Raw genomic sequence first — 55,828 nt, forward strand, 5'->3', positions numbered from 1 at the left:
CCCATATGTGTCGTACGAGCAAAGATGAGTTCCACCGACGAACTCAGGAGCCGTGATGACGTCGACCGTTCACCGGACCTGTCCCCTGTGCGAGGCCGTGTGCGGCCTGACACTCACCCTCGACGAGGGCGGGCACGTGACGAGCGTGCGGGGCGACAAGGAGGACCCGTTCAGCAAGGGCTTCATCTGCCCCAAGGGCGCCAGCCTGGGCCGCCTGGACGAGGACCCCGACCGGCTGCGCAAGCCGCTGATCAGGGAGGGCGAGCTCTGGCGTGAGGTCGGCTGGGACGAGGCGTTCGCCGCCGTCAAGCAGGGCCTCGACCAGGTCACGGAGCGGCACGGCCGCCAGTCGGTCGGCGTCTATCTCGGCAACCCCAACGTGCACAACATGGCGGGCCAGCTCTACGGCACGCCGCTGCTCAAGTCCCTCGGCACCCGCAACATCTTCTCGGCCAGCACCGCCGACCAGATGCCCAAGCACGTCGCCAGCGGGCTGATGTTCGGCCATCCGCTCGCCGTCCCGGTGCCGGACCTCGACCGGACCGACTACCTGCTCATGCTGGGCGCCAACCCGCTGGAGTCGAACGGCTCGCTGTGCACCGCGCCCGACTTCCCCGGCCGGCTCAAGGCGCTGCGCGCACGCGGCGGCCGGCTCGTCGTGGTCGACCCCCGCCGCACCAGGACCGCCGGGCTGGCCGACGAGCACGTGTTCGTACGGCCGGGCACCGACGCCCACCTGCTCTTCGGGATCACGCACACGCTCTTCGCCGAGGACCTGACCACGGTGTCCCACGAGGTCAACGGCCTGAACGAGTTACGCGAGGCGGCCAAGCACTTCCCGCCCGAGGTGGTGTCCCGCCGCACCGGCGTGCCGACCGAGGTGATCGTCCGGCTGGCCAGGGAGCTGGCGGCGGCCAGGACGGCGGCCGTCTACGCCAGGATCGGCACGTGTACGGCCGAGTTCGGCACGCTGGCCCAGTGGCTGGTGGACGTGCTCAATGTCCTCACCGGCAACCTCGACCGGCCCGGCGGCGCCATGTTCGCCAAACCCGCCACCGAGTTCGGTCTGGCCCGCCGCCCCTACACCCTGGGCCGGTGGAAGAGCCGGGTCAGGGGCCTGCCCGAGGCCAACGGCGAGTTGCCGGTCGCCACGCTCGCCGACGAGATCGAGACGCCCGGCGACGGACAGATCCGGTTCCTCCTCACCGTGGCCGGCAATCCGGTGCTCTCCGCGCCGCACGGCCCCCGGCTCGACGCGGCCTTCGGGCGGCTCGACTTCATGGTCAGCGTCGACCCCTACCTGAACGAGACCACCAAGCACGCGAACGTCATCCTGCCGCCACCGCGGGCCCTCCAGTCGGGGCACTACGACTTCGCCCTGCTCAACTTCGCGGTGCGCAACTACGCCCGCTACTCGCCGCCGTCGCTGCCGCTGGACGGGCAGCCGTCGGAGGCGCAGATCCTGGCCCGGCTGACCATGATCGCCTCCGGGCTGGAGGGCGATCTGGACGAGTTCGTCCTCGACCAGATGCTGCGCAAGGCGGTCGATCTGCCGGGCTCGGGCGTGGAGGGACGCGACGTGGCCGAGCTGCGGGCCGCGCTCGAAGGCGATTGCGGGGCCGAGCGACGGCTCGACCTGATGCTCAAGCTGGGCCCGTACGGAGAGTGGGCGGGCAAGGGCGACCTGTCGCTGCGCAAGCTGCTCGACAACCCGCACGGGCTGGATCTCGGGCCGCTGGAGCCCCGGCTGGGCGAGGTGCTGAGGACCGCCTCCGGGGTGATCGAGCTCGCGCCGCCGCAGCTCATCGAGGACGTCGAGCGGCTGCGCGGCGGGCTGGAGCAGGAGCCGCCGGACATCGTCCTGATCGGGCGGCGCCACCTGCGCTCCAACAACAGCTGGCTGCACAACGTGGGCCAGCTGGTCGGCGGCAGCAACACCTGCACGCTCCAGATCAACCCGGCCGACGTGGCCAGGCTCGGACTCGACGGGGAGGCCCTGGTCCTCTCGGCCACGGGAGAGCTCAGAGTGCCGCTCGAACCCACCGACACGATCATGCCGGGCGTGGTCAGCCTGCCCCACGGCTGGGGACACGCGGGCAGCACCCAGCTGGTCGCCGCCGAACACGCGGGAGTTAGCGCGAACATCCTGACCGATGAGTCGGCAATCGACGTTCCGTCGGGAAATGCCGTGTTCAATGGGGTTCCGGTGACGATTTTGCCAACCGGGGTGATCACCGCACATTAAGGTGTCGCGCGTGACTATCGCACCAGAAGAGGACCGCCTGACCGCCCAGATCGCCTTCGCCGTCGAGATCGACAAGTTGAAGCGGATCATCCGCCGCAACCATCTCATGGACGGCTCACGGCGAGAGAACGACGCAGAGCACTCCTGGTACGTAGGCATGCTGGCCATGGTCCTAGGCGAGCACGCGCCACCCGACACCGACATTCAGCGGGTGGTGTCCATGCTGCTCGTGCACGACCTGGTCGAGATCGACGCCGGTGACACCTTCATCTATGACGCTGCCGCGGTGGCCGCCCAGCCCGAAGCGGAGCGGGCCGCCGCGGACCGCATCTTCGCGCTGCTCCCGGGCGAGCAGGGCGCGGCGATGCGGGCGCTCTGGGACGAGTTCGAGGCCAGGCAGACGCCGGAGGCGAAGTTCGCCCGAGCGCTCGACCGCTTCGCGCCGATCCTGGCCAATCATCACACCGAGGGCGGCACCTGGCCGCTGTTCAAGGTGACGGCCGCGCAGGTCAAGGAGAAGGTACGGCTCATCGAGGACGGCTCGCCGTCGCTCGGGGCGTACGCGCTCGAACTGGTCGAGCTCTCCATCGCCAGGGGTCACCTGTCCGAGTGATGCCCTTATGGCCGGGGTAGGGGACTTGTCGTGAAAGAGAAAGTACGAGCGAGAAGGCGGCAGTCGCGGCGTTTTGTGGGGCCGGTCGACCTGGCCGACCGGCTCGAAAGGTCCAAAGTCATGGACGAGCCGATCCGAGTGCTGGCCAAGGCCATACGCAAGGGGATCCGGCCGGGACGGTTGCGCGACTGGCTGCATGGCGTGCCCACGGGCAAACCGCTGCACCCGCCGCTCGCCTCCTTCAGCTTGGGCTGCTGGATGTCCACCGCGGTGCTCGACTGGACCAGCACCGATCCCCGGGCCGCGCGACTGCTGCTGGCCACGGGCATCGGCAGCGCGCTGCCCACCGCGGCCGCCGGCCTGACCGACTGGTCGTCTCTCCATCGCGAGCAGCAGCGTGTCGGGTTCGTCCACATGCTGTCGAACGTGACCGCGCTGGGGTTCTTCTCCGCCTCGCTCCTGGCCCGGCTGCGCGGGAACGAGCGCGCCGGCAAGATGCTGACCGTCGCCGGTCTGAGCGTCGGCGGTCTCGGCGCCTACCTGGGCGGGAATCTGGCCTATCGGCAGGCGGCGGGTGCCAACCACGCGCCCCAGGTCACCCATCTCGTACCGCTGGGCTGGCACGACCTTTGCCTGGTCAACGACCTGCCTCAGGGTCGCCCCGTGTCTCGGCGGCTCGGCTACATCCAGCTCTTCGTGCTGCGGCACAGCTCCGGCGTCACCGTGCTCGCCGACCGGTGCTCCCACCTCGCGGGCCCGCTCCACCAGGGCCGGCTCATCGTGGAGAACGGCGAGGCGTGCGTGGTCTGCCCCTGGCACGGCAGCACGTTCCGGCTGGTGGACGGGTCTGTCAAGCACGGTCCGGCGACCGCGCCCGCGCCGACGTTCGAGACCCGGATTCGCAGCGACGGCACGCTCCAGGTACGACCGAGCATGACCTGAGCTGTTCCAGGTACGGAGCTTGACCTAAACATTGGTTGAAGTTCTACGGTCCTGTCCATGAGCAGAATTCTGGTGACCGGCGCGACCGGCAACGTAGGCAAGCACGTGGTCTCCCAACTGGCCGGGGCGAGCCTCCAGGTCCGGGCCCTGGTCCGCGACCCGGACCGGGCGAAACTCCCGGAAGGGGTCGAGGCGGTCAAGGGCGACCTGTCCGTCCCCGAGACCCTGGAACCGGCGCTGAAGGACGTCGAGTCCGTCTTCCTGATCTGGCCCGGCTTCGCCGCCGAGACCGCCCGGGACGTGGTGGAGGCCATCGCCGCCCACGCGCGCCGGGTCGTCTACCTGTCGGCCGACGTCGAGGATCTGGCCGATGGTGAATCGCCGACACTGTTCCACCAGGAGGTGGAACGGCTGATCAGGCACACCGGCCTGAGCTGGACGTTCCTGCGGCCCGTCGGTTTCGCGGCCAACACGCTCGGCTGGGCCGACCAGGTCAGGCAGGGCGTGGTGCGCTGGCCGTACGGGGAGGCGCGCAGGTCGTTGATCCACGAGAAGGACATCGCGGCGGTGGCCGTACACGTGCTGACCTCTGCCGGGCACGGCGGGGGCAAGTACGTCCTCAGCGGGCCCGAGCAGCTGTCACAGGCCGAGCAGGCGCGGATCATCGGCGAGGCGGTAGGCCGGGAGGTGCGGTGGGCGGAGCTGCCGCTGGACGTCGCCCGCGAGCAACTGCTGGCCGCCTGGGGCGACGCCCGGTTCGTGGACGGCGCGCTCGCGGGCTGGGGCGCGTTCGTGGACACGCCGGAGCGGATCACGGACACGGTCCCGAAGCTCCTCGGCCGCCCCGCGCTGACGTTCCGTCAGTGGGCTACCGACCACGCGGCCGACTTCCGCTGACGTCGCGCCTGAGCCCGCCGACTCCCGCCCTTCCACTCCCCCGACGGGGGTTCCTTGTCACGACGGGCCGTCTTCATCCTCTCCCCGCAGGGGCATCCCTCCGTGGGCACCCCAACCACCACGGACCGGCTCTTCCCATCCCGAAGTGGGTCATCCCCAGGGACCCCCATGGACCGTCTTCGTCCTCCCCCCGAAGGGGGATTCTCCCAAAGGGACGTCAGCCACCACGGACCGTCACAGGAGCCGAGACGGTCGCGTGACGACCCCCGAGGCGGGTCAGCTCTCGTCGGCCGGATGTTCCACCAGGGCCAGGATGCGGCTGGACATGAACCGCGCCGTACGCACCGCGGTGCCGCTCCTGGTCACCTCACTGACCTCGACCAGCCCCCGCCGCGTGGCCACCTCGACACGGCGGCCCGCGCGGGTGGCGGCGATCTCGTAGGTGCGCGGGGATGAGTCGCCCGCGTCGATGACGATCTCCACCCGATCACCCTTCATGTACGGATTTATACCCAGAATGCCCGGTATTTATCCGTACACTAGTTTGATAATCGCCACAATCCCCACACACACGATGATGCCCCGCAGCACCGGAGCCGGGATGCGGCGCCCGACCTTGGCCCCCACAAACCCACCCACCGTGGCCCCCAGCGCCACCGCCAGCACCGCCCACCAGTCCACGTGGGCGATGAAGACGAACAGCACGGCCGCGGTGCCGTTGACGATCAGGGAGAGCACGTTCTTGGCCGCGTTCACCCGCTGCAGGGGTTCGGTCAGGAAGCTGCCGAGCAGCCCGATCAGCAGCACGCCCTGGGCCGCGCCGAAGTAGCCGCCGTAGATCCCCGCTCCCAGCACGCCCAGCCAGAGCAGCACCCCGCCGTGGGGATCGTCGTTCCGGCGCCGGGCCGACAGCCAGCCGTTGAGCTTGGGCTGCACGACGACCAGCACGCAGGCCAGCCCGATCAGCACCGGGACCACGACCTGGAAGACCCGCGGGTCGAGGAACAGCAGCAGGATCCCGCCGATCAACGAGCCGATCGCCGAGGCGGGCCCGAGGCGCAGCAGCCGTTCGCGCTGCCCGGCGAGCTCGGCGCGGTAGCCGTACGCGCCGGTGAAGGAGCCGGGCACCAGGCCGATGTTGTTGGAGACGTTCGCCACGACCGGGTCGATGCCGACGGCCACGAGCGTGGGAAAGGTGATCAGCGAGCCCGACCCGACCACCGCGTTGATGGCTCCGGCCGCGACCCCCGCCGCGAACACCGCGACCGCCTCCCACACTGTCATCCGACAGAGCTTAGAGGCGGATCCTTTCCCGGCTACAGGTCGGGGTCATCCTTGGGCGGCGAGAAGAGACCGCCCAGATTCTCCAGCGCCCGGCCCATCTCCGACGGGACGATCCAGATCTTGTTGGCGTCACCCTTGGCGATCTCCGGGAGCATCTGCAGGTATTGGTAGGCGAGCAGCCGCTGGTCCGGTTTGCCCTCGTGGATGGCCTTGAACACCATCCCGATCGCGTCGGCCTGCCCCTTGGCCCGCATGGCCTGCGCCTCCGCCTCCGCCTGGGCACGCAGCACGGCCGCCTCCGCCTCGCCACGGGCGCGCAGGACCGCCGCCTGCTGCTCGCCCTCGGCCGTCAGAATGGCCGCCTGCCGCTGCCCCTCCGCGGCCAGCACCGCGGCCCGCTTGTCGCGGTCGGCGCGCATCTGCTTCTCCATCGAGTCCTGGATGGAGGAGGGCGGGTCGATGGCCTTGAGCTCGACCCGGTTGACCCGAATGCCCCACTTGCCGGTCGCCTCGTCGAGCACGCCGCGCAGCTCGGTGTTGATCTCCTCGCGGGAGGTCAGCGTGCTCTCCAGGTCCATGCCGCCGACCACGTTACGCAGCGTGGTGACGGTCAGCTGCTCGACGCCGACCAGGAAGTTCGCGATCTCGTAGGTGGCCGCCTTCGGATTGGTCACCTGGAAGTAGATGACGGTGTCGATCGAGACCACCAGGTTGTCGGAGGTGATCACCGGCTGCGGCGGGAACGAGACGACCTGCTCGCGGAGGTCGATCAGATCCTTGATCCGGTCGACGAACGGCACCACCAGGTTGAGCCCCGGTTTCAGCGTGCGGTGATAGCGGCCGAGCCGCTCGATGATCGCCGCGGTCGCCTGGGGAATGATGCGAACCGTCCGCGTCACCCCGAACCCCACCGCTGCGACCACGACGATGGCGACGATGAGCTGCTCCGTGGACATGCCAACGCTCCGAGGCCGAGGGGATCGCCTTCGTAGATGCTAATGGGCGTTCAGCGGATTGACGCGATCTAGTGCGCGCGGGCCTACCAACGGCTAGTGCGCGCGGGCGTACCAGCGTCCTTCGGCGCTGCGGTCGAGCGTCAGCGGCACCCCGAACGTCTGCGACAGGTTGTCGGCCGTCATCACATGCTCCAGCGGCCCCTGGGCCACGACCGAGCCGTGCTTGAGCAGCAGCCCGTGGGTGAACCCGTTGGGCACCTCCTCCACGTGATGCGTGACCAGCACCAGCGTGGGTGAGCGGAGGTCGTTGGCGAGCACCGACAGCCGGCGTACGAGGTCCTCCCGGCCGCCCAGGTCGAGCCCGGCCGCCGGCTCGTCCAGCAGCAGCATCTCGGGGTCGGGCATGAGCGCGCGGGCGATCTGCACCCGTTTACGCTCACCCTCGGACAGAGTGCCGAACCTGCGCCTGATCAGATGCGCGGCGCCCATCATGTCGATCAGCTCGACGGCCCTGGTGACATCGTTGGAGTCGTATTCCTCGGTCCAGCGGCCCATGATCGCGTAGGACGCCGTCAGGACCAGGTCGATGACCTTCTCCTCCGGCGGAATGCGTTCGGCCAGCGCGGCGCTCGCCAGACCGATGCGGGGCCGCAGGTCGAAGACGTCGGCCTGACCCAGCCGCTCGCCGAGCACCTCCACGATCCCCTCGCTTGGATAGAGCAGCGTCGCCGCGACCTGCAACAAGGTCGTTTTGCCTGCTCCGTTCGGCCCGATGACGACCCAGCGCTCGTCCTCGTTGACCGTCCAGTCGATGCCGCGCAACAGGGCTGCTCCGTCGCGCCGGACGGCGACGTCCTGGAGCCGCAGCACCTGACCACCCATCCCCGTATCCCTCCTTTAGGAGTAACGCTCGGGACAAACCTATTGCAGGGCGAGCGCATATCGTGGATCGGTGCTCCCTGAATCACCTGTCTCTCCTCCGCTGGTCGCCTGGGGCAACGCCTGGCTCGCCGGTCACGTCGGTCTCGACGAGGCCGTGGACCGGGTCGAAGCCGCCACCGGTCCCGCCGTCGTGGGCCCCGCCCTCGTGGGTCCCGCCGAGATGCCCGGCTCCCCGGCCGAGAGCCCTGCCGTGGGTCCCGTCGCGGGCGATGTGCCGTTGCGTGCCTACCTCGCCGAGCTCCGATCCGACGGGCTGACCGAGCTCCGCCTCGCGCTGCCCGCACCCGGCGACCCGCTCGGCCTCTCCGGGCCGCCCGCCTTCAACGCGGCCGCGGTGGAGGCCGGTCAGGCGGTCATCGCGGTGCTCTCGGACCACTGCCTCGGGCTGGTGCCATCGCCCGACCTGCGCGGGTCGTCCTATGTGGGGGTACGCCTGGGCGTACACCCGTCGGGGCCCGTACGCGTGGACCTGCCTTCGGTGGCCGAGGCGGAACGGGAGCTGTCGATCGCGATGCGCTCGGCGACAGACGCGCTGGCCTCGGTCGACGGACCCGCACCGGAGCGGCCCGACCGGCTGGGACGGCTCGGCGGCGAACTGGCCCCCGGCTATCCGGGACGGGCGCACCGCGTCTCCACCCTGGCCACACGGCTTGACGCGGTGCTGCGGGTGGCCGACGAGAGGGGACTCACTTCGGGCCAGATCGCGGCGAGCGGCGAGGCCCTGCGGGAACTCGACCGGGCGGTACGCCGCGCCCTCGTAGCCGCACATCACTCCATCTTCGAGCCGGTCAGGCCGTAGCCGCACGCGGGTTTCGTGACGGTCAGACGGCGGCCGTGAGTTCCCTTGCGCGGGACCTCTTCAGGCAGACCGCGAGGGCGCCCGCGCACAGGACGGCCAGCAGGAGTGTGGTCGGCAGGCCGGTGAAGGGTCCCGCCAAAGCTCCCTCATCCGTCAGCGGGCTCGCCTTCGGCTGGCCCAACAGGAGCACGGTCATGCTCGGCGACCGCTGACCCTGCGTGGTCACCGCGACGACACTGATGGCCGGCCAGAGCGGGATGTGGCCGCGGGCTGGCTGACCCGGCACGAGCCGGGGCTGTTCGCGAGGGCGGAACGCTCCGTATGCGACCCGGCTGCATCGTTACGGTACCGCGCCCTCCCTAGCGCCCACCTCGGGGGCGATGGCGGGGGTGCGGTCAGGCCGGATCGGGGTCAGCAGCACCGCGGCCAGGGCGCCTGCCAGGGCGAACACGTAGAAGCCCCAGGGGTAGGCGATTCCGGCTGACAGCAGGGCGCCGCCGAGGAGGGGGCCGGTGATGGCGCCGAGCCGACCCACTCCGGCGGTCCATCCCAGGCCAGTAGCCTTGGCGTGGGTGGGGTAGACGCGCTGGGTGTAGGCGTAGATCAGTGCTTGGGCGCTGAAGACGAAGAACCCGGCCAGGAACACCACCACGTAGAGCCCAGCCGCGGGAAGCCGGACGCTCAGCATGGCCAGGAAAAACGCGGCGCCGGCGAACCAGCCGATGGCCGCGCCACGTACTCCCTTGCGGTCGGCCAGGGCACCGGCCACCAGCATGCCCGCCACCGCGCCGACGTTGAGCGTCAGCAGCAGCGCCAGCGCGGCACCCAGGGGGTAGCCGGCCTGTCGCATGATCTGCGGCAGCCAGGTGTTGAGCCCGAACACCAGCAGCAGGCCCAGGAACGTGGCCGCCCACAGCAGCAGTGTCGTCGGCAACAGGCCTCGCTGGAACAGTCCCACCACCGCGCGGCGTCCTGCCCTGGCCGATCCGCCGGGCTCGGCGGCCTGCAGGTGGAAGCTCGGCGACTCGGGAAGGTACTTCAGCAGCAGCGGCACCAGCATCAGTGCCGGCAGCGCCCCGGCCACGAACATCACCCGCCACCCGTAGGCGGGGATCAAGACGATGCCCAGCAGCGAGGTGAGGACGGCACCGGTGTGGTAGCCAGTCATGACGATCGTGGTCGCGCTGGCGCTTTTGCCCCGGCCGGCCTGGTGCTCAGCCACCCGCGTGATGGCGGTTGGCAGGCAACCACCGAGCCCGATCCCGGCCAGGAAGCGCAGTGCGCCGAACACCACCAGTGAGGGGGCAGCCGCGCATGCCAGGGTGAACAGCGAGAAAACGGCCACGGACACCACCAGTGCCATGCGCCTGCCGATCATGTCGGTGACGGTTCCGATGGCCAGCGCGCCGATCGTCATCCCGACCAGACCACTGGTCGACACCATCGAAGCGGTCGCCGGGGTCATTCCCCAGACGTGCCCGTTCAGGAACACCGGCAGCACCACGCCGAGGACCACCATGTCAAATCCGTCCAGCATGACCGCCGTCCAGCACAACGGCTGGATCCATCGGCCGTGTTTCGTCGTGGAGTCCATTGGACCTCCCTGATCCGCCGAGCCGGGCACTCCACTGTGGCCGCCCGCGCTCGATCCGGGCAGTCTAGGAACGCTGCGGCACACCGGCTACACTGCGCTTCCGTCCGGCGGAAAGCAGGTCAGGAGGTGCCGGATGGGCGGTAACACGCGTGATACCGGACGTAGCACGGCCAGCCGCTTGCTGGCGCTGCTCGGCGCATTTTCCTCCGTCGCGCCGGTGCTGACGTTGAGCGAACTGGCCGAGCGCAGCGGTCTGCCGATCGCCACGGCCCATCGTCTGGCAGGGGAGTTACTCGACTGGGGTGCGCTGGAGCGCACCGCCGACGGCCAGTTGCAGATCGGGCTGCGACTGTGGCACACCGGCGCCCTGGCGCCGCGGCACCGCAATCTGCGCTCGGTCGCCTTGCCCTTCATGGAAGACCTGTATGAGGCGACGCACGAGAACGTTCAGCTGGCTGTACGTGACGGTATCGAGGCCGTCTTCCTCGACAAGATCTCCGGACGGCGATCGGTGGGCACGCTCACCACGGTCGCCGGACGGCTTCCGTTGCACGCCACCGGTGTCGGGAAGATCATTTTGGCCTTCTCCGAGCCTGAGTTGCTGTCCACGGTGGTTGCCCAGGGCCTGCGGCGCTGCACTCCGCACACCATCGTGCTGCCGCGCCTGCTCTGCACGGCGCTCCGCCGCGTGCGGGAGCATCACGTGGCGTTCTCCCTGGAAGAGATGACGATCGGCGCCTCCTCGGTGGCCGCCCCGATCTTCGGCCCGGACGGAGGGCTGGTCGCGTCGCTGGCCTTGGTCGTACGGTCGACGACGGGCGTGCGGACGCTCAGCGCCGCCGTTCGCACCGCGGCGCTCGGCGTGACCAGGAATCTCGACGCGTTTTCCGCCGGGCGAAACTAGCGACTCGACGGCTGCTGCCGCGGAGGAGCAGCCTCTCAGCCAAACGGCGAGAGGGGTCGGCATGCAAGACAGCGATCGTGATAGGGCCGAGATCCGCCAGATCGTGGAGGACTGGGTCCTGTTCCGTGACGCCGGCGACTGGGAGGCGTTCGCGACGGTCTGGCACGAGGACGGCTGGATGAGCGCCACCTGGTTCCAAGGCACTGCCTCGTCGTTCATCGAGGCCAGCCGCGCCGGCTTCGAGGCTGGGATGAACATCCTGCACTTCCTCGGAGGACACACCGCCGAAGTTGGCGGACGGCGTGCCGTCGCGCAGACGAAGATGACGATCCAGCAGCGCGGAAGCGTCGACGAGGTGCTGGTCGACGTCACCTGTACAGGGCGCTTCTACGACTTCCTGGAGAAACGTAAGGGGCGCTGGGGAATCGTCCGCCGACAGCCGATCTACGAGAAGGACCGGATGGACCCGGTGGACCCGTCCGCGGCGCCGCTTCTCGACGCCGGCTTGCTGGAACGGTTCCCGATGGGATACCGCCACCTGGCCTACCTGCAGGAGAAGTCGGGGCGCCGGGTGAGGAACGGGCTGCCCGGGTTGGTCGGCCCCGAGGTTCGGCTGCTCTACCGGGAGGGCCGGAAGTGGCTCGCCGGATCCTCCGAGCCCGGCCGCGGCCACCGGGAGCCGGCGGGCGCCACGGGAGGAGTCATCTGATGCGGACCTTCACCCCTCCATCCGGTCCGGACCGGGTCGTCTTCGGGCGGGGCACGCTCACCCGGACGCGCGCCGAAGTGGAGCGGCTCGGCCGCCGCAGGATCCTGGTCCTGGCGAGCCGCTCCACCGCCGAGGCGGCCATGGCTCTGGAGGAGAGCCTCGGGCCGTTGGCAGTGGCCCGCTTCGACGGCGCGGTGATGCACACACCCACCGAGGTCACCGAGAAGGCGCTGGACCTCGCCCTGGAGCATGCCGCCGACTGTGTCGTGGCGGTCGGCGGCGGCTCGACGACGGGGCTGGCCAAGGCCCTGGCCGCGCGCGTCGGCGTCGACCAGGTGATCCTGCCGACGACCTACGCCGGGTCGGAGATGACGGCCGTCCTGGGAGAGACCACCGCCGGGGTAAAGCGCACCAGGTCGGGCCCCGAGGTGCTGCCCGAGGTCGTCATCTACGACGTGGACCTCACCTTGGGGCTTCCGCTGCCGCTGACGGTCACCAGCGCGGCCAACGCGCTGGCCCATGCGGTCGAGGCGCTGTACTCACCACAGGCCACTCCGGCAACCGACGCGATGGCTCTCCAGGCCGTCGGCGATCTGGCCGCCGCGATCGCCGCGATCGTCGCCGACCCGCACGACCCCGGTGTACGCGAGAAGCTGCTGGAGGCGGCATGGCTGGCCGGCACCTGTCTGGGCGCGGTCGGCATGGGACTGCACCACCAGCTCTGCCACATCCTGGGCGGTGCCTTCGCGCTGAACCACGCCGCGACGCACGCGGTGATCCTCCCGCACGCCATGGCGTACAACGCCTCGGCCGTACCGGAGGTCATGGCCCGCATCGCGCGGGCGATCGGGGTGACGGACGCCCCGTCGGGAGTCCACGACCTCCTGCGTGCGGCGGGCGCCCCGGCGTCGTTGCGCGAACTCGGCCTGGCCCAGTCCGACCTGGCGGGTGTGGCTGGCACCGCTGCCAGGGCGTCCTACCCCAACCCCCGCCGGCTCGACGTGCCAGGCGTCGCCGCGCTGCTCGACAACGCCTGGCACGGCCGCCGCCCGGCCGGCACCGCCGCGGAGCTGTCCCTCCTGACCACGCAGGTGCTGGCAAGCTTCGACGCCACACCGAACCCAAGGGCCAGGCGCCTCCTGCGCGACCTGGTCTGGCATCTTCACCGGTTCGCGATCGGGAACGACCTCACTGAAGCCGAGTGGCGGTACGGCATCGACTTCCTCACCCGTGCCGGGCAAATCACCGACGACAACCGGCAGGAGTTCATCCTGCTGTCGGACACCCTCGGCCTGTCCAGCGTCGTCGACGTGCTCGGCGGCGCGCGCACGCCTGAAAGCACACCGTCCGCCGTCCTTGGGCCGTTCTACTGCGACGACCCTCCCGACGCCTCCCACGGCACCGACCTGGCGAAAGGTATGGCGGGGACCCCGGTATGGGCTGACCTCCGGGTCGTCGGCCCAGGAGACCGCCCGATCCCCGGGGCGCGTGTTGATGTGTGGCAGTCCGACGACCAGGGCCTGTACGACGTCCAAAACCCGGACCTGCCGGAGCCGCAGCTGCGGGCACGCTTCTTCACCGGCTCGGACGGCCGGCTCGTTTTCTGGACCATCCTGCCCAGCGAATACCCCATTCCGGATGACGGCCCGGTCGGCCAGATGCTTGCCGCCGTAGGCCGGCATCCGTTCCGGGCCCCGCACATCCATTTCCTGATTGACGCTCCCGGGCATCGCCGACTCGTCACCCAGCTGTTCGTCGCCGGCGGGGAGCATCTGGACTCCGACACGGTCTTCGGCGTGAAGGAGCCCCTTGTCGCCCCGTTCGAGCGGGGCGACGGGCCCGCTCCCGGCGGCCGCCGGGTCACCAGCGAATGGCGGCGCCTCACCTACACCTTCCGCCTGGCGAGAGGACCCCACTCGGAGGCTCCCGGGAACCCCGCTTCCCTCGCCTAGCCGACCGTCCCATCGACCTTACGCAAAGGCTTCAGCATGACAACACAAGAGGACATCACGGCAAAGCATCGCATCCTTCGATCACTGCATCTCACCGCACTGTTCAACATCGGTTCCGGCAGCGCCGGCCCGCCGGTCGAGGCCGCAGGCCATGTCGATCCCTCCCCAGGGATCGACATCGGCCTGCTCGTTCTGCGGGCCACCCTCGCCTGCATTGTCGGAGCGCACGGTCTGCAGAAGCTCTTCGGCCTGTTCGGCGGCAGCGGCATCGGCGGGTTCGCCAAGGTCCTCGGCGGCTACGGGTTCACCAGCAACACCACCCTGCTCGCCTGGGTGACCGCTCTCAGCGAGACAGGTGGTAGCGCACTGCTGCTCCTCGGCCTCGGCACTCCGCTGGGGGCTGCGGCGCTCCTTGGTGTCGCGGTGAACATCGTCTACATCAAGGCACCAACCGGGTTCTTCATGGGCACCCAGAAGGACGGCTTCGAATTCCAGCTGCTCCTCGGTGCGGTCGCGCTCGCCTATCTGTTCACCGGCGCGGGCCGATACTCATTCGACGCGCGCACCCTCTGGGGGCGTCGGCCGGTCCCCTATGGTCTCGCCGGCCTCGCCCTCGCCCTGGCGACCTCCATGGGCGTCATCCTCCTGTTCCGTTGAGCAGCGTGCGAGGGCACGGTGAAGAACCACATCGCCAGCGTCCTGCGCAAACTGCGGCCACGCGACCGCACTCAGCCGACCATCCACATCGCGAAGTCCGGCTAGGCGAAGCCGTGGCGGACGGCGTACAGGGCGGCCTGAGTGCGGTCCTGGACGCCGAGCTTCATCAGCACGTTGGACACGTGCGTCTTAACCGTCTTCTCGGCGACCGACAGGCTCCTGGCGATCTCCCGGTTGGAGTGGCCGGCCGCGATCAGCGCCAGCACCTCGCGCTCCCGTTCGGTCAGCGGCACCGGCCCCAGCGCCGGCGGTGAGCCGTTGACGCCGGCCAGCATCGCCTCCGCCGCCTCGGGGGCGAGCAGCACCTGCCCCCCATGTACGGCCCGCACCGCCTGCACGAGCGCGTTCGGATCCACGTCCTTATAGAGGAACCCGGAGGCGCCCGCCCGCATCGCCGGCCCCACGTCGGACCGGTCGCTCACCGAGGTCAGCACGATCACCCTGGGGAGCGCCCCCGAGAGCCGGCCCAGCGCGCCGAGCCCGTCGAGCACCGGCATCTTCAGATCGAGCAGCAGCACGTCGGGAGCGAGCTCGCCGGCCAGCTCGACGGCCTGGGCCCCGTCGGCCGCCTCGCCGACGACCGTGATGTCCTCCTGGAGGTCGAGGAAGGTCCGCAGGCCCTGCCGTACCACTGGGTGATCGTCGGCGATCAGCACCCGGATCACACGCCCACCTCCACGCGGACCGTCGTCCCCTCGTCGCGGGCCGAGGCGACAGTCATGACGCCGCCCACGGACTCCGCCCTGTCCCTCATCGACACCAGGCCCAGGCCGCGCGACTCGGCCTGCTCGAAGCCCTTGCCGTCGTCGCGTACGGTCAGCACCAGCTTGCCGCCCTCGTCGGCCAGCCGCACCTCGACGTGGCCGGCGTCCGAGTGCCTGAGCGCGTTGTGCAGCGCCTCCTGCGCGACCCGCAGCACGGCCACCTCCACCGCCGAGTCGAGCGGCGGCAGCTCGCCGCCCTCGAACGTGACGTGCGCGGGATGGAGCCGGTCGAGCAGGCGTACGTGCTTGGCCAGCGTCTCCGCCAGCCCGTGCCGGTCGAGCTCGGCCGGGCGCAACTCGACGATCACCGCCCGGAGCTCGGCCAGCGCCTCGCCCGCCAGGCGCTGCACGCGTTCGAGCTCGGCGGCGGCCTGGTCGGGGGCATTGGGCAGCAGGACGGCGGCGGACTGCGCGGTCAGCCTGAGCGAGAACAGCTTCTGGGTGACGGCGTCGTGCAACTCGCGGGCCATCCGGTTGCGCTCTTCGAGCATGGCCAGCTCGCGGCCCCGCTCGTACAGCCTGGCGTTGGTCAGCGCGATGGCGGCGTGCGCGGCGAACAATGTGAGCAGGTCCTGGTCCGCCTCCGTGAATCCGTCGGGCGAGCGCTTGTTGGCCAGGAAGATGATGCCGAGCACCTCCTCGCCGTCGCGGATCGGGGCGCCGAGGAAGTCCTTCATCACCGGGTGCGCCTTGGGCCACCACTCGAACCTGGGGTCCTCGCGCAGGTCGGGCAGGCGTACCGGAGCCCCGTCGCGCAGCATCGCGCCGAGCATGCCGTGCTGCCTGGGCAGCGGGCCGATCGCCTCCCACTGCTTGTCGGTGAGGCCCTCGGCGACGAACTCGGCGAACGAGCCGTCCTCGTCCGGCACGCCGAGCGCGGCGTAGCGGGCGTCGAGCAGCCGCTGGGCCGAGCGCACGATGACCTGCAGCACCTCGCGCACCGAGAGGTGCCGGGTCACCGCGAGCACGGCGGTGCTCACCGCCTGCATGATCTCGTCTCTGTCGGAGGCCACGGCACCCACTCTATGGTCCCGGGCCGTCATGCCCAGGACCGTCGGTCCTAGGTCCATATGCCCAGGCGGAGGCGGCCCCTCAGCCCGATGTACGGCCGGTTCCGCGCTCCTACCGTCAAGGCATGACGAACACCGCACTGATCACCGGTGCCTCCCGCGGCCTCGGCCTGGCCCTGGCGACGACGCTCGCCGGCGCCGGATGGGAGCTCCTGCTCACCGCCCGCGGCGCGGCGGACCTGGAGCGGGTCGCGGCCGAACTGGGCGCCACCGCCATCGCCGGTGACGTGAGCGACCCGGCGCATGTCGAGCGGCTCGCGCGGGCCGTACCCCAGCTGGACCTGCTGGTCAACAACGCGAGCGGGCTGGGCGTGACCCCGCTGCCCCCGCTGTCGGTGTACCCGAGGGATGAGTTCAGGGCCCTGCTGGAGACCAACGTGATCGCTCCCCTGGCCCTCATCCAGGCGACGCTGCCCGCGCTGCGCGCCACGCGCGGCGCGATCGTGAACATCACCTCCGACGCCGCCACCGGCGCCTACGAGGGCTGGGGCGGCTACGGTGCCACCAAGGCCGCCCTGGAGCAGCTGTCCAACGTCCTGTCGGCCGAGGAACCCGACCTGGCCGTCTGGTGGGCCGACCCCGGCGAGATGAACACCCGCATGCTGGCCGACGCCGTCGGCGCGGAGGAGGCGGCCGGCGCGGCGGACCCCGCCAAGGTGGCCGCGGCACTGTACGACCTGGTCAGGGCGCGTCCGGCCAGCGGCCGGGTGAGCCTGCAATGACCGCCGCGCTCGACTTCGCGCTGCCGGACACCCTGTCGGCGCACGAACCGCCCGAGGCCCGAGGGCTGACCCGCGACTCGGTACGGCTGCTGGTCTCGCGCGGCCATCTCCCGCCGGAGCACCGCCGCTTCACCGACCTGCCGGGGCTGCTCGACCCCGGCGACCTGATCGTGGTCAACAACTCCGCGACGCTGCCCGCCGCCATCAGGCTCGACCGGCTCGCCGTGCACTTCTCCACCGCGCGCGAGGACGGCACCTGGCTGGTCGAGCTGCGCCGCCGTACCTCGAAGTCCTCCGAGCCGTACGGCGGCGGCGAGCCGGGCGAATGGCTGCCGCTGCCGGGACGGGCGACGCTGCGGCTCATCGAACGCGAGACGCCGCGCCTGTGGCGAGCCAGGCTCGACCGCGACGTGGAGGCGTACCTGCGCGATCACGGCGTGCCCATCCGCTACTCCTACGTCTCGCGCGACTGGCCGCTCGACGCCTACCAGACCGTCTTCGCCACCGTGCCGGGCAGCGCGGAGATGCCGAGCGCGGCCCGGCCGTTCACCGCCGAGCTGGTCACGGCTCTGGTGGCGCGCGGCGTCGGCATCGCGCCGATCACCCTGCACACCGGGGTCGCCTCGCCGGAGAAGGACGAGCCGCCCTACACGGAGCGGTATGAGGTGCCCGCGGCCACGGCCCGCCTGGTCAACCTGACCACGGCGAACGGCGGCCGGGTGGTGGCCGCCGGCACCACCGTGGTGCGCGCGCTGGAGACGGCCGTCGGCGGCGACGGGCTGGTGGCCGCCTCGGCGGGCTGGACCAGGCACATCGTCACGCCCGACATCGGGGTCAAGGCCGTGAGCGGGCTGATCACCGGGCTGCACGAGCCCAGGTCCAGCCACCTGATGATGCTCACCGCGATCGCCGAGCGGGAGCCGCTCGCCCGCGCCTACGAGGCGGCGTTGCGGGAGGGCTACCTCTGGCACGAGTTCGGTGACACCCACGTGCTGCTGCGCCGATAGTGGCCCCTCGTGCTCGTGTGCCTGGGACGCCAAGTAGCCTGGCTCAATGTGGACCAGCGCACCCTCCTGATCACCCTGACCGGCCCGGACCGACCGGGCGTCACCTCGAGGCTCTTCTCGGTTCTGTCGGGCTTCCCGGTGACGGTGGCCGACATCGAGCAGGTCGTCATCCGCGGGCGGCTCACGCTCGGCGTGCTCGTCGCCTACGCGGGCGGTCCGTCGACCGGCACGGGCAGCACGCTCGGCGCCATGTGGACCGCCGTCGAGCGGGTGGCTGAGGACCTCGGCCTGGAGCTGGAGCTCTCCACCGGCTCCCAGACCAAGGAGCAGCGCCGGCGCGGCCGCCTGTCGGTCAGCGTGCTCGGCGCGACGCTCCAGCCCGCCGCGATCGCGGGCATCGCCGGGCGCATCGCCGCCGCCGGCGCCAACATCGACCGCATCGAACGCCTCGCCCAGTGGCCGGTCACCTGCATCGAGCTGTCGGTCTCCGGCGCCGACCCGAGCGCGCTCCGCGTCGAGCTGGCCGCCGAGGCCGCCGCCCTGCACGTCGACGTGGCCGTGCAGCGCACCGGTCTGTCGCGGCGGGCCAAGCGGCTGGTCGTCATGGACGTCGACTCGACGCTCATCCAGGGCGAGGTCATCGAGCTGCTGGCCGGCCACGCGGGCTGCCTCGAAGAGGTCGCCCGGGTCACCGAGGAGGCCATGCGCGGCGAGCTCGACTTCGCCGAGTCCCTGCGCCGCCGGGTCGCGCTGCTCGAAGGGCTGCCGGCCGAGGTCTTCGAGCAGGTACGGCAGCAGGTCGTACTCACCCCTGGCGCCCGTACGCTGGTCCGCACGCTCAAGCGGCTCGACTACCGCTTCGCCATCGTCAGCGGCGGCTTCACCCAGATCACCGACAGCCTGGTCGAGGACCTCGGCATCGACTACTCGGCGGCCAACGTGCTGGAGGTCGTCGACGGCAAGCTCACCGGCCACGTCGTCGGCGAGATCGTCGACCGGCCGGGCAAGGCCCGCGCGCTGGAGCGGTTCGCCCGCGAGGCGGGGCTGCCGATCAGCCAGACCGTGGCCATCGGCGACGGGGCCAACGACCTCGACATGATCGCGGCGGCCGGGCTCGGGATCGCGTTCAACGCCAAGCCGGTCGTCCGGCAGGCGGCGGACACCGCGGTCAACACCCCCTACCTCGACTCGATCCTCTACCTGCTCGGGATCTCCCGGGACGAGGTGGAGGCGGCGGACGCCGAGGATGGCGTGCTCACCCGCTGACTTCTCCCTCCTTGGGGTCCCAGCGGGTGATCAGCTGGGCCTCGCCCGGCCACAGGTCCACCCAGTTCGCTTCCGTACGGATGACCGCGAACGAGCCCGGCCGGAACCCGTAGTCGCCCCCGGCCAGCGAGATCGCCAGCTCGTGCACACCCGGGTTGTGGCCGCACAGCACGACCGTCTCCAGCTCTGGATCGGTCAGCTTGACCAGCGCCAGCAGCTCCTCGGGGTATGCCTGGTAGACGTCACGCTCGTAGCTGACCGCCACCTCGGGGAAGGCCAGCTCGGCGGTCTGCTTCGTGCGCAGGGACGGGGAGCACAGCACCAGGTCGGGAGCCAGCCCGAGGGCCCGCACCTCGTCGCCGGCCCGCTTCGCGTCACGCTCGCCCCGGTGCGTCAGCGGACGCTCGCTGTCCTCCAGGCCGGGGACCTGCGCGGCCTTGGCGTGGCGGAGCACGATCAACGTACGCACGTGCTCATGTTCCTCTCGTCGCCCACACACCCAGCGCGACGATCAGCGCGAGGATGGCCAGCATCGCCAGCAGAATGTAGGCCAGCGACTTGCCGCCGCTGGGCCGCTTGTCTTCCATCCGCCCAGTTTCCCACCGGGGGCGGCGGGTGCCGCACCTGACCCGCGGTGTTTCTTGAGGCCTCGCTCTCTTGAAACGTGGAACGCCCGCTCCCCCAGACCTCGGAGGAGCGGGCGTCCGGATGGGATCGCTAGGAAGCCACCGGCTGGTGCTCCCGGTTGTTGTCGTTGCTGGCCGACTCGTTGGTGACCGAGCGGCGCTTGGAGACGAGGATGGCGCCGACCACCACGCCCACGGCCACGACCGTGATCCCGATGCGCAGGGCCGGGTTGCCCGCGTACAGGACCACCGCCGGCGCCACCAGGAGCGCCACCAGGTTCATCACCTTGATCAGCGGGTTGATGGCCGGTCCGGCCGTGTCCTTGAAGGGGTCGCCGACCGTGTCACCGATGATCGTGGCCTCGTGGGCCTCGGAGCCCTTGCCGCCGTGGTGACCGTCCTCGACCAGCTTCTTGGCGTTGTCCCAGGCACCGCCCGAGTTGGACAGGAAGACCGCCATGAGCGTGCCGCAGGCGATGGCCCCGGCCAGGAACGCGCCCAGCGGCGCGTACCCAAGGGCGAACCCGACCGCGATCGGTGTCATGACCGCCAGCAGGCCGGGCGTGGCCAGCTCGCGCAGCGAGTCACGGGTGCAGATGTCGACGACGCGGCCGTACTCGGGCTTCTCGGTGCCGTCCATGATGCCCGGGTGGTTGCGGAACTGGTCGCGTACCTCGAAGACCACGCGCATCGCGGCTCGCCCGACCGCGCTGATCGCCAGCCCGGAGAACAGGAACACGACCGCCGCGCCGATGACCAGGCCGACGAGCACGTTGGGCTGGTCGATGCTCAGGCTGAAAGTGGAGAACGCGCCGAGCGCCTCCTTGGCCGCCTGGCTCGCCTTGCCGAGCTCCAGCTCCACGGCCGTGCGGAACGCGCCGAACAGCGCGGTCGCCGCGAGCACCGCCGTGGCGATCGCGATGCCCTTGGTGATGGCCTTCGTCGTGTTGCCGACGGCGTCGAGGCTGGTGAGCACGCGTGCGCCCTCACCCTCGACGTCGCCGGACATCTCGGCGATGCCCTGCGCGTTGTCGGAGACCGGGCCGAAGGTGTCCATCGAGACGATGACGCCGACCGTGGTCAGCAGGCCGGTGCCGGCCAGCGCCACCGCGAACAGCGCGATCGTCACGTTCCCGAAGCCCAGCAGGAACGCGCCGTAGACCGCGCCGGCGATGATCAGCGCCGAGTAGACGGCCGACTCGAGGCCGACGCTGATGCCCGCCAGGATGACGGTCGCCGGCCCGGTGGCCGAGCTCTCGCCGATCTCGCGGACCGGACGCCTGGTCGTCTCGGTGAAGTAGCCGGTCAGCAGCTGAATGGCGCCGGCCAGGACCAGACCGATGATCACCGCGCCGATGGCGATGAGCCGCGGGTTGGCGGTGGACTGCACGGCCGAGCCGGTCAGGTCGCCGAAGGTGCTGGGCAGGTACCAGAACGCCGCCGCGGCGACCAGCACCGCGGAGATCCCGGCGGAGATGAAGAAGCTGCGGTTGATGGCGGCCATACCGCTGCGGTCGCCGTCGCGCATCCGGGTGACGAAGATGCCGATGATCGCGGTGAGCACGCCGATCATGGGCACGATCAGCGGGAAGATCAGTCCCTGCTCGCCGAAGGCCACCTTGCCCAGGATGAGGCTGGCGACCAGCATGACCGCGTACGACTCGAACAGGTCGGCGGCCATGCCCGCGCAGTCGCCGACGTTGTCGCCCACGTTGTCGGCGATCGTCGCCGCGTTACGCGGATCGTCCTCCGGGATGCCCTGTTCGACCTTGCCGACCAGGTCGGCGCCCACGTCGGCGGCCTTGGTGAAGATGCCGCCGCCGACTCGCATGAACATCGCCAGCAGCGCCGCCCCGAAGCCGAAGCCCTCCAGGACACCGGGCGCGTCACCTTGGTAGACGAAGACGACGACGGCCGCACCGAACAGGCCGAGGCCCACGGTGAACATGCCGGCCACGCCGCCCGTACGGAAGGCGATGCGCATGGCGCGCTTCTCGCCCGCCTCACGGGCGGCGGCCGCGACACGTACGTTTCCGCGTACGGCCAGCCACATGCCCATGAAGCCGGTCAGCGCGGAGAATACCGCCCCGACCACGAAGAAGATCGAGCGGCCGATGCGCACATCGGTCTCACCCGGTAGCAGGAGCAGGAGGAAAGGGATCACGACGACGAAGACCGCCAACGTGCGGAACTGCCGCGCGAGATAGGCGGCGGCTCCCTCTTGTACGGCACGGGCGATGTCCTGCATGCGCTCCGTGCCGGGGTCGGCGGACAGCACCTCGCGCACCAGGCCGCCGGCGACGGCTAGGGCGATCAGTGCGACCGCGGCGACCACGATCACGATGGTGAGATTGTTACCGCTCAGGGCCAGATTGGACGCTGGCTCCACCGCCAGCATGTGCCTAAACATCGTTCTCCTCGGCAAGACCGGTCGTCCTGCCCGGGCGGTGCGCAAAGATCGGCGGGGCTGGTGCGGCACCATCCGGGTTGTGGGTGCCGCTTCCGGTTGAGTCCGCAGTTTCGCCGGATCACCTTGGCCGGTGCCGGGAGTCTACGCACGGGCTGCGCGGATATGAAGGCTCTGCCGGTCGCTATTTGGCCACGCGTCCAGTAATCCCCCAGTAATCCCCAGCCAGCAAGGCGATTTGCCATCTGACAACCGATATTTCCCCGGGTTTACGGCCATGACAGGGTGCCCGAAACGACACGCCCGAAACATGAGTTTGGGACATCCCAGAGGGACGATGGGGCGAAGCCGGACGGTGGGGGCACGGCAGTCGGCCGCAACCGCCCGGGAGATGTCCTTCAGCGGCCAGCGGCCGGGATGACATGCCGGAGCCGGGCCGTGGATGCCCACGACCCGGCCGGTCACTCGGAAGAGACGGCGACGGCCCTACAGCTGTTGGCTGGCGCCCTATGGCCGTCGGGTGGCTCAGTGCTCTATGGCTGTTGGCTTGTGGAAGCCATGGGTGCCGTGCCTCGTATCGGCGCCCAGCCCCGTATCACCAGAGGAGCGTACCCCTGGACAGGGCTCAGCCACGGTCGGCGGGCGGGGCCCACCGTGCCGTGCCGTAAAAGAAAGAAAGATTGTCTTATATCGGCGCGCCATTGGTGGCGGCGGGCCAGCTCATGCGGATGCGCATCCCCTTCGGACTGGGGAACACCTCCACATCGTCGGCCAGCCCCGCGATCACCGCGATGCCGAACCCCGACATGAACGAGTCAGAGAGCATGCCCAAATCGAGGGGTTGCTCCTGCTTGATCTCGTCGCTGGGGGCCTGATCGCTGACCGTGACCTCGAACCGTCCCGAGTCGTCTTTCAGCTCGATGCGGATGGGCTCTCCCGGGCAGTGCGCGCGATGCGCCTCAACCGCCCGGGAGCAGGCCTCACCGACGGCGAGCCTGACCTCGTCCAGCAGTGACTCCTCCACGCCGGTGCGCCGGGCGATCGCCGTCGCGACCAACCGGGCGGTCCGCACATGCGCGGGGAGGGCGCTGAACGTCAGCTCGACGGTAGCCATGACTACTTGTCTTTGCCGTGAGCTTCCTTGGCCTCGTCGACCGAAGCGTAGATCCCGAAGACCTTGGTCAGTCCGGTGATCCGGAAGATCTTGAGGATGCGCTCCTGCGTGCACACCAGCTCGAGCGAACCGTCGTGCGCCCGAACCCGCTTGAGCCCCCCGACCAGGACACCGAGGCCCGTCGAGTCGAGGAAGTCGACCTTCTCCATGTTCACGAGAAGGTGGAAGTTGCCCTTGTTCACCAGGTCGATGAGGAGCTCACGCAATCTCGGCGCCGTGTAGACATCGATCTCACCCTCAACCTCGACGATGGTGAGTCGGTCCTCGTTGTGGTGATCCAACTTCAGATCCACAGATCCTCCAGCGCCTCGCCTGCGAAAGTACCCTTGCGGGCCTGGCAGTCTGGAACGGGGCTCCAGACCGTCTGACCCTGACGCGCGGCATTCAACCACGCGTCTGGCTTGTGTCTATACGAAATCACGATTCCCGGCGACTTTGCCCACGGATGCAGACTGGAAACAGTGACTTCCTCCGCTTCCTCCCCACACCGGCCAGGTCCACTCCTCGGTCACCTGCTCGGTGTTCCCGCACGTCATGAGCGCGTCACTCATGTGGAGCATGTTCCAGCACGTCAGGCGGGTCAAGTGGGTTGGCCGAAATGGGCGCCGGAACTCCTGGTTACGCGCTTGGCGAACCGCGGAATCCCGGGATTGTGGCCCCACCAGTACGAAGCCGCTGACCTGGCCCATCGTGGCCGAAATGTGATCATTTCCACTGGAACAGCGTCCGGGAAGTCGCTCGCGTACCTCACTCCGGCCGTCGCCTCCTGCCTCGACGGCGGCACGGTCCTTTACCTCACGCCTACCAAGGCCCTGGCCGCCGACCAGCTCCGCGGCCTCCGCGAGCTCCGCGTCACCCAGCTCCGCGCGGCCTGCTTCGACGGCGACACGCCGTTCGAGGAACGTACCTGGATCAGGCAGCACGCCAACTACGTACTAACAAATCCCGACATGCTGCACCGCAGCATCCTGCCCCGGCACGCCCAGTGGTCGTCGTTCTTCCGGCGGCTGCGGATGGTCGTGGTGGACGAGTGCCATGGCTACCGCGGAGTGTTCGGCTCGCACGTGGCCCAGATCCTGCGCCGCCTGCGCCGCGTCTGCGCCCGCTACGGCTCGCAGCCCGTCTTCCTGCTGGCCTCAGCGACGGCCAGCGAGCCGGGGGCGTTCGCGATGCGGCTGACGGGGCTTGAGATGGCCGAGGTGACGTCGGACGGGTCTCCCAAGGGTGCGACGACCATCGCGCTCTGGGAGCCGCCCCTGACCGAACTACGGGGCGAGAGAGGCGCTCCGGTGCGCCGCACAGCCACCGCCGAGGCCGCGGACCTCCTGACGGACCTCGTCCTGGCGAAGGTCCGCACCCTCGCCTTCGTCCGCTCCCGGCGCGGCGCCGAGACAGTCGCCCTGACCGCCCGCGCCAAACTCGCCGACGTCGCCTTCTCCCTGGCCGGGACCCCGGTTGACGGCTCATCGAGCACGGCCTCCGCCCCCGCAGGGGGTAACCCCGGCGCGCTCCCCACCCCCAGCACCACCCCACCGCCCTCAGACCAGGGCACCGCTCCACCAGGCTCAGAGCAGGGCGCGCTGTCCTGGGGAGCGTCCGTGCCCGTGCCCGTGCCCGAGTCCGAGTCCGAGTCCGCCGACTGGGCTGCCCTTCCAGACCGGATCGCCGCCTACCGGGCCGGATACCTCGCCGAAGACCGCAGGCTCCTGGAGAAGGCCCTCCGCTCGGGCTCCATCATGGGCCTGGCCACCACCAACGCCCTTGAGCTCGGCGTGGACGTCTCCGGCCTGGACGCCGTCCTGATCGCCGGCTGGCCGGGCACCCGCGCCTCCCTCTGGCAGCAGGCGGGCCGAGCCGGCCGCGACGGCCAGGAGGCACTCGCCGTACTCATCGCGAGGGACGACCCCCTCGACACCTACCTCGTACACCACCCCCAGGCCCTTTTCGGTCAGCCTGTAGAGGCGATCGTGCTCGACCCGGACAACCCGTACGTCCTCGGCCCCCACCTCTGCGCCGCCGCCGCGGAGATCCCGCTGACCGACGCCGACCTGCCCGTCTTCGGCCCCACCACCCCGAACGTCCTCGACGACCTGGTCACCGAGGGCCTGCTCAGGAAGCGCCCCGCAGGCTGGTTCTGGACCAAGCGCGAACGTGCCACCGACCTGGCCGATATCAGGGGCGGCGGAGGGGCGCCCATCCAGGTCGTGGAGTCCGCGACCGGCCGCCTCCTCGGCAGCGTGGACGAGCCGTCCGCCCACACCACCGTCCACACCGGCGCCGTCTACCTGCATCAGGGTGAGACGTACCTGGTGGAGCTCCTCGACCTCGAAGCCGGCGTCGCCCTGGTGGGCGGTGCGGAGCCCGACTACACGACGTTCGCGCGCGACGTGACGGAGATCTCGGTGCTCGCCTCCCTGCGTTCGCACGACCTCGGCCCCGGCAGCCTCCACTTCGGTGAGGTGGAGGTGACCAGGCAGGTGGTCTCGTACCTCAAACGCCGCCTCCAGTCCGGCGAGATGCTCGGCGACGAGCCCCTGGACCTCCCGCCGCGTACCCTCCGCACCCGCGCGGTCTGGTGGACGCTCCCCGCCTCAGAAGTCGCCGCCCTGGCCGAGGAGGGCTTCGACCTGGGCGGCGCCGCCCACGCCGCCGAACACGCCGCCATCGGCCTGCTCCCCCTCTTCGCCACCTGCGACCGCTGGGACATCGGCGGCGTGTCCACGGAACTCCACGCGGACACGGGCCTGCTGACGGTGTTCGTGTACGACGGCCACGAGGGAGGCGCGGGATTCGCCGAACGCGGCTACGCCCGTGCCACCGACTGGCTCACGGCCACCCGCGAGGCCATCGCCTCCTGCGAATGCGAACGCGGCTGCCCATCCTGCATCCAGTCCCCCAAATGCGGCAACGGCAACGAGCCCCTGGACAAGCGCGGCGCCATCCACCTTTTGGACACCTTGCTACGCTCCGCTCCCGCCGCAAGCTAGTCCGGCGTCGACGAACGTTTCGCCGGGTGTCCGCCCCCTCTCCCCCGAAGGGGGTATCCCGCCGGGTGGCCCGTAGGTGCGAGAGCACCCGCTGGCCGATTCCTCCGAGGTCGTTGGCGGGTTGGGCAAGGCGAGACCACCCACTGACCGCATTCCTTCGGGTCCCTGGCGCGCTAGCACTAGCCAGGCTCACTCGTAGAACGCAACGATAGGCGCGCTCACTTGAGGCGCAGCCCCTGCAGGATCCTGGACAAGGCGGCCCACACGTCGTCCAGGTCGCCGGGATCTCCGGAGCCGGCCAGCCACAGAGCGGCCTCGTTCATCGCCCCCGACAGCAGGTGAGTCAGCGGGGCCACCGGCTGTCGTGCGATGATCCCTGCCTCGATGAGGCCGGAGAGCGCCTCGGCCAGATGGCGGGCGGAGGCGGCCTCGTCCAGCGCGCGCCACTCGCTCCAGCCCAGGACCGCGGGGCCGTCGATGAGCATGATCCGCTGGATGTCCGGATCGGTGCAGGCTGCGAGGAACGCCCGGCACCCGGCCACCAGTTGCTCCCATGGGTCGTCCTGGACCTCGGCGGTCGCGGCCACCGTCTCGGCCACCTCCCCCTGCACCTGCTCCAGGACCGTACGGAACAGGTCGGCCTTGCTCCCGAAGTGGTGGTACAGCGCACCCTTGGTCACCCCGGCAGCGGCGACGATCTGCGACAGGCCCACCGCCCCGTAGCCCCGGCTCGCGAACAACAGCCTGCCCTCGCGTACCAGAATCCGCCTGGTCTGCTCGCGCTGCTCGATCCTGCTGCCCTGGCGCATCGCGTCACCCCTGTTGACGTACCGATGGTATGCCAATAGCGTAGCTTGACATACCATCGGTATGCGAAGGAGCTTTCCGTGATGCTGACCAGCTTCTATCCGGTCCTCTGCACCTCCCTGCTGCGGGAGTCCCGGGACTTCTATGTCGGGTGGTTCGGGTTCGAGGCGACGTTCGAGGCGGACTGGTACGTGAGTCTGCGCCGGCCCGGGACCCCGCCGTACGAGCTGGCCCTTCTCGACCACCGCCATCCCACGCTGCCCGAGGGCCACCGCGCGCACGTTCAGGGGCTGCTGCTCAACTTCGAGGTCGAGGACGTGGACGGGGAGTGGGAACGGCTCGTGGTACGGGGAGGTCTGCCGGCCGTGCTCGAACCGCGCAGCGAGGATTTCGGACAGCGGCACTTCATCGTGGCCGACCCCAACGGAGTGCTCATCGACGTCATCACACCCACGGTTCCCACCGCCGAGTACGCCGGCCAGTACCGGACTTAGGATTCACAAGGATCCGCAGCCCTTTGACGCACGACAGAGCCCGTTCGACCTCGGCTCAACAACGGCTGGCTCACTGTGCCAGATGACCTCACCCACCACATCAGTGCCCAGGTCAGGGACTCAAAGTCCGACGGCATACCGATGATCTCGGCAAGGCCGATCGCCTCAGGCACGCCCTCAACGCGGAGGAACCCGGCGAATGGCTAGCGCCAGCCGAGGCAGGTGCTCCCACCGGCCGACTCCTTCGGAGGACTTGGTGGGTTGGTCGTGAGTTAGCTATCGCCGCCGCGATGGCGGTGGCCCGCGAAGGCGTTCTCGTCGTCGTCAGCCGCCCAGAAGTCACCCGCTCCGGGCTGCGGACGCTCCCAGAAGCCACTGTCCTCCATCGCCCTGGGCGCAGGGGGCAGGTAGTCGTCCCAACGCTCCTCGATCCGTACCGCGGGCGGCGTGACGGCGGCGGCCGACTCGGGCACCTCGATCACGGCCGAGCTGGGCAGCGCGATCCGTACGGGCTCCTGACGCACCGTTCGACCGTCCAGCTCAGGACGCATCCGACCGAGCTGGTCGAAGGGCTCTCGGTCGCCCTGAACCGCTCCCCTCCAACCGTCCTGATCGACAGACACCCGGTCATTTCGACCGGCATCCGCTCGGCCGTCCCAATCCCCGGACGCCCACGAAACCTGCCCAGCGCCCGCCCCGCCATCCTGACCGCCGGACGCCCTGGAAGCCTGCCCAGCATCCACTTGGCCATCCTGGCCGCTGGACGCCCACGAGACCTGCCCAGCATCCGTCCGACCATCCTGACCGCCGGACGCCCGATCATCCGGATCAACAGCCCGCATGTCGGCGTCGCTGAGGTGCAGCGGGAGGGCGGCGCGTACCTGCGCACGAGCCTGCCCCGGCACCGGCCCGTAACCCCGACCGGCACTCGGCCCCTCCGCGTAACGCCGTGCCGCGGACGGCGTGGCCGGCAGGTCAGACGCTGTCGGGTTGAAGCGATCGGACGATGCCACACCGCGCTGTTCGGGCACCCCCGAGCTGGGTCGGTCGAACACCGCCGAGCCAGGGTGTTCCAGTGCCTGCATCTGGGATTCCAGTGCCCGCATTCGGGACCGTGCGGGCGTCTGCGCGCCGGAGCGTCCTGGTGGCGTACGCGAGGCCCCGGGAGCCTGGGCACCAAGCCGCTCTGACCCGCGCGAACGCTCAGGCGTCTGAGCGCCGGACCGCTCCGGCGAGCGAGACTGTTCAGGGGACTGCGTACGCTCACTGGCCGGTCGGACCTTGGCGACTGCCAGCACCACGGCAGGGCGCCGGGGTACCGAAGTGGTGGGCGGGACGCTATCCGTACTGTGCTGAGCGGAAATGCCGGGACTTGGCGAAGCAGCAGCCGAGTGCGGCACCGAACCCCCGGCACCAGCGGCGGCGAGAGACCGGCGACGCGCCCACGCGCCTCCGTGTGCGGCCAGCAGCAGCAAGACGAGCCCGCCTGCGACGTACAGGCCGTACTGGCCGATGCCGCCGGCGGCCGACTCCGACGACTGGGCCTTCACCTTGGAATCGATGGCAGCGGAGTCGGCGTCGCCTGTGGTGCCGTTCGGAGCGAGGCCGTCGGTCTTGCCCGAATCCCCGGTGGTGTCGGCGGTCGGAATCGGGAGATTGCCCTTGGGGTCGGTGTCCGGCATGGCGGGGAGCTTGTCGGTCTTCTTCGTCGTGGTCGCCTTGTGCGTGGGCGCGACCGTGGACTGCGCGTGCTTCTTGGCGGGCAGCGTGGGCAGCGTCTCAACGCCCTTCTTGGTGCCCGGGGTCGCCTGTTTCGTGGCGGTCTTCTTCGGTTGGGCAGTCGGCGGTGCGGGGATGGTCACGTACGCGGCGCCAGAATTGCCGGACTCGATCGACCCGCCATCGCCGTCCCCCCTGAACGCCTTCACGGTGAAGCCCACCCGCTGCCCCGCCGCCTTGGTCGGTATGGCGAGCACGGCCTTGCACGATGATCCGGAGCAGGCGCTGTCGGCGGGCAGCCTGCCCACGATGCCGGACTGGCTGGTTGCCACCTCGTACGACTGGAGGTCCGGCTCCGAGCCCTTGCTCCAGGTCACCACGATCTTCTCGGTCCCCTGCAGGGCCGCGGCGACGTTGTCCGGCGCGGCGGCGGGCCGCCTCAGCTTGAAGGTGCTCGTCGCGTAGGTGCTGCCGGTGATCTCACCCTTGAGGACCACATTGAAGGTCCCGTTGGGTGCGCTGCCCGCATCGAACGTCCCGGAAATCGTCTGGTTGGCACCCCCACCGGCGACCTTCTGCCTGGTGGTCGAGGGGCCCTCCACGTACACGCCCATGTTGAGCTGCATTAACCCGGTATGCGCTGAGATTGGCACGGATCCACTCGTGACCACCTGACCGTCGGACGGAGACGTGATCTCCCCGGAGCCCGCGCCTTGCCGCGCCACCACGGCCGCCTGAGCGGACCCACCGAGCACGATGGTTCCCGCCACGACCGCCGTCGCGACTATCGCCCTGCCAACCGTCACGGCGCTTCCCTCCATAGAGAGCGTCTTCGGTTCCCTGTGTTTACCTGAGTAAAACGGACATCGGCGTAGCCTCGTCGCACCCGACCGGGGCCGGGTAGTGATCCGGTGGAAGCCGAAGCCGCGTCCGTCCGGCAAGCCGGGCGGACCGTGGTTGAGAACCGCGTTGTCAGGGCCTGACTGCGCACCTCTGGAGGAAGTGCGCCCCTTGGGCCACCGCCCCGCCGGACGCTGTCCCGTTGATGTGGACACCAACGGGGGCGGGGACCGAGCGCCAGTCAGGCACCCGGCTGTGACAGAAAATTACCTCACGATTACCAACCGTCGCAACCGATCAAGCCAGAGAAATCCAACAACAGTTCTAAAGGCAACCACCGGCTCGCGTGGCGAGTGCCGACGACAGTTCATACCTCGCGCCGCCTGACCACCATGGGGCGCTCACGCGACGACCGGAATGCAGTCCGCTTGGCCGATGTCGATCATCGACCGCCCTGAACCCGCACCCTAGCGGCTCAGATCCGGGCCATCCCAGACTCCGACCCCAGACGGCATGGACTCTCGAGTAAGCGGAAGCTTATGTGAGCCATCCAACTCTTGGACACTCTGTCCAAGAAACCGTAATTCGATTGCGACCTAGCCCCGACAGCCCCACAAGTCACATTGTTCGTGTAAGTGAAAAACGCTCCTGCTTTTACGAACTTTGCGCTAAAAACCGGTCTCTTCCCGGCTCTACGCCGCCAGCAGGGGACGCGCTCAGCATGGAGCGGAGATCCACTCCATGCCCAGAATCATGGGCCACCTTAAACCGAGGCCCACAGCCCGCAGACTCACGGCGCAGGTCTAGGAACCAGAACCGGGGCCTGGATCAAGACCCAGGACCGGGATCGGGGCCAGGGTCCAGGGTCCAGGGCGGAAACGCATCCACGCCTCCGCCCACCACAGCGCCGCTCTCCGTACTGTCCCAAGCGCCGCTCTCGGTGCCGCCTTACCAGCGTGTCGTCAGGCCGACCGATTGATCTAGACTCCGCATCGTGACTGCTGCATCCCAGCGTGGTGGTTCCTTCTACGACTCGCCCAAGATCTTCCAGAGGTATCGGGACCATCGTCACAGTGGGGCAATGAGCCCAAACCACGTCATGGAGGAACCAGCACTACTGGATGTCCTTGGCACGGTCACCGGTCTGCGGGTTTTGGATCTCGGCTGCGGGGATGCGGCCATCGGACAGACTCTGCTGGACGCCGGCTGTCGTAGCTACCTGGGTCTGGATGGCTCGGCAGCCATGGTGGAGGCGGCCAATGCGACTCTGCGGGGCACCTGTGGGCGGGCTGAGCGAGCGGACATGGAGGACTTTTCCGCTCCGCCCTCTTCGTTTGATCTGATCATTTCTCGTCTGGCCCTGCACTACGTCGAGGATCTGGAAGCGGTACTGACGGCTTGCCAGGCATGCCTTTCGCCTGGTGGGCGGATCATTCTTTCGGTAGTTCATCCCGTTCTCAGCTCATACGACGCCGGGACGGGGAAGCCGCGCACGAACTGGATCGTCGATGACTACTTCCTCAAGGGCCCCCGGCTGCGAAACTGGTTGGGCGACAGTGTCATCTGGTTTCACCGGACTGTTGAGGACTATGTAGCTGCGCTGATGAACGCCGGGTTTGCACTGTCGGCTCTGCGTGAGTGCGCCCCTCAGGAAGAGCGGTTCGACGGCGACTTGGCCGAGTTGGCGCGCCGTCGCCGTGTGCCGCTCTTCCTATTACTCAGTGGTACGAGGATCTAACCTTACTCAGTGGTGCGAGGTCTGTCCGGCCAGGAGGGACGGCCGGACAAGGTCTTCCCACGTACGCACCGGAGGCGCACTCCGCCACGACCGGGTACCCGCTTGGGCCGGCGCGGGCCCTGCCGGTGAGGGTTCGGGTTCCTAAGGCGGGCAGGGTGATGGTCAATGAGGTTCGGACCTCCGCGATTTCTCCTGTGAGCGTGCATTGGAGGAGGTGGGCGCCGTTTTTCGCGGCTACGGTCTTCGCTCTGTCGCAGGCTGCCTGGGGATCGAAGATTGCCAGCCTCGCCGCCGCAAGTGCGCTCAGGTCGGCTGCGTCGTGTACGTGATGGCGGGCGACGCGTACGGAGCCCACAGTGGCGAGGGCCGTTGCGACTGCCATGAGCAGGCCCATGAGCGCAACGCCCCATAATGTCGCGGAGCCCCGGTCTGCTCGCTTGACGAATGTTGCCGCTCGATACTTCTTCGCCGAGCTGCGCCCGCGCGTCATGACTCCGTGTCGGCTGTCGCGGAGGCGGCCACTTGTACTGCGGGCAGGGACGCTCCCCATGCTGGTCCTACCTCCACCGAGATCTCTACTCTTGTGCTCTCCGGGCTGCGGCTGATGTCCACCTGTGCGTTGGGGCGGGTGGCGGATCGTACGAGTTCGCGTACTTCGTCCAGTGGCTCGCCTCTGGCTGCGGCCCGGGCTGCCGCGCGGGCCGCGTCGACGCATTCCAGTTGGACCCCAACTGCTTGGATCGCCCACAATGCGGCGGCCAAGACGACCATGAGCGCGGGCAGGACCATAGCGGTCTCGGCGGTCACGGAGCCGCGCGACGTCGACCGCCACTTCATCAGCGATGTTGGCCGCTTACGACGCCATACACATCGCTTCACGAGCGACACCGACCGCCTCGGACGTGATGTCCGCCGTTTACGACGCACTACAGATCGCTTCACGTGCGAGGCCGACCGTCTCATACGTGATGTCGGCCGCTTCACGCGCTTGGAGGTCGCAGTTCGGGGCGGGGTCATCCGGCTGTGTTGAGCGCCTTGTCGATGAGTTTCGAGAGCATCTCATGCACCTCGGGGCTGCTGACCACCTTGAACAGCAGCGCCGCGAAGGCGCACGCGGCGATCGTGCCTACGGCATATTCGGCTGTGGACATGCCGCGCTCGCGGTGTGGTCCCGAACAACGGGCCCACCTGTCGGCGAGCCAGCCGTGGTGGCGAACGGCTGGGCTGGCCGCCTTGGCGGTCGGGGGGTCTTGTGGCGGTATGGCGATCGGCGGGTCTTGTAGCGGTATGGCGGCGGCGTTCGGGGTGGTTGCCGCATGGTGCATGGTGCCTCCAGGTGATCGGAGCCGGGTGTCGTCCGGCGTGGGTCCAACAGTGGCTCAAGGCTGCGTGCGGCGGATGAGCCGAACGACGTTCTGTGGAAAACGTCGGACTGCCCCCATAGGCAGTGGGCTGACCTGGATGTTTATGGGCGCACTGCCCGTCTTGCGACAGTTGGTCTCTCCGCGTGCTTCCTGATGTCGATCCGGTACGCGTAGGTGCTCGGCAGCCCTACCCGCGCATGTCCATGCCCGTCTGAATGAGCGCGCAGGCGGTCGCGTACCCAAACCGGCCATTGGGACCCCCAGCGACCTCAGAGGCGTACAGAGCGCCTTACGAGCCGGGTGCGGGCCTTCTGGGTGCGGGCCTTCTGGAGGAGCACGGCAAGGCAGGTCAGGCCGTGAGAGGCGTATCCGACGCGTTAGCGGTAGGCACAGGGGTGCTCCAACGCGATGCGGTGGCGTCAGTAAGCGTCGAGGTCCCCGCTGGCAATCGGGCACCGCGCAGGCGTCGAGGTCCCCGCTGGCAATCGGGCACCGCGCAGGCGCCGGGGCCACCGCTGGCAATCGGGCACCGCGCAGGCGCCGGGGCCACCGCTGGCGATCGGGGCCGCGCAGGCGAGGCTCGGAGGAGCCAACCGGGCCGGTCAGCAAAGACCGTCCTGTTCTTACGCCAGCTCGGCTGGCCATCGAGGAATTCGGGGTTGAACGGCCGACGAGGCACTCGCCCCGTTTTTCGCGCATGCGTGATCTTCAGCTCAACCGTGCATCCGTTTGCCCAAGGCGGTCTCGTAGGCACGCATCGTCCGCACGATCGTGGCGCGTTCGGACGGCGTGAGGTCGGACAAGACCTCGGTCCACGCCAGTCCGCTGCCCGACAGCCACTCGCCGATCGGCTCGACGTACTGCGGTGCGATTGCGACGACCCGCCGTCGCCGGTCGGCATCGTCCTCTTCTCGTGTCAGGACACCGCGGCGAGACAGGTCACCCACCATGAGGCTGACGGTCGTCGGAGCGATCTCCAGTCGCTCCGCCAGTTGGCTAACCGTGAGAGAACCGTCGTACTGCAGATAAGCCAGCAGTGACAGGTGGCGGGGCGCGAGATCGAGCGTCCGCAACGCCTCTGGGACGGGCAGCCGCTTGGCTCGCCCGACCATCCTGGGCATCAGCAGCAGCATGGACCGCACCGCCTGGTCAGTCGTCATGCCGTCCGCGTTGTTGACCATCTGGTGCTTCACCAATTACCTTTGATACTAAAGCTAATTTAAAAACAAACAGGAGGTCCATCGTGCCACATCTGACGGTCCGGGTCCTGGAGTCACAGCTGCAGGGCACCGAAACGGCCCTCATTGCCGCGCTGACCGACGCGGTGGTCGACGTATACGGCGAGTGGGCGCGCGACGTCGCGGTCATCCACCTCGACGGCGTACCCGCCGGACGATTGGGCCTGCGGGGCAAGCCGGTCGACGAGGCGCCACCCGCGATCATGTTCGGTATCCGCGAGGCGGCGTTCAACCGTCCCGACAGCGACGAGCTCATTGCCAAGCTTGTACGAACCGTCACCGATGCCGTCGCCGACGTCCTCGGGGCGCACTTGCGCGACACCATCACGGTCGAGCTCGTCGCCACCCCGGCCGGCCGCACTGCGCTCGGAGGTGTGATCGTCGACGGCTAGCCCCGTTTTCGCATGGGAGTGATCTTCAGCGGAGGTCTCGTGGGTCGATGTCGAGAAGGTCCAGGAGGTGGAGCTGGAGTTGGAGGCCAGTGGACGCGGGATGGTCGGTGGCGACTGGCCGCTCCCCCGGGAACTGACGGGTGCCGGCTGACTCGTCCAGAATGAGCCGACCAGTGGGGATAGCAGTTTGACCGGCATACAAGCCGTCGGGCCTTGGTGACGCCTCGTACGGTCAGCACTTGGCGAACCTGGCGTTCGACCGGGCAGAGGGTGGGCGGAGCCAGGCAGATGACCGTGATCAGCGCGGCGCGGGTCCCGAACGCCGCGGCGTCGGGGTAGTGGCGGCTGTTCAGCCCACGCTCCAGACGGGCAAGATCCACGCGAGCACCTACCTCCATCGAAGAAGCGGCCAGCCTGATGAGTCCCGCGCCTGAGATCAATTAGCCCTTCCAGATTCGGTGGCCGCTAGGTCGTCGGGCCGGTCAGGACGTTGATGAGGGTGGCCGCGAACTCGTCGGGCTGGGACCAGTAGCCGGTGTGGTCGCCCGGGAAATCGGTCACGGGTTTCCCCCAGCGGTCGGCCAGGGCGAGACTGGGACGGTAGGGGAAGTGCTGGCGGGAGTCCCGGCCGCCGCCCAGCACGATGCGCTCCTGCTGGGCGTCCAGGGTCGCCAGGTCGGGACGGTAGCCAGGTGCCTGCCGTACTTCGTGATCAAGGAAGAAGCCGATATTGACCGACAAGCGGCGGATCAGTTCGGGGTCGATGGCCGCTGGTCGCTGGAGCGCGTTCAGGCCGATGCCGATCATGAACATCTGCATCGCCGGTCCCGCCCCGTCACGCCGGTACGCGTCGTACACCTCCTGGAAGAACGCCCGCCACCTGGCGGCATCGGACAGCACCTCCGCCAGAGGCGGTTCGTGGGCGATCAACCTGGTGACCAGGCCGGGGCTCTCGCTGATCAGTGCGAGTCCGATGACCGCGCCCGCACTGCTGCCGAAGACATACGCCGGTCCCTCGGCTACTGCCCGTAGGAGGCAACGCGCGTCGTTGGCGTGGGTCTCGTCCCATGCGCTGTTGTCGAATGATCCGTTTAAGGTGCTCCTGGAGAACCCGCGCCGGTCGTAACTGATGACGGTGTAACGAGGGGCGAGCAGGCCCGCGACGGCGTCGAACAGGTCGGCGTCGCCGTTGCTTCCAGGGATCAGCAAGAGCGCGGGCCCCTGCCCGCGCACCTGGTAGTGGAGGCGGGCACCGGGCACAGCCAAGGTGTGGGTCTGCTTTTCGGGCATGGCGATGATCCTTCCCTAATCACTTACCTGTCGTACGGTAAGCTAGCTTGCTAACCGGCCGTCAAGTAAGTGGCCGCGGCGTCGCTGATCGCCCAGGGTGCCGACTGGGTCCGCCCGCAGGACCCGGCAGAACTTCTCCCATTGACACCTGACGCAAGTGCCTTGCTCGTATCCAAGATCGATTACCCGTCCCACATTCGGCGATGGGTCACTGGGTGTTAGGGAACAGTGATGGCGGTGGCGAGGCCTGCGACGACAGGGATGATGCCGAGGAGGACGAAGGCCGGAAGGAAGCAGAGACCGAGGGGTGCTACCGCCTTCACGCCGACACTTCTGGCTGCGGCCACGGACGTGGCGCGAGTGGATTGGCGGGCGTCCTCAGCCAGGCGCGTCAGGACGTCGGCCACCGGGGCGCCGGTCTGAGCCGCTCTGCTCATCGCTCGTGACAGTTGCGCGGTGGCGGGTTCTTGGGCGAGGAAGGCCCAGGTGGGGTCGGGGTCGGCGCCCAGTCGGAGTTGCCGGCTCACCCACGACAGGCGTTGGCCGAGCGGGCCGCCCAGCGCGCCCGCCGCTATCTCGGTGGCTGCGCTGACCGGCTGCCCGGCGAGGAGGCAAGCTGCCATGAGGTCGGCGGCGAACGGCAGGTCGGTGGTGATCTGTTTGCTGTCTCGGCGGGTTTCCGGGTCGACTTGTCTGTGCAGGGTCACGCCGACGATGGGGGTGAGGAGTAGGGCGGCTATCAGTCCGGCTCCTCCGCCGATGAGTAGGGCGGTGATGAGGGCGGCCCCGAGTGCTCCGATCAGCGTGCGGCGGTTGATGCGGCGGGGTGAGGTCGCGGGGTGATCGAGCCAGGTCGGTGGGGCGAATGTGTCGGCATCCGGCTCTGTGGAGCCTGAGTTCGCGAGTCGGTGTGTTCCGGGCGGGTGCAGGGGTATGCCTGTCCTCGGCCGGGGTTGGGTGGCGGCTTCTGGTGGTAGCAGGCGGGTCAGGCGTTCGGCCGGAGTTGTCGGGGGGATCCACAGCCAGGTCGCCACGCAGGCACAGACTGCGGAGAGCAGCTCGAACATCGTCTGGGGTCCGTTCCGGTTGATGGCGCCGCGCGATCATCTGAGGGAGCCGCGTGATCACCCGAGGTAGCGTCGTCATTGTCCGAGGTAGCGTCGTGATCGTCCGACGGAGCGGCGTGATCGTCCGACGGAGATCCGGGCGGGCGGCGGTGGAGCGGGCGGCGCTATGAGTTTTCGGCGCGGGTTGCCATCTGGTGGGTCCACCACAGGCCGCAGGCGTCGAGGGCGATTCCGGCCGTGAGGCAGGCGAGGCCGGGGAGGCTTCCGAAGAGGAAAGCGAGCGGGCGCATGCCCAGCGCGCTTCCCATAAGGAGGCCCAGGGCAGGGAGTGCGGCCAGCATTCTCGCGGTGGTGCGTGGGCCTGCCAGTTGTGCCGTAACGTCCCGGCGGTGGGCTTGGGCTGAACGTAGCGTGCTGCCGACGCGCTCGACGAGGGCCGCCAGTCCCGCGCCTACGGTCACGCTGACGTTCCAGCAGGCGGCCAGGCGGCGTAGTCCCTCGCCGCCTTGCTGTGGGGCCACGGACAGAAGGGCTGTGGACACGTCGCCGCCGTCCCTTGCCGCCGCCACCACCGGGCGTAGGGCTTCCGGGTCGGGGAAGTCGACTGCGGTGATCGCCCTGGATAGGGCCTCGCCCGGAGTACGGCCTGCGGTCAGTTCGGCTGAAAGGGCTTGGCAGAGTTCGATCGATGCCTGACGCCAGGCGTCGGCGCGACGGGCTGGGCGGGGGCGGGTGATCAGGTGCTTTATGGATCGCTGCTGGAATGGCTCGCGGACTGAGGTCAGCCTGTCGAGGCGGGCTGTGGCGGTGTTCGGGCCGGTCCACAGCCATACGGCGGTTGCTGTGGACAATGCGGCCACCAAGGCTGCGATCACGGGTTTGGGCCTCCGTTCGCTCGTCGCGGGTCTGCTCGGGTGAAGCTCACCGGAGGAGGCACAGCCGGGTGGGTGAGCGGGTGGGGTGGGTCGACGTGGGGTGGGTCGACGTGGGGTGGGTCGACGTGGGGTGGGTCGACGTGGGGTGGGTCGACGTGGGGTGGGTCGACGTGGGGTGGATGGGTGAGTGGTGAGCGGATGAGCGGGGTTCGGGCTGGCGGGGGCTAGGCGGGATTGATGGGGCTATCAAGGTTGATCGCGGTATCTGCTCGCAGGCCGTGATGCGGGCAGACGGAATGGGCGCATGTACGGCCGACAGGTGTTCGTTGGCGAAATCGGTCGCCTGGGGCGCCGGGTGGGGCTATGGAGGCGTTCTCCGCGCCAGGGTGGCGTATCCCGGGCCGGTTTGTGGCTGGCCGTGCGCGTCGAAGGTCAGGGCGGGCACGGATTCGACGAAGCCGGTCGAAGTTCTCGACAGGAGGCAGATCTCCGCTACGCGGCGGCGGCCGTCGGAGTGGTTGCGGGTCAGGTGGATGACCACGTCGAGGGCTGCGGCGAGTTGGCTGTGCACGGCCTCCCTGGTCAAGCCTGCCGCGCAGCCCAGCGCCTCCAGCCGGGGTGGTACGTCGGCGGCCGCGTTGGCGTGGAGGGTGCCGCAGCCGCCCTCGTGGCCGGTGTTCAGGGCGGCCAGCAGGTCCACCACCTCTGCGCCCCTGACCTCCCCGACCACGACTCGGTCGGGACGCATGCGCAGAGCCTGGCGTACCAGGTCTCTCAGGCCGACACCGCCAGCGCCTTCGAGGTTTGGCGGACGGGACTCCAGGCGTACGACGTGCGGGTGGAGCGGGCGGAGCTCGGCCGAGTCTTCCACGAGCAGCAGGCGTTCGCCTGGGTCGGCCAGGGACAGCAGGGCGGACAGCAGCGTTGTCTTGCCTGTGCCGGTGCCACCTGTGACCAGGAACGCCAGCCTGGCCGTCACGATGGCCGTCAGCAGCGGCACCGCCGACTGCGGGATCGTGCCCGCCGCCACGAGGTCGGGCAGCGTGAATGTACGTCTCGGAGGCAGGCGCAGCGACACGCAGGTGCCGCCTGAGGCGATCGGTGGGAGCACGGCGTGCAGGCGTACGCCTCCGGCCAGCCTGGCGTCCACGTACGGCGAGGCGTCGTCCAGGCGTCTGCCCGCGGCGGCGGCCAGGCGTTGGGCCAGTCTGCGGACGGCGCCGTCGTCGGCGAACGTCACCGGGGTTCTGCGCAAACCGTGGCCGTCGTCGACCCATACCTCGCGAGAGCCGTTGACCAGGACGTCGGTGACGTCGGGCTCCGCAAGGAGGGGCTCCAGAGGGCCGGCTCCTATGAGGTCCGCGCAGAGGGATCGGGCAACGGCGAGGATCTCCGCGTCCCCGTATACGGATTTCTCGGCTCGTAGGGCTACCGCCACCTGGGCGGCGCTGGGCTCGACGCCGGTCCGTGCCAGCCGTACGCGGACGGCCTCGATCAGCTCGGGTGACACGCCTCCTGCATTCATGTGCTCACCTCTGTTGTCCGCTCCAGCAGTTGCGGCAGCCCCAGCGCGAGTACAGAGATTGTTGATGCGGGCACAGGCACGAACGCGGATAGGGGCCCGAGTACGGAACCGGACGCCCCCGTCGGCAACGGCGCCAGCGCGGGGGTGGGGATGGGCGTCGGCGTCGGCGTCGGCGTCGGCGCGGGGGTCGGCGTGGGCACGGATGCGGACGCCACCGCGCTCCTCATTGCGGACAACTGAGGACCGTGCGCAGCGGACGTGTCAGGGCGCAGGGAGTGCTGGAGGTTCGTCTGGCTGGTCACGATGGGAGTAGGTCGCGTAGGAGGGAGGTGCAGAGGGCGCCGAGGACGGTGCGGGGGCCCAGTTTGGGGAGTTCGCCGCGATTGAGGGTGGTGGGGAGGCGGGGCTGGTCGGGTAGGTGGCCGGCAGAGGGGATGCCGAGGGAACTGGCCACCACGGCGCCGTCGAGGATTCCGGGACGGATGACCGCGCGAATGTCCGAGGTGTGCTGGTTTACCGCTGTGAGGACCTGAGCGGCGGCCAGCACGCCGCGTACGTCGGCCATGGCCACGAGCAGCGTGCCGCTCGCCCTGGTCAGTGCCTCGACTGCGGCGGGGTCGAGGTGACGTGGGAGGTCGACGACCACCACGTCGAAGCCGCGACGTCCGGCTTCCAGCACAGAGCGCATGGCCTGGGCGGGGATCGCCCGGACCTCGCCGCGGTGGAAGGACAGGACCGTCAGGTCCCCGAACGCGGGCAGCGCGGCCCGGAGGGCTGCCGAGCCAACCCGGCCTTCGCGGGCCACCAGGTCTCCCCAGCGCGCGCCGGTGGCCTCCTCCTGCCCCAGCAGCGCGTCGATGCCACCGCCCAGCGGGTCGGCGTCGATCAGCAGCGTGCGCAGGCGGTCGCCGGAGGCGCGCAGGGCCAGGCAGGCCGCCAGGACGCTCGCCCCCACTCCGCCCCGGCCGCCGATGACGCAGAGCACGACGCCGGAGCGGGGATCGGGCTCCATGGCGTCGGCGAACTCCTCCACCAGCCGCCGCTCACCTCCCGGCAGGTCGACGACGGCCTGGGCGCCCACGGCCACGCATCGGCGCCAGCTTTCAGGATCTTCAGGTTCGCGGGTGACCAGCAGCACGCCGTCTCGGGCGGGTGGTGAGGTGGCGGCCACCGCGTCGGCCAGGTCGCCGCCTATCACCACCAGGGGCGCGAGGTTCCAGAAAGGGCGCGCGTGGGCGGGAGCGTGGGCCACGTCGAGTTGGGCTCCGGCAGCGGCGGCCACGCGGACGAGGTCGTCGAGCAGGTCGCGGTCTTCGGTGATGACCAGTGGGCGGTGCATGAGGGGCCTCCTGATCTGCGGATCGGGAGGCACACCATGCGTCGCGGGGGTGGGGCGGCGGGCCGCCGAACGTGGTTCTGTGGATGACGGGGTTGGAGGTGGGATCCCTGTGGATAACGCAAGCCTCTGTGGGACGACGGGCTTGGGGTCGGGATCCCTGTGGATAACGCAAGCCCGCGTGAGACCACGGGCTTGGGGTCGGGATCCCTGTGGATTACGCAAGCCCCCGTGGGACCACGGACTTGGGGCAGAGATCCCCATGGATTACGCGAGCCCTGCGAGAGGACGGGAGTCCTCGCGAGACGGCGCGCGACCCCAATGGCGCGCGGATCCAGGTGCGGAAGGACCCACCCGGAACCGGACCCGGGCAGAAATGGGGCGACCCCCGCCGGGGGGGAGAGCGGGGGTCGCCTGATCGGTCCGGCTCCGGGGGGGTAGAGCCGGTCCCGTTTCAGAAGAAAGCTTTCATCACTTGACCGGAGCATGGCAAGAGACTGGCAAACCAAACCCGTGCACAGTCGCCCCAGTTTCCGGAGATACCCCCGTATGCTGCCCGATCGACTCGAGTTTCGTCGAGGAGCAATCTCGCATTTTCGCCAAGTTTTTTTCGCGCCCCCATAACGATCACATAAAGCAGATCACTCTGCGTGATCGTCACAGGTTGATAACCGTAACAAAACCCACGACCCCCCGAAATCTTCACCCCCGGAGGGCCCCGCACGGGTAAAGGTCTTGGTGCAAGGGGTTCCCATCAGGGCGGATCCGTCGTACAAAGGGGACACGGACCACTTGTCCGGGTGCGTCAACCAGGCACCCACGCGCGACCAGCCGCGGGAGGCGCGTCGTGACGGGCTTGTCCCGCTCCGACGAATAGAGGTGCACGCTTGGTAACCCGGTGTGACGTATCGGCAGACGGCGTCTCATGACTGAGACGCCGTCAGCTATGTCAGGACCCTTGCGGCGCCCCAAGATCGGCCCCTTCGCGGCACCGCGCAGGTCAGCGCCTCGCCGACCTGCCCCTCTTCCAGCTCAACCCCTCTGCAGCGCCTCGCAGATCGCGGTCGTCTCGCGTACGCCGAGGGTGACCGCGGCGGCACAATGTCGTACCCACTCCGCAACCCCCTCGGGTGACCCCGTCAGGTACGACCGCAGGCCATCGGCATAAGGCAGCTCCAGATGCCCTACCTCGACGGCCACCAGCGACTTCGGGTCGAGCCCGTACTCCACCAGCGTGAGCCGTTCGGCCGAGCGCGCGACCACGCCGTCGGCCGTACCGAAAGGACGCAGCACGGCCAGCTCCGCGTGAACGACGGCGGCCAGCACGAGCGCGGGCGCCTTCGTGGGCGCTTCGAGCAGCCCGAACAGGCTCTCCAGACGCGCCGCCAGCTCCTGGTCCTGGGTGCGCGGGCGGCCGAGTGAGTCCGTGAGGCCGGCCGCTGCGAGCGTGTGCAGGCGGGCGAGCACCTGGCGGGGGGCCTTGCGCCAAGTGGCGCCCAACCGGCCCAGCTCCGCCGACGCGCGCAGGGCGCCCTGGACGACGGGGTCCTCGATCGAGCCCCGGCGCAGCTCGTCCAGAGGTACGTCGACGCCCTCGATGGCCGCCGACGCCCGCGCCCCGCGCAGGGACGACTCGGCCGAGACCGCCGGGCTCGCGCGGCGCAGGACACGATGGCGATAGAGCCCGTCGACGGCCTGCCTGGCCTCCTCCACGGCCTCGGGAACGCCGGGAAGTGCCGCGATGACAGCCAGTGGATCACTCACGGCATTCCACCCTAGCGGGGGACCCAATAAACCCACCCATTGGCCCGTTCCATATTGGTGTGGTGCCAAAATGACAACAGTTCAATAGCAGTTGTTAGTCCCGTTGATAACCGGATCACCCGTGCGGCGCCACATGTACAGACCTGTCTAGACCTCTTGTGTGCGGAGCACGTGAGCTGGTGGAGTGGGACTCGACCTGTCCGATCTGGCCCTTGAAGGAGCACGAGGTGGCCCCGGAAACCCCTGGCAACGAGCCCCAGGCGTTGTCGAACCTGCTGCAGGAGAACCGCCGGTTCGCACCGCCGACCGACCTGGCGGCTGCGGCGAACGTGACCTCCGCCGCGTACGCCGAGGCGTCGGCCGACCGGCTCGCGTTCTGGGAGAGTGCGGCCGACCGGCTGACCTGGGCCAAGCGGTGGGAGACCACGCTTGAGTGGAACGCGCCGTTCGCCAAATGGTTCGTCGGCGGTGAGCTGAACGTCGCCTACAACTGCGTGGACCGCCACGTCGAAGAGGGTCGCGGCGACAAGGTCGCCTACCACTGGGAGGGTGAGCCCGAGGGCGACACCCGGACCCTGACCTACAACGACCTGAAGTCCGAGGTCAGCAAGGCCGCCAACGCCCTGCTGGAGCTCGGCGTACGCAAGGGCGACCGGGTCGCCGTCTACATGCCGATGATCCCCGAGCTGCCGATCGCGATGCTGGCCTGCGCCAGGATCGGCGCGGTGCACTCGGTGGTGTTCGGCGGGTTCTCGGCGACCGCGCTGAAGAGCCGCATCGACGACGCCGACGCCAAGGTGGTCATCACGGCCGACGGCGGCTACCGCCGCGGCGCCCCCTCGGCGCTCAAGCCGACCGTGGACGAGGCCGTCGCCGAGTGCCCGCAGGTCGAGCACGTCCTGGTCGTACGGCGTACCGGTCAGGACGTGGCGACCAACGACAAGGACGTGTGGTGGCACGACCTGGTCGAGCGGCAGAGCGACCAGCACACCGCCGAACCGCACGACGCCGAGGACCCCCTGTACATCCTGTACACCAGCGGCACCACCGGCCGGCCCAAGGGCATCCTGCACACCTCGGGCGGATACCTGACCCAGACGGCCTGGACGCACCACGCGGTCTTCGACCTCAAGCCGGAGACCGACATCTACTGGTGCACCGCCGACATCGGCTGGGTGACCGGACACTCCTACATCGTGTACGGCCCGCTCGCCAACGGCGCGACCAGCGTCATCTACGAGGGCACTCCGGACACCCCGCACCGGGGCCGGTTCTGGGAGATCGTGCAGAAGTACAAGATCACGATCCTCTACACCGCCCCCACGGCGATCCGGACGTTCATGAAGTGGGGCGACGACATCCCCGCCAAGTACGACATGTCCAGCCTGCGCATCCTCGGCTCGGTCGGCGAGCCCATCAACCCCGAGGCGTACGTCTGGTACCGCGAGCACATCGGCGACAACCGCTGCCCGGTCGTCGACACCTGGTGGCAGACCGAGACCGGCGCCATCATGATCAGCCCGCTGCCGGGCGTCACCAGCGGCAAGCCGGGCGCCGCGATGCGCCCGCTGCCGGGCATCAACGCCGACGTGGTCGACGACCAGGGCAACAGCGTGCCCGACGGGGGTGGCGGCTTCCTCGTGGTACGCGAGCCGTGGCCGGCCATGCTGCGGACGATCTGGGGCGACGACCAGCGCTACATCGACACGTACTGGAGCCGGTTCGAGGGGATGTACTTCCCCGGCGACGGCGCCAAGAAGGACTCCGACGGTGACCTGTGGCTGCTCGGCCGCGTCGACGACGTCATGCTCGTCTCAGGCCACAACATCTCCACGACAGAGGTGGAGAGCGCGCTGGTGAGCCACCCGAAGGTCGCCGAGGCGGCCGTCGTGGGCGCGACCGACCCGGTGACCGGGCAGGCCATCGTGTCGTTCGTGATCCTGCGCGGGGCCGCGGAGGAGGGCGCGGACATCGCCTCTGAGCTGCGCAACCACGTGGCCAAGGCGCTCGGGCCCATCGCCAAGCCGCGCCAGATCCTGGTGGTGCCGGAGCTGCCCAAGACCCGCTCGGGGAAGATCATGCGACGGCTGCTCCGGGACGTCGCGGAGAACCGCAGTGTGGGCGATGTCACGACGCTGGCCGACAGCACGGTGATGGACCTCATCTCGGAGAAGCTCCCGTCGGCGAAGAGCGAAGACTGACGGGGGAACGAAGGGCGAAAGCGAAACCCGCTCCTCTGCGGGACGGCGACCTGAGGCCACCCGCCGTAGGTGGCGGGCGGCCTCAGGGGGAATGGTGGCCGACCTGAGGCCACCCGCCGTAGGTGGCGGGCGGCCTCAGGGGGAATGGTGGCCGACCTGGCGCCACCCGCCGTACGTGGCGGGTGGTCTCCAGGGGAACGGCCGCTGAGCCCGCACGGGGTCGGCCGCCGTGACGTGCGCGTTCTTGGCCGGTTACCGGGCTGGCTTGGCCGGTTACCGGGTTAGGGTGGATATCGGTGTGCCGGGAAGTCGGGTCGGCGTCACGGGGAAGCGATCCTCGCGACAGCCTCCAGAGGAGACCCCGTGCGTCCAACCGCCGAAATGTGGCCTTTCCAACCGACCGTTCGCTACGCCCGTACCGTGGCCGAGGCGTTGCGTGCCGAGACGATCGGCGGCATCGTCATGCTGGCGGCCACGGTCGCCGCCCTGATCTGGGCGAACGTCGCTCATGAGGGCTACACCGCGCTCCAGCACACCGCGCTCGGCCCGATGGAGCTCTACGAGTGGGCGCAGCACGGCCTCCTGGCGATCTTCTTCTTCGTGGCGGGGCTGGAGGTCAAGGAGGAGTTCGTCCACGGGGAACTGGCCAATCTGCGCAAGGCCGCGCTGCCCATCTTCGCCGCCCTCTGTGGCATGGTCGTGCCCGCGCTCGTGTACCTCGCGGTGAGCTGGGGAGCGCCGGGCGCGGCGCGTGGCTGGGCGATTCCGACCGCCACCGACATCGCCTTCGCGCTCGCCGTGCTGGCCGTCACCGCGAGCTCGATGCCTCCGGCGCTGCGGGCGTTCCTGCTGACCAGCGCGGTCGTCGACGACCTCGGCGCCATCACCATCATCGCCGCCTTCTACACCGCCCATCTGAACCTCCTCATGCTGCTGGCCGGCGCCGCCCTGATCGCCCTCTACTGGGTCCTGCAGCGCTCGGGCGCCGGGCGGCTGTGGATGTACCTGCCGCTGGCCGTAGGCGCCTGGTACGCGGTGGAGGCCAGCGGCGTACACGCGACCGTCGCGGGAGTGGCGCTCGGCCTGCTCACCCGTGTCACGACGCGAGAGCACGAGACCCGCTCCCCGGCGGAGGCCGCCGACCACTATCTCCGCCCCATCTCCGCGGGCCTCGCGGTGCCGGTCTTCGCGTTCCTGTCAGCGGGGGTGAGGCTCGACGGCTCCAGCATCGGCGGTATCTTCTCCGATCGGGTAGTTCTGGGAGTGATAGCCGGGCTCGTGATCGGGAAGTTTGTGGGTGTGTTCGGCGGTGCCTGGCTGTCTGTACGGCTTGGCCTGGCGAAACTGTCCAAAGAGCTCCACTGGCGGGACATGGCGGCGGTGTCGCTGCTGGCCGGGATCGGGTTCACGGTGTCGCTGCTGATCGGCGATCTGGCGTTCGGCGCCGACCGGGAGCGGGTCGACGCTGTGACGACCGGGATCCTGTTCGCCAGCCTCACCGCGTCCGTCCTGGCGGCGCTACTGCTTCACGTACGGATGCGCAAGCGGCGCATCGCGCTGGATGATGTTTGACACGGCCACCAGGCCTCGATAGGAGACGTTCATGCCCCAGACTCCCGAGGAAGAATCCCTGGGCTCGCTGGTCGCCCAGGCGAGCGATCACATCTCGACCCTGATCCGCTCGGAGATCGAGCTGGCCAAGGCCGAGTTCAGGTTCGACGCCAAGCGGATCGGCACGGCCGGCGGCCTGTTCGCCGCCGCCGCCTTCATGGCGCACCTGTGCCTGATCTTGGCCTCGTTCACGATCGCCTTCGTGCTCGCCCAATGGTTGCCGAACTGGGTGGCCTTCCTCATCGTCACCGTCTTCTATCTGCTGGTGGCCGGGCTGCTGGTGTTCATCGGGATCCGTAGGCTTAAGGGGCTGGCCGGGATGAAGCGTACGGCCCGGTCGATCAAGGGACTCAAGGAGATCGCCAGTCCGGAGAAGGAGATAGAGCCGGTGACCAGTGATGGCACCTGACGAGTCGGTCGTCCAGATCGAGGGACCGTGGAAGCACCGGCAGGTGCACGCCGGCGGCACCCGCTTCCACGTCGTGGAGGCAGGTGAGGGGCCGCTGGTCCTGTTGCTGCACGGGTTCCCGCAGTTCTGGTGGACATGGCGCAACCAGCTGCGGGCGCTGTCGGCGGCGGGATACCGCGCGGCCGCGGTTGACCTGCGTGGCTACGGCGGCAGCGACAAGCCGCCGCGCGGCTATGACCTGCCCACGCTGGCCGGGGATGCCAGCGGCCTGATCCGGGCGCTCGGCGAGACCGGGGCCATCGTGGTCGGCCACGACTGGGGCGGGCTGCTCGCCTGGACGATGGCGGTGCTCGACCCCAAGTGCGTACACCGTCTGGTCACCGTGTCCGCGCCGCACCCCCTGCGGATGCGCAGGTCGCTGCTGACCGACCCGTTCGGCCAGCTGAGGGCGACCAGCCCGGCGATCGGCTACCAGGTGCCGTTCCTGCCCGAGCGCCGGCTCACCCGTAACGGCGGCTCGCTGGTCGGCAAGATGCTCGACGCCTGGTCGGGGCCCGGCTGGCCGGACGAGCAGACCGCTGACGTCTATCGCGAGGCGATCCGCATCCCGACCGTCGCCCACTGCGCGCTGGAGTATCACCGCTGGTTCGGCCGCTCCCAGTTCCGCCCCGACGGCCTGCGTTTCGCCAGGACGATGCGCGCCCAGATCGAGGCCCCCACCCTGCACCTGCACGGCGCCCTCGACCGCCGGGTGCTGCCGCGTACGGCCCTCGGTTCGGGTCGCTACGTGGCCGCCCCATACCGGTGGCGGCTGATCGAGGGCGCAGGCCACTTCCCCCACGAGGAGACCCCCGACGTGTTCGACGCCGAGCTGATCGGCTGGCTGTCCGATTCGGAGCCTGGCCGATGAGAGACCGCGATCCCGAAGGCAAGCCGCGCAACGCCCGGCCACGCGACGCCTATGGCCGGCCACTGCCCTATGGCTCGACCGGCGTGGACCGGGTGCCCGATGACTACGCGCCCACCACGCCGCAGGCCCTGTCCGACGGGCGCCGCTTCCTGAGCGAGGGCCTGCCGTTCAACGCCCACGAGGTGTTCGAGGGCCGCTGGAAGTGCGCCCCTGAAGACGAGCGTGAGTTGTGGCAGGGGCTGGCGCAGATCTGCGTCGGGCTGACGCACCTGCAGCGCGGCAACGGGCGCGGAGCGCTGACCCTCTTCAGCCGGGGTGCCGCGCGCGTGCAGTCGTACGGGATGCCGTACGACTCGGTGGGGCGGGCGGCGTCGGGCCTGAGCGACGACAGCGACCCGGCGCAGGCCATCGAGCTGATCCTCAGTCAGCTGCCTGGCTAGTCGCACTCCTGCGTGCCCGCCGGGGTGGTGTCGTTTCGGCCCTGGTCGGCGTCGGGCCTGACCTCGTTGGCCGTCAGTACGTAGCCCGTGTCCTCCTGGCTGACCGCGGCGGCGAAGACGACGCCGAACACCTGGCCGTTGACGGTCAGGAGGGGGCCGCCGGAGTTGCCGGGCAGCACCTTGCCGCGGATCGCGTAGACCTTCCTAGTGACGTTGCGGCTGCGGTAGATGTCGGGGCCCTCCGCGTTGAGCTGGCTGCGGATGCGGGCGGGCTCGGCCGTGAAGCCCTGGCCCTTGGGGAACCCGGCGACGATGGCGTTCTCGCCCTTCTCCGCCTCGCCGTCGAAGGAGAGCTGCGGCAGGCCCAGCCCCGGCACGTACAGGATGGCGATGTCGCGCTGCGGGTTGTAGCGGACGACGGTGGCCGGGTGGCGCTTGTTGTCGTAGGCGAGGACCTGCAGGTCACGCGTCACACCGGCGACCACGTGCGCGTTGGTCATGATCCGGTCCCTGGCGTAGACGAAGCCGGTGCCCTCGATGAGCTTGTTGCAGCTCTCGGCGTTGCCCTGGACCTTGACGATGGCCCGTTGCGCCCGTTCGAGCTTGGCGCCCTGGAGGATGCTGCGCGCCGGCGGTGGCACGTCGACGAGCTGCCCCGCGCCGATGGCGTCGAACACCGGCGGGAACTCCGACCGGTCGATGAACTTCTTGAACGGCTGCTGCCAGTTGCGCGCGGTCTGCGGGATCGAGTCGTCGACCGTGGTGAGCAGCATGGAGTTCTTCACCTGGTCGACGAGCGGGGTGAACGCCGTCGACACGATCAGCGAGCCGATCAGCCAGGCGATCACCAGCACCGACAGCGCGCTGGCGAACGTACCGCCGACCGCGTCCGCGACCTTGGCCGGCTCCCAGGTGACATGGCTGCGCACCACGGCGCCGATCGTCGAGGAGGCGAACTGCCCGATCGTCGCGGCCAGGAAGACGATCACGATGGCCAGCAGCGCCTGCGGCGTGTCACCGTCGACGACGGCCTTGGAGATGGGGGGCGCGATGAAGACCCCGAGCACCGCTCCGCCGACGAAGCCGACGAAGCTCATGGCACCGATGATGAAGCCCTGCCGGTAACCCGAGACGCCGAAGGCGATCACGAGGCCGATCAATATGAGGTCAAGCAGATCACCGCGCACGTTTCAAAGGTAACCAGCGATTCGGTCAAGTGTGCACGTCTTCCTCAGGACGGCGACACGCGCTGATTACCGTGGGCGGCATGCCGCCCAACGACGAAACAGTGCGCGGCCTCATCGAAGCGGCTCTCGGCGACGACGATCCCGACGGGGCGGTGCGCTGGCACGTGATCTCCGTACTACGGCAGCGCGGCGATCTTGAGTCCTTCATCGAGGCGCGGCGGCTCTGCGCGGCGGACGACGTCACCCAGCGCCTGCTCGGGGTGGACATCCTAGGCATGCTCGAGGCGTACGTGGATCGGATCCTGCCCGTCCTGCGCTACCTGGCGGCCAGCGAGGACGACGTCATGGTGCTCTACTCGGTGCTCATCGCCTTCGGCCACCTGGCCGACCCCCGGTCGCTGCCGTCGGTGATGGATCTGGCCGGGCACGAGGACCCACGGGTCAGGTACGGCGCCGCGTACGCGCTCCAGCACGTGCTGGGCGACCCGCCGGACCGGGCCGGGCTGAACGCGCTGCGGGCGCTGGCGGCCGACAGCGACGCCGACGTGGCCGACTGGGCCTCGCTCGGCGTCGCCCTCACCACAGGCGATCAGGACCGCCTGGACCCGCTCTTCTGAAGCGGGGCGCCACGGAAAGCGGGCCGCCCACAGCTCCGTCTGAAGCGGTGCTTCAGCCCCGTGAGGCCATGTCCAGGACGTCCGGCGGCATCTCCTCCACCCGCTCGGGATCCCACGGCCGTTCCAGCCCGCCTTCGCGCAGCACCCCGTCGAGCACCATCGCGGTGAACCCCCACACCAGCATCCCGCGCACCCGGAACGCGGGCCCGGCGTAGCCGCCCGGATGCCGCAGCGTGAACCGGTTGCCCGGATCGACCAGCTCGGCGATCGGCACCCGCTCCACGGACTCGACCTCGGCGGGCGAGGCCGCGTGCACCGCTGACGGGGTACGCCACCAGCCGACGACCGGCGTGACCCGGTTGTCGCTGCGCCAGATGTAGAGCTCGGGCATCGTGCAGAGCACGGTCACGCCCCGCGGATCGAGGCCGGTCTCCTCCTCGGCCTCGCGCAGCGCCGCCCCGACGGGCCCGCCGTCCTCCGGGTCCACGCCGCCGCCGGGGAAGGCCGGCTGGCCCGCGTGCCTGCGCCCGCGCGAGCTGCGCTGGATGAGCAGCACGTCGGGCCCGAGCGGGCCCTCGCCGAACAGCAGCAGGACCGCCGCGGGCCGCCCACCCTCAGCGGGCGGGCGCAGCCCGGAGGGCACCGAAGTCCGTACGGCCTGCGCCGCGAGCATGTCGAGCCAGTCGGGCACCTGAGTCACGCAATCTCCAACACACCAGGGGTTCGGGGACTTCCCTACTCAGGAAAAGGGGCCCGGTCTGACGAGCTTCTGGGCCTTGGCGGCGTCCGTGGGGCCGGTGCCGTACGAGGGGCAGAGGGCGGCCAGCGGGCAGACGCCGCAGGCCGGCGTACGCGCGTGGCAGATGCGGCGCCCGTGCCAGATGACCCGGTGCGAGAAGATCGTCCACTCGCGCTTGGGGATCAACTCCCCCACCACGTGCTCGATCTTGACCGGGTCGGTCTCGTCGGTCCAGCCGAAGCGGCGGACCAGCCGCTGGAAGTGGGTGTCGACGGTGAGCCCGGGCACGCCGAAGGCGTTGCCGAGCACCACGTTGGCGGTCTTGCGGCCCACGCCGGGCAGCTTGACCAGGTCCTTCAGCTTGCCGGGCACCACCCCGCCGTGCTGCTCGCACACCGCCTGGGCCATGCCGATGATGCTGTTGGTCTTGGCCCGGAAGAACCCCGTCGAGCGGATGATCTCTTCCATCTCGGCTCGGTCGGCGCCCGCATAGTCATCCACTGTCGGGTACTTGGCGAAGAGTATCGGAGTAACCATGTTGACCCTCTTGTCCGTACACTGCGCCGAGAGGATCGTCGCGACCAGCAGTTCGAGCGGGGTACCGAAGTCGAGCTCGCAATGAGCCTCGGGGTAGGTTTCCGCCAGGATGCGATTCATCCGGCGTGCGCGACGCACGAGGGCGAGCCTGGACTCAGTGGGCATTCCCATAGCCTACGTGCGCCGCCTGGAGTGGGGTGCGTCACAATGGCAGCAGAGGAGGCAGAGTGAACACCGAAGATGTGCTGGGCAAGGCCCCCCTGTTCGCCGCGCTTGACCGCGAGAGCGCCGCGGCGCTACGGACGAGCATCACCGAAGTCCAGCTGTCCAAGGGGCAGACGCTCTTCCACGAGAACGAGACGGGCGACCGGCTCTACGTCGTGCTCGAAGGCAAGATCAAATTGTCGCGCACCTCGCCCGACGGCCGCGAGAACCTGCTCAGCGTGCTCGGCCCGAGCGAGATGTTCGGCGAGCTGTCGCTGTTCGACCCGCGCCCCCGTACGGCCTCGGCGACCGCGCTGACCGACGTGCGCCTGGCCGGGCTGGGCCACGACGACCTGCGCCCCTGGCTCACCGGCCGCCCTGAGGTGGCGCTCCACCTGCTGCGGGCGCTGGCCCAGCGGCTGCGGCGCACCAACGACGTGCTGGCCGACCTGGTCTTCACCGACGTGCCCGGCCGGGTGGCCAAGCAGCTGCTCGACCTGGCCGAGCGGTTCGGCACCAAGACCGACGACGGGTTGCGCGTCCACCACGATCTCACCCAGGAGGAGCTGGCCCAGCTCGTCGGCGCCTCCCGCGAGACGGTCAACAAGGCACTCGCCGACTTCGCGCAGCGCGGCTGGCTGCGCATCGAGGCCAAGGCCGTGGTCATCCTCGACATGGATCGCCTCTACAACCGCTCCAGATAGCCGCTACAGCGAGCCGAGATAGTCCAGCTGGGCCCGTACCGACATCTCGGCCGCGGGCCAGAGCGAGGTGTCGACGTCGCTGTAGACGATCTCCACGATCTGGCGGGGCGTCTTGGCGCCCTGCCGCAGCGCCGCCCTGATCTGGTCGAGGCGCTGGCGCCGGTGCGCGATGTAGCCGTCCAGTACGCCGATCGGGTCGGCAAGCACCGGACCGTGGCCCGGCAGCAGCGCCGCCACGCCCAGCTCGTCGGCCATGGCCCTGAGCCGGTCGAGGCTGCGCAGATAGTCGGCCAGGTCGCCGTCAGGGGCGATCACGGTGGTGCCGCGGCCGAGCACGGTGTCGCCGGTCAGCATGGCCTGGTCCTGGGGCAGCCAGAAGCAGAGCGAGTCGAACGAGTGCCCCGGCGTGCCGTACACGCGCACCTCGACGTCACCGGCGCTCACCACGTCGCCGTCGCCCAGCCCCTCGTCGCCGAGCCGGTGCTTGGGGTCGAGGGCCCGCACGGGCGCGCCGACCAGCTCGGCGAAGCGCCGGGCGCCGCCGCTGTGGTCGTGGTGGCCGTGGGTGAGCAGGATCCAGCTCACCCGGCGCTCGGCCAGGTGGTCGGCGACCCGGCGCAGGTGCCCCTCGTCGTCGGGGCCCGGATCTATGACGATGGTGTCCCGGTCGCCGACGATCCAGGTGTTGGTGCCGTCGAGGGTCATGGGCGACGGGTTGGGCGCGAGCAGGTTCTCGGCGTGGGTCGTACGGGATCCGTCGGGCGAACCGGCTGGAATGTGCAGACCGCTCACGAAGTCACCAACTGGAACTCGCCGCCGACCTCCACGACCCTGGGCAGGATCGTGACGATCTCCCGCCGCGCGGCCAGGACGTCCGCCACGGAGTCGCATGCGGCCAGCTCGGTCAGCGTGCGATAGGTGGGAGGCATCAGGAAGATCTTGCCCTCGTGCGCCAGCTCGACGGCGTCGGCCGGGCGCTTCCAGTCGACCTGGTCGGCCTCGCCGCCGACGTCGCGGGTGCGCTGCCCCTCAGGGAGTACGGCGGCGAAGAAGCGGGTGTCGAAGCGCCGGGTCTCGATCTCCGGCGTGATCCAGTGCGCCCACGGCTTGAGCAGGTCCGAGCGGAGCACCAGGCCGCGCTTAGCGAGGAAGTCGGCGAAGGACAGGCTCCGGTCGATCAGCGCGAGCCGGTCGGCCTCCCAGGCGTCTCCCGTGGTGTCGTCGACCACCGAATCGGGCCCGGGCCCCGCGAGCAGGACCCCCGACTCCTCGAAGGTCTCCCGTACGGCCGCGCAGACCAGCCCGCGCGCGACCCCCTCGTCCGCGCCGAAGACCGTGCCCCAGTCCGCCGGAGACGGCCCGGCCCAGGCGACCGCGTGGTCGGTGTCACGGGGATCGACCGAGCCGCCGGGGAAGACGTACGCGCCCGCGGCGAAGGCCATCGTGGACTTGCGCCGGAGCAGGTAGACCTCCGGCCCCTCACGCAGGATGACCACCGTGGCGGCGTCCCGCGCGGGGACCGGCTGGACGCGTCCGGCGAGGATGTCCCTCGCCCGCTCGGCGAGCTCGTCTGGAAGCTGCAGACCGGTCACATGACCTCCTTCTAGAACAACTCGGGCTTCTAGAACATCACTCGGGTCATGGTGACATATCCGAACTCTCAGGAGACCTCGGCGATCAGCTCCACTTCGACCGGGGCGTCGAGCGGCAGGGACGCGACGCCCACGGCGCTGCGGGCGTGCTTGCCCGCATCACCCAGCACCTCGGCGAGCAGCTCACTCGCGCCGTTGGCGACCTGGGGCTGCTGCGTGAAGGCCGGGTCGCTGGCCACGAACGCCACGACCTTGACGATCCGCACGACGTCGCCCAGCTCGCCGACCTCGGACTTCAGCGCGGCCAGGGCGTTGAGCGCGCAGATCCGGGCCAGCTCGCGGGCGTCGTCGAGGCCGACCTCGGCGCCGACCTTGCCGGTCTGCGCGAGCTTGCCGTCGACCATGGGCAGCTGGCCCGAGGTGTAGACGAGGTTGCCGGTCCGTACGGCCGGCACATAGGCGGCCAGCGGCGCGACGACCTCGGGCAGCGTCAGCCCGAGTTCGGTGATCTTCTCTTCGGGCGTCACTGCTTCTCCCTCTTGAAGTAGGCGACAAGCTGCTCGGGCGTGGCACCCTGCAGGATCTGGACCAGCTCCCAGCCGTCGGCCCCGAAGTTGTCCAGGATCATCTTGGTGTTGTGGATCAGCACCGGAGCCGTCAGGTACTCCCATTTCTTCATGAGGGCCAGCGTAGGAGAAGCGCAACCCGTGGCGCACCGCACGCCACGATGTGAGCTATCTCAAAGGGTGGTCGTCGGCTTTCGACAAGTGACCGTTCGGTAGCCTCGAAACGTGGACTCTCGGGACACCGATTGGGACGGCGTGCGACTGCACGTGGTCACCGGCAAGGGCGGCACAGGCAAGACCACGGTCGCCGCGGCCCTCGCCCTGGCACTGGCCTCGGGCGGGCGCAAGGTGCTGCTCGTCGAGGTGGAGGGCAGGCAGGGCATCGCGCAGATCTTCGACCTGCCACCGCTGCCGTACGAGGAGCGCCGCATCGCCGTGGCCCCATCGGGCGGCGACGTCTACGCGCTGGCCATAGACCCTGAGGAGGCCATGCTCGAATACATGGAGATGTTCTACGGCATGCGCAGGGCAGGGCGGGCGCTGACCAAGATGGGCATCGTCGACTTCGCGACCACCGTCGCCCCCGGATTCCGCGACGTCCTCGTCACCGGCAAGACCTCCGAGGCCGTACGCAGGCGCGGCAAGAACGGCAAGCGGATCTATGACGCCGTCGTGCTCGACGCTCCGCCCACCGGCCGCATCTCGCGCTTCCTGAACGTCACTCAGGAGGTCGCCGGGCTGGCCAGAGTCGGCCCGATCAAGAACCACTCCGATCTGGTGAGCAAGGTCGTGAAATCTCCGGAAACGGCGGTGCACTTCATCACCCTGCTGGAGGAGATGCCGGTTCAGGAGACGCTCGACGGCATCGCCGAATTGCGGTCGGCGGGGCTGCCGCCCGGCGGAATCTTCATCAACATGGTTCGTGAATCACTGCTTCCACAGGCCGCACTTGACAGTGCTGTCAAGGGCCGATTCGACGTCGCCGAGCTCACCCTCGGGCTCAAGGCGGCCGGTCTGTCCGACGGCGCCTCCACGGTGGCGGAGGCTCTGGCGGAAGAGGTCGCCGAACACGCCCGCCGTACCGA

Annotated in this window: 56 protein-coding genes (1 of these 56 running past the window's edge); 24 read left to right on the top strand and 32 right to left on the bottom strand. The window is 69.4% G+C overall.

Annotated features, from left to right (window positions below):
- Positions 1-55 precede the first annotated feature (55 nt).
- From ACIBO2_RS48375 to ACIBO2_RS48390, 4 genes are all read left to right on the top strand, one after another.
- Positions 56-2,245, top strand: coding sequence for a molybdopterin-dependent oxidoreductase (locus ACIBO2_RS48375; RefSeq protein ID WP_397304482.1), 2,190 nt, complete (start codon positions 56-58; stop codon positions 2,243-2,245).
- A gap of 1 nt (position 2,246) precedes the next feature.
- Positions 2,247-2,858: an HD domain-containing protein gene (locus ACIBO2_RS48380; protein WP_358546700.1), complete on the top strand. Its 612-nt coding sequence runs from the start codon at positions 2,247-2,249 to the stop codon at positions 2,856-2,858.
- A 120-nt stretch (positions 2,859-2,978) separates the two neighbouring features.
- Positions 2,979-3,800, top strand: a complete 822-nt coding sequence (locus ACIBO2_RS48385) for a Rieske 2Fe-2S domain-containing protein (protein ID WP_358546703.1) — start codon at positions 2,979-2,981, stop codon at positions 3,798-3,800.
- 57 nt (positions 3,801-3,857) lie between these two features.
- Positions 3,858-4,697: an NAD(P)H-binding protein gene (locus ACIBO2_RS48390; RefSeq protein ID WP_397304483.1), complete on the top strand. Its 840-nt coding sequence runs from the start codon at positions 3,858-3,860 to the stop codon at positions 4,695-4,697.
- A 276-nt stretch (positions 4,698-4,973) separates the two neighbouring features.
- Here ACIBO2_RS48390 and ACIBO2_RS48395 read toward each other — a convergent pair whose 3' ends face one another.
- From ACIBO2_RS48395 to ACIBO2_RS48410, 4 genes are all read right to left on the bottom strand, one after another.
- Positions 4,974-5,195, bottom strand: coding sequence for a hypothetical protein (locus ACIBO2_RS48395; RefSeq protein ID WP_357954555.1), 222 nt, complete (start codon positions 5,193-5,195; stop codon positions 4,974-4,976).
- A gap of 30 nt (positions 5,196-5,225) precedes the next feature.
- On the bottom strand, positions 5,226-5,981 hold the full coding sequence (locus ACIBO2_RS48400; RefSeq protein WP_358546709.1) for a sulfite exporter TauE/SafE family protein: 756 nt from the start codon (positions 5,979-5,981) through the stop codon (positions 5,226-5,228).
- Positions 5,982-6,013: 32 nt separating this feature from the next.
- Positions 6,014-6,937, bottom strand: coding sequence for an SPFH domain-containing protein (locus ACIBO2_RS48405; protein WP_225299057.1), 924 nt, complete (start codon positions 6,935-6,937; stop codon positions 6,014-6,016).
- A 93-nt stretch (positions 6,938-7,030) separates the two neighbouring features.
- Complete coding sequence (locus ACIBO2_RS48410) at positions 7,031-7,819, bottom strand: ABC transporter ATP-binding protein (RefSeq protein ID WP_225299059.1); 789 nt, start codon at positions 7,817-7,819, stop codon at positions 7,031-7,033.
- Positions 7,820-7,889: 70 nt separating this feature from the next.
- Between ACIBO2_RS48410 and ACIBO2_RS48415 the strand changes: the two genes are divergently transcribed.
- Positions 7,890-8,678: a hypothetical protein gene (locus tag ACIBO2_RS48415; RefSeq protein ID WP_397304484.1), complete on the top strand. Its 789-nt coding sequence runs from the start codon at positions 7,890-7,892 to the stop codon at positions 8,676-8,678.
- Between the two features lie 22 nt (positions 8,679-8,700).
- On the opposite strand, the gene ACIBO2_RS48420 is transcribed toward ACIBO2_RS48415, so the two are convergent.
- Positions 8,701-8,964, bottom strand: a complete 264-nt coding sequence (locus tag ACIBO2_RS48420; protein WP_397304485.1) for a hypothetical protein — start codon at positions 8,962-8,964, stop codon at positions 8,701-8,703.
- A 54-nt stretch (positions 8,965-9,018) separates the two neighbouring features.
- Positions 9,019-10,272, bottom strand: a complete 1,254-nt coding sequence (locus tag ACIBO2_RS48425) for an MFS transporter (RefSeq protein ID WP_397304486.1) — start codon at positions 10,270-10,272, stop codon at positions 9,019-9,021.
- A gap of 133 nt (positions 10,273-10,405) precedes the next feature.
- Between ACIBO2_RS48425 and ACIBO2_RS48430 the strand changes: the two genes are divergently transcribed.
- The 4 genes from ACIBO2_RS48430 to ACIBO2_RS48445 all read left to right on the top strand — a co-directional run bounded on the left by ACIBO2_RS48430 (position 10,406) and on the right by ACIBO2_RS48445 (position 14,494).
- Complete coding sequence (locus tag ACIBO2_RS48430; RefSeq protein WP_397304487.1) at positions 10,406-11,176, top strand: IclR family transcriptional regulator; 771 nt, start codon at positions 10,406-10,408, stop codon at positions 11,174-11,176.
- 61 nt (positions 11,177-11,237) lie between these two features.
- On the top strand, positions 11,238-11,885 hold the full coding sequence (locus ACIBO2_RS48435) for a nuclear transport factor 2 family protein (RefSeq protein ID WP_397304488.1): 648 nt from the start codon (positions 11,238-11,240) through the stop codon (positions 11,883-11,885).
- Complete coding sequence (locus ACIBO2_RS48440; protein WP_397304489.1) at positions 11,885-13,837, top strand: maleylacetate reductase and hydroxyquinol 1,2-dioxygenase domain-containing protein; 1,953 nt, start codon at positions 11,885-11,887, stop codon at positions 13,835-13,837. The genes ACIBO2_RS48435 and ACIBO2_RS48440 overlap by 1 nt, the downstream gene beginning before the upstream one ends.
- A gap of 36 nt (positions 13,838-13,873) precedes the next feature.
- Complete coding sequence (locus tag ACIBO2_RS48445; RefSeq protein ID WP_397304490.1) at positions 13,874-14,494, top strand: DoxX family protein; 621 nt, start codon at positions 13,874-13,876, stop codon at positions 14,492-14,494.
- A 101-nt stretch (positions 14,495-14,595) separates the two neighbouring features.
- On the opposite strand, the gene ACIBO2_RS48450 is transcribed toward ACIBO2_RS48445, so the two are convergent.
- Both ACIBO2_RS48450 and ACIBO2_RS48455 read right to left on the bottom strand, forming a co-directional pair.
- On the bottom strand, positions 14,596-15,219 hold the full coding sequence (locus ACIBO2_RS48450) for a response regulator (RefSeq protein WP_397304491.1): 624 nt from the start codon (positions 15,217-15,219) through the stop codon (positions 14,596-14,598).
- Positions 15,216-16,331 (bottom strand): GAF domain-containing sensor histidine kinase, encoded by a 1,116-nt coding sequence (locus tag ACIBO2_RS48455; RefSeq protein WP_397304492.1) that lies wholly within the window; start codon positions 16,329-16,331, stop codon positions 15,216-15,218. Before ACIBO2_RS48455 ends, ACIBO2_RS48450 begins: the two co-directional genes overlap by 4 nt.
- Positions 16,332-16,453: 122 nt before the next feature.
- On the opposite strand from ACIBO2_RS48455, the gene ACIBO2_RS48460 reads away from it, so the two are divergent.
- The 3 genes from ACIBO2_RS48460 to serB are packed head-to-tail and all read left to right on the top strand — an operon-like array spanning position 16,454 to position 19,383.
- Complete coding sequence (locus ACIBO2_RS48460; protein ID WP_357954536.1) at positions 16,454-17,110, top strand: SDR family NAD(P)-dependent oxidoreductase; 657 nt, start codon at positions 16,454-16,456, stop codon at positions 17,108-17,110.
- On the top strand, positions 17,107-18,117 hold the full coding sequence (locus tag ACIBO2_RS48465; RefSeq protein ID WP_358546724.1) for an S-adenosylmethionine:tRNA ribosyltransferase-isomerase: 1,011 nt from the start codon (positions 17,107-17,109) through the stop codon (positions 18,115-18,117). The genes ACIBO2_RS48460 and ACIBO2_RS48465 overlap by 4 nt, the downstream gene beginning before the upstream one ends.
- A gap of 48 nt (positions 18,118-18,165) precedes the next feature.
- Positions 18,166-19,383, top strand: a complete 1,218-nt coding sequence (gene serB, locus ACIBO2_RS48470; RefSeq protein ID WP_358546727.1) for a phosphoserine phosphatase SerB — start codon at positions 18,166-18,168, stop codon at positions 19,381-19,383.
- On the opposite strand, the gene ACIBO2_RS48475 is transcribed toward serB, so the two are convergent.
- The 4 genes from ACIBO2_RS48475 to ACIBO2_RS48490 all read right to left on the bottom strand — a co-directional run bounded on the left by ACIBO2_RS48475 (position 19,373) and on the right by ACIBO2_RS48490 (position 23,883).
- Positions 19,373-19,852, bottom strand: a complete 480-nt coding sequence (locus ACIBO2_RS48475) for a SixA phosphatase family protein (RefSeq protein WP_397304493.1) — start codon at positions 19,850-19,852, stop codon at positions 19,373-19,375. The two genes, serB and ACIBO2_RS48475, sit on opposite strands and share 11 nt — an antisense overlap.
- Positions 19,853-20,100: 248 nt before the next feature.
- Positions 20,101-22,419: a sodium-translocating pyrophosphatase gene (locus tag ACIBO2_RS48480; protein ID WP_358546732.1), complete on the bottom strand. Its 2,319-nt coding sequence runs from the start codon at positions 22,417-22,419 to the stop codon at positions 20,101-20,103.
- A 682-nt stretch (positions 22,420-23,101) separates the two neighbouring features.
- On the bottom strand, positions 23,102-23,530 hold the full coding sequence (locus tag ACIBO2_RS48485; RefSeq protein ID WP_397304494.1) for an ATP-binding protein: 429 nt from the start codon (positions 23,528-23,530) through the stop codon (positions 23,102-23,104).
- Positions 23,531-23,532: 2 nt separating this feature from the next.
- Positions 23,533-23,883, bottom strand: coding sequence for an STAS domain-containing protein (locus ACIBO2_RS48490; protein WP_020542579.1), 351 nt, complete (start codon positions 23,881-23,883; stop codon positions 23,533-23,535).
- Positions 23,884-24,291: 408 nt separating this feature from the next.
- Here ACIBO2_RS48490 and ACIBO2_RS48495 point away from each other — a divergent pair, with 408 nt between their 5' ends.
- Positions 24,292-26,577, top strand: a complete 2,286-nt coding sequence (locus ACIBO2_RS48495) for a DEAD/DEAH box helicase (protein ID WP_397304495.1) — start codon at positions 24,292-24,294, stop codon at positions 26,575-26,577.
- A gap of 218 nt (positions 26,578-26,795) precedes the next feature.
- Here the strand turns inward: ACIBO2_RS48495 and ACIBO2_RS48500 are convergent, their stop codons facing one another.
- On the bottom strand, positions 26,796-27,386 hold the full coding sequence (locus ACIBO2_RS48500) for a TetR/AcrR family transcriptional regulator (protein WP_397304525.1): 591 nt from the start codon (positions 27,384-27,386) through the stop codon (positions 26,796-26,798).
- Positions 27,387-27,464: 78 nt separating this feature from the next.
- Between ACIBO2_RS48500 and ACIBO2_RS48505 the strand changes: the two genes are divergently transcribed.
- A complete protein-coding gene (locus ACIBO2_RS48505) occupies positions 27,465-27,878 on the top strand; it encodes a VOC family protein (protein ID WP_397304496.1) in 414 nt (137 codons plus the stop codon).
- Positions 27,879-28,150: 272 nt separating this feature from the next.
- On the opposite strand, the gene ACIBO2_RS48510 is transcribed toward ACIBO2_RS48505, so the two are convergent.
- A complete protein-coding gene (locus ACIBO2_RS48510; protein WP_397304497.1) occupies positions 28,151-30,223 on the bottom strand; it encodes a hypothetical protein in 2,073 nt (690 codons plus the stop codon).
- Positions 30,224-31,431: 1,208 nt separating this feature from the next.
- Between ACIBO2_RS48510 and ACIBO2_RS48515 the strand changes: the two genes are divergently transcribed.
- Entirely contained in the window at positions 31,432-32,175 is a 744-nt protein-coding gene (locus ACIBO2_RS48515) for a class I SAM-dependent methyltransferase (protein ID WP_397304498.1), read from the top strand.
- Here the strand turns inward: ACIBO2_RS48515 and ACIBO2_RS48520 are convergent.
- The 4 genes from ACIBO2_RS48520 to ACIBO2_RS48535 form a co-directional block, all read right to left on the bottom strand.
- Positions 32,156-32,725 (bottom strand): Rv3654c family TadE-like protein, encoded by a 570-nt coding sequence (locus ACIBO2_RS48520; protein WP_358546745.1) that lies wholly within the window; start codon positions 32,723-32,725, stop codon positions 32,156-32,158. The two genes, ACIBO2_RS48515 and ACIBO2_RS48520, sit on opposite strands and share 20 nt — an antisense overlap.
- The gene (locus tag ACIBO2_RS48525; protein WP_358546748.1) at positions 32,662-33,192 is read right to left on the bottom strand and encodes a TadE family type IV pilus minor pilin; all 531 of its coding nucleotides are present in this window, start codon (positions 33,190-33,192) and stop codon (positions 32,662-32,664) included. The genes ACIBO2_RS48520 and ACIBO2_RS48525 overlap by 64 nt, the downstream gene beginning before the upstream one ends.
- Positions 33,189-33,500: a DUF4244 domain-containing protein gene (locus tag ACIBO2_RS48530; RefSeq protein WP_397304499.1), complete on the bottom strand. Its 312-nt coding sequence runs from the start codon at positions 33,498-33,500 to the stop codon at positions 33,189-33,191. The genes ACIBO2_RS48525 and ACIBO2_RS48530 overlap by 4 nt, the downstream gene beginning before the upstream one ends.
- 752 nt (positions 33,501-34,252) lie before the next feature.
- Positions 34,253-34,732: a MarR family winged helix-turn-helix transcriptional regulator gene (locus ACIBO2_RS48535; protein WP_397304500.1), complete on the bottom strand. Its 480-nt coding sequence runs from the start codon at positions 34,730-34,732 to the stop codon at positions 34,253-34,255.
- Positions 34,733-34,782: 50 nt separating this feature from the next.
- Between ACIBO2_RS48535 and ACIBO2_RS48540 the strand changes: the two genes are divergently transcribed.
- Positions 34,783-35,169, top strand: coding sequence for a 4-oxalocrotonate tautomerase family protein (locus ACIBO2_RS48540; protein ID WP_397304501.1), 387 nt, complete (start codon positions 34,783-34,785; stop codon positions 35,167-35,169).
- Positions 35,170-35,634: 465 nt separating this feature from the next.
- Here the strand turns inward: ACIBO2_RS48540 and ACIBO2_RS48545 are convergent, their stop codons facing one another.
- The 7 genes from ACIBO2_RS48545 to ACIBO2_RS48575 form a co-directional block, all read right to left on the bottom strand.
- Positions 35,635-36,459 carry an alpha/beta fold hydrolase gene (locus tag ACIBO2_RS48545; protein ID WP_397304502.1) on the bottom strand — a complete coding sequence of 275 codons (825 nt, stop codon included), beginning with the start codon at positions 36,457-36,459 and terminating at the stop codon, positions 35,635-35,637.
- 218 nt (positions 36,460-36,677) lie between these two features.
- Positions 36,678-37,526 carry a type II secretion system F family protein gene (locus tag ACIBO2_RS48550; RefSeq protein ID WP_397304503.1) on the bottom strand — a complete coding sequence of 283 codons (849 nt, stop codon included), beginning with the start codon at positions 37,524-37,526 and terminating at the stop codon, positions 36,678-36,680.
- Positions 37,527-37,690: 164 nt separating this feature from the next.
- Positions 37,691-38,386 (bottom strand): type II secretion system F family protein, encoded by a 696-nt coding sequence (locus ACIBO2_RS48555; RefSeq protein ID WP_397304526.1) that lies wholly within the window; start codon positions 38,384-38,386, stop codon positions 37,691-37,693.
- A gap of 376 nt (positions 38,387-38,762) precedes the next feature.
- Positions 38,763-39,926, bottom strand: coding sequence for a TadA family conjugal transfer-associated ATPase (locus ACIBO2_RS48560; protein ID WP_397304504.1), 1,164 nt, complete (start codon positions 39,924-39,926; stop codon positions 38,763-38,765).
- Positions 39,923-40,141: a hypothetical protein gene (locus ACIBO2_RS48565; RefSeq protein ID WP_397304505.1), complete on the bottom strand. Its 219-nt coding sequence runs from the start codon at positions 40,139-40,141 to the stop codon at positions 39,923-39,925. Before ACIBO2_RS48565 ends, ACIBO2_RS48560 begins: the two co-directional genes overlap by 4 nt.
- Positions 40,142-40,224: 83 nt before the next feature.
- Positions 40,225-41,265, bottom strand: coding sequence for a septum site-determining protein Ssd (ssd, locus tag ACIBO2_RS48570; protein WP_358547105.1), 1,041 nt, complete (start codon positions 41,263-41,265; stop codon positions 40,225-40,227).
- 1,029 nt (positions 41,266-42,294) lie between these two features.
- On the bottom strand, positions 42,295-43,026 hold the full coding sequence (locus ACIBO2_RS48575; protein WP_358547108.1) for an oxidoreductase: 732 nt from the start codon (positions 43,024-43,026) through the stop codon (positions 42,295-42,297).
- 227 nt (positions 43,027-43,253) lie between these two features.
- On the opposite strand from ACIBO2_RS48575, the gene acs reads away from it, so the two are divergent.
- The 5 genes from acs to ACIBO2_RS48600 all read left to right on the top strand — a co-directional run bounded on the left by acs (position 43,254) and on the right by ACIBO2_RS48600 (position 48,597).
- Positions 43,254-45,227 (top strand): acetate--CoA ligase, encoded by a 1,974-nt coding sequence (gene acs / locus ACIBO2_RS48580; RefSeq protein ID WP_358547111.1) that lies wholly within the window; start codon positions 43,254-43,256, stop codon positions 45,225-45,227.
- A 363-nt stretch (positions 45,228-45,590) separates the two neighbouring features.
- The gene (gene nhaA / locus ACIBO2_RS48585; protein WP_397304506.1) at positions 45,591-46,799 is read left to right on the top strand and encodes a Na+/H+ antiporter NhaA; all 1,209 of its coding nucleotides are present in this window, start codon (positions 45,591-45,593) and stop codon (positions 46,797-46,799) included.
- A gap of 31 nt (positions 46,800-46,830) precedes the next feature.
- Entirely contained in the window at positions 46,831-47,247 is a 417-nt protein-coding gene (locus ACIBO2_RS48590; protein ID WP_358547118.1) for a phage holin family protein, read from the top strand.
- Positions 47,237-48,157, top strand: a complete 921-nt coding sequence (locus ACIBO2_RS48595) for an alpha/beta hydrolase (protein ID WP_358547120.1) — start codon at positions 47,237-47,239, stop codon at positions 48,155-48,157. Before ACIBO2_RS48590 ends, ACIBO2_RS48595 begins: the two co-directional genes overlap by 11 nt.
- Positions 48,154-48,597 (top strand): DUF309 domain-containing protein, encoded by a 444-nt coding sequence (locus tag ACIBO2_RS48600; RefSeq protein WP_358547123.1) that lies wholly within the window; start codon positions 48,154-48,156, stop codon positions 48,595-48,597. Before ACIBO2_RS48595 ends, ACIBO2_RS48600 begins: the two co-directional genes overlap by 4 nt.
- Here ACIBO2_RS48600 and ACIBO2_RS48605 read toward each other — a convergent pair.
- A complete protein-coding gene (locus tag ACIBO2_RS48605) occupies positions 48,594-49,784 on the bottom strand; it encodes a MarP family serine protease (protein ID WP_358547126.1) in 1,191 nt (396 codons plus the stop codon). The two genes, ACIBO2_RS48600 and ACIBO2_RS48605, sit on opposite strands and share 4 nt — an antisense overlap.
- An 80-nt stretch (positions 49,785-49,864) precedes the next feature.
- Here ACIBO2_RS48605 and ACIBO2_RS48610 point away from each other — a divergent pair, with 80 nt between their 5' ends.
- On the top strand, positions 49,865-50,401 hold the full coding sequence (locus ACIBO2_RS48610) for a HEAT repeat domain-containing protein (RefSeq protein ID WP_358547129.1): 537 nt from the start codon (positions 49,865-49,867) through the stop codon (positions 50,399-50,401).
- Between the two features lie 52 nt (positions 50,402-50,453).
- On the opposite strand, the gene ACIBO2_RS48615 is transcribed toward ACIBO2_RS48610, so the two are convergent.
- On the bottom strand, positions 50,454-51,101 hold the full coding sequence (locus tag ACIBO2_RS48615; protein ID WP_397304507.1) for an NUDIX hydrolase: 648 nt from the start codon (positions 51,099-51,101) through the stop codon (positions 50,454-50,456).
- A gap of 39 nt (positions 51,102-51,140) precedes the next feature.
- Positions 51,141-51,848 (bottom strand): endonuclease III, encoded by a 708-nt coding sequence (gene nth, locus ACIBO2_RS48620; protein WP_397304508.1) that lies wholly within the window; start codon positions 51,846-51,848, stop codon positions 51,141-51,143.
- 56 nt (positions 51,849-51,904) lie between these two features.
- Here nth and ACIBO2_RS48625 point away from each other — a divergent pair, with 56 nt between their 5' ends.
- A complete protein-coding gene (locus tag ACIBO2_RS48625) occupies positions 51,905-52,585 on the top strand; it encodes a Crp/Fnr family transcriptional regulator (protein ID WP_185069893.1) in 681 nt (226 codons plus the stop codon).
- A 3-nt stretch (positions 52,586-52,588) separates the two neighbouring features.
- Here the strand turns inward: ACIBO2_RS48625 and ACIBO2_RS48630 are convergent, their stop codons facing one another.
- The 4 genes from ACIBO2_RS48630 to ACIBO2_RS48645 form a co-directional block, all read right to left on the bottom strand.
- Positions 52,589-53,377, bottom strand: a complete 789-nt coding sequence (locus ACIBO2_RS48630) for an MBL fold metallo-hydrolase (protein ID WP_358547137.1) — start codon at positions 53,375-53,377, stop codon at positions 52,589-52,591.
- Positions 53,374-54,168, bottom strand: coding sequence for an NUDIX hydrolase (locus ACIBO2_RS48635; RefSeq protein WP_397304527.1), 795 nt, complete (start codon positions 54,166-54,168; stop codon positions 53,374-53,376). The genes ACIBO2_RS48630 and ACIBO2_RS48635 overlap by 4 nt, the downstream gene beginning before the upstream one ends.
- 77 nt (positions 54,169-54,245) lie before the next feature.
- On the bottom strand, positions 54,246-54,704 hold the full coding sequence (locus tag ACIBO2_RS48640) for a RidA family protein (RefSeq protein WP_358547143.1): 459 nt from the start codon (positions 54,702-54,704) through the stop codon (positions 54,246-54,248).
- Complete coding sequence (locus tag ACIBO2_RS48645) at positions 54,701-54,856, bottom strand: hypothetical protein (protein ID WP_165959776.1); 156 nt, start codon at positions 54,854-54,856, stop codon at positions 54,701-54,703. Before ACIBO2_RS48645 ends, ACIBO2_RS48640 begins: the two co-directional genes overlap by 4 nt.
- Before the next feature lie 112 nt (positions 54,857-54,968).
- On the opposite strand from ACIBO2_RS48645, the gene ACIBO2_RS48650 reads away from it, so the two are divergent.
- Positions 54,969-55,828: the 5' portion of an ArsA-related P-loop ATPase gene (locus ACIBO2_RS48650; RefSeq protein WP_358180291.1), read on the top strand. Its footprint extends 136 nt past the window's final position; only the first 860 of its 996 coding nucleotides appear in the window; the start codon lies at positions 54,969-54,971; its stop codon lies beyond the right edge, outside the window.

This window comes from Nonomuraea sp. NPDC050022 (genome assembly GCF_044460705.1).
In the GTDB taxonomy this organism is placed as follows: domain Bacteria; phylum Actinomycetota; class Actinomycetes; order Streptosporangiales; family Streptosporangiaceae; genus Nonomuraea.

Coding starts and splice junctions, on each gene's coding strand:
- ACIBO2_RS48375 (WP_397304482.1), top strand. CDS start 56: ATGACGTCGACCGTTCACCGGACCTGTCCCCTGTGCGAGGCCGTGTGC.
- ACIBO2_RS48385 (WP_358546703.1), top strand. CDS start 2,979: ATGGACGAGCCGATCCGAGTGCTGGCCAAGGCCATACGCAAGGGGATC.
- ACIBO2_RS48390 (WP_397304483.1), top strand. CDS start 3,858: ATGAGCAGAATTCTGGTGACCGGCGCGACCGGCAACGTAGGCAAGCAC.
- ACIBO2_RS48395 (WP_357954555.1), bottom strand. CDS start 5,195: ATGAAGGGTGATCGGGTGGAGATCGTCATCGACGCGGGCGACTCATCC.
- ACIBO2_RS48400 (WP_358546709.1), bottom strand. CDS start 5,981: ATGACAGTGTGGGAGGCGGTCGCGGTGTTCGCGGCGGGGGTCGCGGCC.
- ACIBO2_RS48405 (WP_225299057.1), bottom strand. CDS start 6,937: ATGTCCACGGAGCAGCTCATCGTCGCCATCGTCGTGGTCGCAGCGGTG.
- ACIBO2_RS48410 (WP_225299059.1), bottom strand. CDS start 7,819: ATGGGTGGTCAGGTGCTGCGGCTCCAGGACGTCGCCGTCCGGCGCGAC.
- ACIBO2_RS48425 (WP_397304486.1), bottom strand. CDS start 10,272: ATGGACTCCACGACGAAACACGGCCGATGGATCCAGCCGTTGTGCTGG.
- ACIBO2_RS48430 (WP_397304487.1), top strand. CDS start 10,406: ATGGGCGGTAACACGCGTGATACCGGACGTAGCACGGCCAGCCGCTTG.
- ACIBO2_RS48435 (WP_397304488.1), top strand. CDS start 11,238: ATGCAAGACAGCGATCGTGATAGGGCCGAGATCCGCCAGATCGTGGAG.
- ACIBO2_RS48440 (WP_397304489.1), top strand. CDS start 11,885: ATGCGGACCTTCACCCCTCCATCCGGTCCGGACCGGGTCGTCTTCGGG.
- ACIBO2_RS48445 (WP_397304490.1), top strand. CDS start 13,874: ATGACAACACAAGAGGACATCACGGCAAAGCATCGCATCCTTCGATCA.
- ACIBO2_RS48460 (WP_357954536.1), top strand. CDS start 16,454: ATGACGAACACCGCACTGATCACCGGTGCCTCCCGCGGCCTCGGCCTG.
- ACIBO2_RS48465 (WP_358546724.1), top strand. CDS start 17,107: ATGACCGCCGCGCTCGACTTCGCGCTGCCGGACACCCTGTCGGCGCAC.
- ACIBO2_RS48480 (WP_358546732.1), bottom strand. CDS start 22,419: ATGTTTAGGCACATGCTGGCGGTGGAGCCAGCGTCCAATCTGGCCCTG.
- ACIBO2_RS48485 (WP_397304494.1), bottom strand. CDS start 23,530: ATGGCTACCGTCGAGCTGACGTTCAGCGCCCTCCCCGCGCATGTGCGG.
- ACIBO2_RS48500 (WP_397304525.1), bottom strand. CDS start 27,386: ATGCGCCAGGGCAGCAGGATCGAGCAGCGCGAGCAGACCAGGCGGATT.
- ACIBO2_RS48510 (WP_397304497.1), bottom strand. CDS start 30,223: ATGCAGCTCAACATGGGCGTGTACGTGGAGGGCCCCTCGACCACCAGG.
- ACIBO2_RS48520 (WP_358546745.1), bottom strand. CDS start 32,725: ATGGGGAGCGTCCCTGCCCGCAGTACAAGTGGCCGCCTCCGCGACAGC.
- ACIBO2_RS48525 (WP_358546748.1), bottom strand. CDS start 33,192: ATGACCCCGCCCCGAACTGCGACCTCCAAGCGCGTGAAGCGGCCGACA.
- ACIBO2_RS48530 (WP_397304499.1), bottom strand. CDS start 33,500: ATGCACCATGCGGCAACCACCCCGAACGCCGCCGCCATACCGCTACAA.
- ACIBO2_RS48545 (WP_397304502.1), bottom strand. CDS start 36,459: ATGCCCGAAAAGCAGACCCACACCTTGGCTGTGCCCGGTGCCCGCCTC.
- ACIBO2_RS48550 (WP_397304503.1), bottom strand. CDS start 37,526: ATGTTCGAGCTGCTCTCCGCAGTCTGTGCCTGCGTGGCGACCTGGCTG.
- ACIBO2_RS48560 (WP_397304504.1), bottom strand. CDS start 39,926: ATGAATGCAGGAGGCGTGTCACCCGAGCTGATCGAGGCCGTCCGCGTA.
- ssd (WP_358547105.1), bottom strand. CDS start 41,265: ATGCACCGCCCACTGGTCATCACCGAAGACCGCGACCTGCTCGACGAC.
- ACIBO2_RS48590 (WP_358547118.1), top strand. CDS start 46,831: ATGCCCCAGACTCCCGAGGAAGAATCCCTGGGCTCGCTGGTCGCCCAG.
- ACIBO2_RS48595 (WP_358547120.1), top strand. CDS start 47,237: ATGGCACCTGACGAGTCGGTCGTCCAGATCGAGGGACCGTGGAAGCAC.
- ACIBO2_RS48600 (WP_358547123.1), top strand. CDS start 48,154: ATGAGAGACCGCGATCCCGAAGGCAAGCCGCGCAACGCCCGGCCACGC.
- ACIBO2_RS48610 (WP_358547129.1), top strand. CDS start 49,865: ATGCCGCCCAACGACGAAACAGTGCGCGGCCTCATCGAAGCGGCTCTC.
- nth (WP_397304508.1), bottom strand. CDS start 51,848: ATGGGAATGCCCACTGAGTCCAGGCTCGCCCTCGTGCGTCGCGCACGC.
- ACIBO2_RS48645 (WP_165959776.1), bottom strand. CDS start 54,856: ATGAAGAAATGGGAGTACCTGACGGCTCCGGTGCTGATCCACAACACC.